Source organism: Clavibacter davisi (assembly GCF_052751415.1).
In genome coordinates this window covers 1569290-1624717 of the sequence record NZ_CP199882.1, presented here as the reverse complement: position 1 = coordinate 1624717, position 55428 = coordinate 1569290, and the positions used below count along the sequence as shown (strand labels likewise).

Below are 55428 nucleotides of genomic sequence, written 5' to 3'. Positions count from 1 at the left end.
CCACGCTGTACGACACCTGGCTCGCCCGGTGACGCGGGGCCGCAGCCGGCCCGTGTCCGCCGCCCGCGCGCCCGCGCTCCTGCGGGCCGCGGGCGCGCGGATCGGCGGCGCGGTTCTCGTGCTGTGGGCGGTCGCGACCGTGACGTTCCTCGCGGTGCGCCTGATCCCGGGCGACCCGGCGCAGGCGATCCTCGGCGGCCCCGGCTCGCAGGCCCCGCCCGAGGCCGTCGCCGCCGTGCGCGCCGAGTACGGGCTCGACCAGCCGCTGCTCGTGCAGTACCTCGCGCAGCTCGGCCGCCTCGCGCAGGGCGACCTCGGCCGGTCCTACGCGCTCCGCGAGGACGTGGTCGCGGTGCTCGCGCGGCAGCTGCCGGGCACGCTGCTGCTCGCGGTGCTGGCGCTCGCCGTGGCGTGGATCCTCGCGCTCGCCCTGGCGTTCGTCTCCACCGGGGCCGGGCGGGTCGCCGCGGCGCTCGGCGCGGGGATCGAGATCGTCGCGGCGTCGCTCCCGCACTTCTGGATCGGGGTGGTGCTCATCCTCGTCTTCTCCACCGGCCTCGGCTGGCTGCCGGCGGTGAGCGGATCCTCTCCGGCGGGCCTCGTGCTCCCCGTGCTGACGCTCGCGATCCCGCTGGCCGGGTTCCTCGGGCAGATCATGCGCGAGGCGCTCCTCGAGGCGCTCGACTCGCCGTTCGCGCTCGCGGCCCGGGCGCGCGGGGAGTCCGAGTCGGGCGTGCGGCTGCGGCACGCGCTCCGGCACGCCGCGGCCCCGGGCATCGCCCTCTCCGGCTGGGCGTTCGGGTTCCTCATCTCGGGCGCGGTGGTGGTCGAGCAGATCTTCGCCCGCCCGGGCCTCGGCCGCACGGCGCTGTCGGCCGTCACGAGCCGGGACGTCCCGGTGATCGTCGGCGTCGTGCTGGTGGTGGCGGTCGTCTACATCGTGCTCACCGCGGTCACCGACCTGCTGGCGCGCCTCGTGGATCCGCGCCTCGTCGACGCGCGCACCGGGCCCGTGCCATCTGCGGCCCCTGCACCCCCGCTCGACTCGTCGACTCCCGCCGGCGCGCCCGCCCCGCAGGCGGCCGCGCGATGAGCGACCCCCGCGCCGAGACGCTGCTCACCGCGGCGCCGTCGCGTCCGCCCGTCCGGATCCTCGCGATCGCCGGCACCGCAGGCGCCGCGCTCGTGGTCGCGCTCCTCGTGGCCGCCGCCCTCGCGCCCGGTCTCCTCGCGCCCGGCGACCCGCTCGCCATCGCCCCCGCGGAGGCCTTCCGCGCGCCGGGGCCCGGCCACCTCCTCGGCACCGACGAGTCCGGCCGCGACGTGCTCACGCGCGTCGTGCACGGCGCCGGCCCGAGCCTCGTGATCGGGGTGAGCGCGACCGCGATCGGCCTCGGCCTCGGCGCGGTCCTCGGCCTCGCCGCCGCGCTCCTCGGCCGTGTCGCCGACTTCGCGGTCAACCGCGTCATCGAGGTCGTCTTCGCGTTCCCCGGGCTCCTCCTCGCGCTCTTCCTCATCGTGATCCTCGGGCCCGGCATCGGCAGCGCCACCCTCGCCGTGGGCGTCTCGGCCGCGCCCGGATACGCGCGCATCATCCGCGGCCGCGTGATGTCGGTGCGGCGGTCGCCGTACGTGGAGGCCGCGACCGTGCTCGGCCGTCCTCCGCTCGTGGTGCTCGCGCGGCACATCCTGCCGAACACCGCAGCGCCGCTCTTCGTGCTCGGGACCCTGGGCGTCGGCCAGGCCATCGTGTGGGCGTCGTCGCTCAGCTACCTCGGGCTCGGCACGGTTCCGCCGGATCCCGAGTGGGGCGCCATGCTCGCCGCGGGCCGCACCTACATCGGCTCCGCGCCGTGGCTGACCGTGGTGCCGGGCCTGATGATCGTGCTCACGGCGACGGCCTCCACCGTGCTCGGCCGCGCGCTCGAGCGACGGGTGCGCGAGTCGTGAGCGGCGGCCCCCACCCAGCGGCGGACTCGGCGTCCGGCGCGCGCGTCGCCTCCGAGGCGCCCGTCGCGTCCCTCGCGCTCCGCGTCGAGGACCTGCGCGTCTCCTTCGGCGGCGTGCCCGTCGTGCACGGCGTCTCGCTCCGCATCGCGCCGGGCGAGTGCCTCGCGCTCGTGGGCACCTCGGGATCCGGGAAGAGCGTCACCGCCCGGAGCCTCCTCGGCCTCGCCGGCGCGGGCGCCCACGTGGAGGCGGACGCCCTCGAGATCGGCGGCCGCGACCTCCGCGCCGCCACGCCCCGCGAGTGGCGGCGCGTCCGCGGATCCGGCGTGGGCCTCGTCCTGCAGGACGCGCTCTCGTCGCTCGACCCGCTCCGCCCCGTCGGCCGCGAGATCGGCGACGCCCTGCGCCTGCACGGCATGCGGGACGCCCGCGCGCGGCAGGCGCGCGTCATGGAGCTGCTCGAGCGCGTCGGCATGCCGGATCCCGGGACGCGCGTCCGCCAGCGCGCCGGCGAGCTCTCCGGCGGCCTCCGCCAGCGCGCCCTGCTCGCGGCCGCCATCGCCCTCGACCCGCCGCTGCTCGTGGCCGACGAGCCGACGACGGCGCTCGACGCGACGGTGCAGGCGCGGATCCTCGACCTCCTCGGCGAGCTGCGCGGCGCCGGCCAGGCGACGCTGCTGGTGAGCCACGACCTCGCCGTGGTCGCCCGGCTCGCGGACCGCGTCGCGGTCATGCACGACGGCCGCGTCGTCGAGGAGGGCCCCACCGCGGACGTCCTCCGCGCGCCCGCGCACAGGCGGACGCGCGCGCTGGTCGCCGCCGTGCCGACGGGCGTGCCGCGCGGGGTGCCGCTCTCGGAGGAGCGGATCGCGGCGGCGGCCCCCGGCGCCCCGGCATCCGCCGACCCGGGCCGCGACGACCGCCGCCCCGCGTCCACCTCGCCGGAGGACCGCGGCGTCGCCCTCCGCGCCGCCGGCCTCACCCGCTCCTACCGCGACCCCGGCGGATCCGTCCGCACGGCCGTCGACGACGTCTCCCTCGAGGTCCGCCGCGGGCGCACGCTCGGGCTGGTGGGCGGATCCGGCTCCGGCAAGACGACCGTCGCGCGCCTCCTGCTCGCGCTCGAGGAGCCCGACGCCGGCACCGTGACCCTCGACGGCGCGCCGTGGAGCGGCATCCCGGAGCGGGAGCGCCGCGCCCGCCGCCCCCGCGTCGGCGCCGTGTACCAGGATCCGCTGGCCTCGTTCGACCCGCGCTGGACGGTCGACCGCATCCTGCGCGACGCCCTCGCCGTCGCCGACCCGCGCGGGCCGGACGACCGCGACTCCCCCGCCACGCTGCTCGCACAGGTGGGGCTCGAGCCCGCGCTGCTGCGCCGCCGCCCCGCGCGTCTCTCCGGCGGGCAGCGCCAGCGCGTCGCCATCGCGCGGGCCCTGGCCGCGCGGCCGGACGTGCTCATCTGCGACGAGCCCGTCTCCGCGCTCGACATCGCCGTGCAGGCGCAGGTGCTCGACCTGCTCGACGAGCTGCAGCGCCGCCTCGGCCTCGGGCTGCTGCTCATCTCGCACGACCTGGGCGTCGTCGCGCACATGAGCGACGAGGTCGCCGTGATGAGCGAGGGCCGCGTCGTCGAGCGCGGATATGCCGAAGACGTGCTCCAGCGTCCGGCGCATCCGGTGACGCGGGCGCTCCTCGACGCCGTGCCGAAGCTGGATCCGGGCGCCGCGCCGCGCTGACGGCCACCCGCCCGGACCCGCGGACGACCGTCGCGCGCCGGCGTCAGACGCCCGCGTGCCGGTCGAGGAACGCGTACAGCTCCCGGTCGTCGACCCCGGGGAACGAGCCGCGCGGCAGGGGCGCGAGGATGTGCGCGTGCAGCCGCGCGCTCGGCCACGCGCGGTCGCGCCAACGGCCCGCGTCCTCCGGATCCGCCCGCCGGCAGCACGACTCGTCCGGGCACCGCGACACGCTCCGCGCCGTCGTCTCCCGCCCGCGGAACCACTTCGCGTGCGCGAACGGCACCCCGAAGGAGATCGAGTACTCGCCCTCGGCCGTCGACCCGGTCTGCGTCGAGCACCAGAAGGTGCCCGCGGGCGTGTCCGTGTACTGGTGGAACTCGGTCGTGCGGTTCGTGCGGTCGAAGGCCCCGCGCGCCGCCCACTCCCGGCACACCGGCTGCCCCTCCACCGCGCCCGTGACGTCGACCGGCAGCGGCAGCCCGTCGTTCTCGTACGCCTTGTAGACCGCGCCGTCGCCGCCGACCCGGAGGAAGTGCACGCGGAGGTCGAGATGCGTGGTGCTGATGTTCGTGAGCCGGAGCGCCGCCGCCTCGTGCGTCACGCCGAACGCGTCGCGGAAGTCCTCCACGGCGAGGTCGCGCCTGGCCTTGGCGTCGCCGAGGAACTCGACCGACTGCGTGAGCGGCATGAGGCAGGCCGCCGCGAAGTAGTTGATCTCCAGCCGCTGCCGCAGGAAGTCGGCGTAGCTCGCGGGCTCCTCGTGCCCGAGCACGCGGTGCGCCATCGCCTGCAGCGCCATCGAGCGGAGTCCGTGTCCGCCGGGGATGGACGCCGGCGGCAGGTAGATGCGCCCCTCCCCGAGGTCGGTGACCGAGCGCGTCGAGCGCGGCAGGTCGTCCACGTAGATGAGCTCGAAGCCGAGGCCCTCGGCCATCCGGCTGACGCTCCGGTGCGAGAGCGCCCCGGCACGGTGGCCGACGTCGGCGAGCATCCGCTCGGCCAGCTCCTCGATCTCGGGGATATGGTTGTCGCGCCCGCGCATCATCAGCCGCTGCTCGGTGTTCGCGCGCCGGGCCTCCTCGGGCGTCGCGATCGACTCGCGGGCACGGCGCGCGAGCTCGCGGTGCAGGCCGACGAGCGCCTCGAGCGTCTCCTGCGGCAGCGCACGGCTCGCGGGCACGGCCGGCAGCCCGAGCGAGCCGTAGAGGGAGGAGCGCTGGGCCCGGTCGAGCTCGATCTCGAGGGCCGAGCGGGCGTCCGGCGCGTCGGCCGCGAGCAGGTGCGTGACGTCCACCCCGAGCGCCCCCGCGATGCGCCCGAGCGTCGAGAGGCGGGTCTCGCGCCGGCCGTTCTCGATCATGCTCAGCTGGCTCGGCAGGATCCCCGCCCGCTCCCCTAGCGCCTGGAGCGTGAGCCCGGCCCCCTTCCGCGCGTGCCGGATGCGGCGGCCGATGACGAGCTGGTCCATTCCTTCACCTCTCCGTGAACATCGGCGCTTCTTCACGCCGATTGATCCCCGAACCCCATCCTGACCGGTCGCAGGCTGGAACAACAGACCGATCGACGAGGACGGACCGACATGACCACCATCCAGGACGCACCCCCGCTCACCGCCGCCGGACCGCGCGCGGCCGATCCCGCCGCCGCGGACGCCGCGGCAGCGCCCGCCGCGGCAGCGCCCGATGCCGCTCCCCTGCCGCCCGGCACGGCCGCCCCCGGGCTCTGCCGCGATCCCCGGATCGCCGCCTGGGTCGCCGAGGTCGCCGCGCTCACGCTGCCGGACCAGGTCGTCTGGTGCACGGGCAGCGTCGCCGAGTACGACCGCATCACCCGGCAGATGGTCGACGCCGGCACGCTCATCCGGCTGAACCCGGAATGGCGCCCGCACAGCTTCCTCGCCCGCAGCGACCCGGCCGACGTCGCGCGCGTCGAGGACCGCACCTTCATCTGCTCCGCGCAGGAGTCCGACGCCGGCCCCACGAACAACTGGCGCGACCCGGCGGAGACGCGCGCCGAGCTCCGGGAGCTGTTCGCCGGATCCATGCGCGGACGCACCCTCTACGTCGTCCCGTTCTCCATGGGGCCGCTCGGCGGCGCGATCTCGCAGCTCGGCGTGCAGATCACCGACAGCCCCTACGTCGTCGCGAGCATGGCGCTCATGACCCGGATGGGCGACGACGCGCTCCGCCTCATCGGACCGGACACCGCGTGGGTCCGCGCGCTGCACGGCCTCGGCGCGCCCCTGGTGGACGACGCCGGGCGCCGCTCGGCCGACGTGCCGTGGCCGCACAACGCCGACAAGCGCATCTGCCACTTCCCCGAGGAGCGCGAGATCATGTCGTTCGGATCGGGCTACGGCGGCAACGCCCTGCTCGGCAAGAAGTGCTTCTCGCTCCGCATCGCCTCGGCCATGGCGCGCGACGAGGGCTGGCTCGCCGAGCACATGCTCCTCATCCGCGTGACGAGCCCCGAGGGCCGCCGCTTCCACATCGCCGCCGCGTTCCCGTCGGCGTGCGGCAAGACGAACCTCGCGATGCTGACGCCCACCATCCCCGGCTGGACGGTCGAGACGCTCGGCGACGACATCGCCTGGCTGCGCCCGGACGTGCAGGGCCGCCTCCGCGCCGTGAACCCCGAGCGCGGCCTCTTCGGCGTCGCGCCCGGCACCGGCGCGGCGACGAACCCCGTCGCCATGGACACGATCTGGGGCAACGCGATCTACACGAACGTCGCCCTCCGCCCCGACGGCGACGTGTGGTGGGAGGGCATGACCCCCACGCCGCCCGCCGGGCTCGTCGACTGGCAGGGGCAGCCGTGGTCACCCGCCTCCGGCACGCCCGCCGCGCACCCGAACGCGCGCTTCACCGTGGGGATCGAGCAGTGCCCGACGCTCGCCGACGACTGGGACGACCCCGACGGCGTGGTGGTGGACGCGATCCTCTTCGGCGGGCGCCGGGCGACCAACGTCCCGCTCGTGGCCGAGGCCGACGACTGGGAGCACGGCGTCTTCGTCGGCGCGACCATGGCCTCGGAGCGCACCGCCGCGGCGGAGGGCCGGGTGGGCGAGCTCCGCCACGACCCCTTCGCGATGCAGCCCTTCGTCGGCTACGACATGGCCGACCACTGGCGGCACTGGCTCGATGTCGGCGCGGGACTCGGCGCCGGCGCCCCGCGGGTCTTCCAGGTGAACTGGTTCCGCAGGGGCGACGACGGCTCCTTCCTCTGGCCGGGCTTCGGCGAGAACGCGCGCGTGCTCGAGTGGGTCGTCCGCCGCGTCGAGGGCCGCGTGGACGTCCGGCCGAGCCCGGTCGGCGGCCTGCCCCTCCCGGACGACCTGGACGTCGCCGGGCTCGACCTGGCGGAGGGCGCGCTCGACGAGCTGCTGGCGCTGGATCCGGGCTCCTGGCTGGAGGAGCTCGACGCCGTGGATGCGCACTTCGCGCGCTTCGGCGGCCGGGTCCCCGACGAGCTGACGGCCCGCATCGACGCCATGCGCCGGGCGTTCCGCGCCGCCCGGGAGGACGCCGACGCCTGATGCCCGCGCCGGATGCGGGGCCCGCGACGGTCCCCGCATCCGGCCGTCGCGCCCCCATCCGGTAGCCTGATCCCCTCACAGAAGGCACCTCACCATCGACACGGTGCCGTCCACATCGAGGGAACCGGAGCACGCATGGCTGACGAACGACGTCCGGACACCGCGCAGGAGGCGACCGGCCAGGTCGCCCGGGTCCCCGACAAGCCGGCCCTCGAGGGCCTCGAGGCCAAGTGGGGCGACCGCTGGCAGGCCGACGGCACGTACGACTTCCGCCGCGACGAGGCCGCCGCGGGCACCGTCTTCTCCATCGACACCCCGCCGCCCACGGCGAGCGGCTCCCTCCACATCGGCCACGTCTTCAGCTACACGCACACCGACGTGATCGCCCGGTACCGCCGGATGCGCGGCGAGAGCGTCTTCTACCCGCTCGGCTGGGACGACAACGGCCTCCCCACCGAGCGCCGCGTGCAGAACTTCTACGGCGTCCGCTGCGACCCCACGCTCCCCTACGACCCGTCCTTCCAGCCCGCCGAGACCGGCGGCACGTCCAAGCCGGGCGACCAGCGGCCGATCTCCCGCCGCAACTTCATCGAGCTGTGCGAGCGCCTCACCGAGGAGGACGAGAAGCAGTTCGAGGACCTCTTCCGCACGCTCGGCCTCAGCGTCGACTGGCGCCAGAGCTACCGCACCATCGGCCAGGAGGCGCAGGTCGCGTCGCAGCGCGCCTTCCTCCGCAACCTCGCCCGCGGCGAGGCGTACCAGGCCGACGCCCCCACGCTCTGGGACGTCACCTTCCGCACCGCGGTCGCGCAGGCCGAGCTGGAGGACCGCGAGCAGCCGAGCGCGTACCACCGCCTCGCGTTCCACCGCTCCGGCGGCGACGACGTGATCATCGACACCACGCGCCCCGAGCTCCTCGCGGCCTGCGTCGCCCTCGTCGCGCACCCCGACGACGAGCGCTACCAGGGCCTGTTCGGCACGAACGTCACGACACCCGTCTTCGGCGTCGAGGTGCCCGTGCTCGCGCACCACCTCGCGCAGCCCGACAAGGGATCCGGCATCGCCATGGTCTGCACCTTCGGCGACCTCAACGACGTCGTCTGGTGGCGCGAGCTGCAGCTCGAGAACCGCGCGATCGTGGGCTTCGACGGCCGCATCGTCTCCGAGGCGCCCGCCGCCATCACGTCCGAGGCGGGCCGCGAGGCGTACGCCGCCCTCGCCGGCAAGACCGTCTTCTCCGCGAAGGCCGCGATGGTCGAGCTCCTCACCGAGTCCGGCGAGCTCCTCGGCGAGCCGCGCAAGATCACACACCCCGTCAAGTTCTACGAGAAGGGCGACAAGCCCCTCGAGATCGTCTCGACCCGCCAGTGGTACATCCGCAACGGCGGCCGCGACGAGGAGCTGCGCGAGCGCCTCCTCGGCCGCGGCCGCGAGATCGGGTTCGTGCCCGACTTCATGCGCGTCCGGTACGAGAACTGGGTCGGCGGCCTCAACGGCGACTGGCTCGTCTCGCGCCAGCGCTTCTTCGGCGTGCCGCTGCCCGTGTGGTACCCGCTCGACGCCGACGGCAACCCGGAGTTCGCGAAGGCGATCACCCCGACGGAGGACCAGCTTCCCGTCGACCCGTCGTCGGATCCCGCTCCCGGATACACCGAGGACCAGCGCGGCGTCCCCGGCGGCTTCCAGGGCGAGCTCGACGTCATGGACACCTGGGCCACCTCGTCCCTCACCCCGCAGCTCGCGGGCGGCTGGGAGCGCGACCCGGAGCTGTTCGACCTCGTCTTCCCGTTCTCGATGCGCCCGCAGGGCCAGGACATCATCCGCACGTGGCTCTTCTCCACCGTCCTCCGTGCCGAGCTGGAGCACGGCCAGGCGCCGTGGAGGACGGCCGCGATCTCCGGCTGGATCCTCGACCCCGACCGCAAGAAGATGTCGAAGTCGAAGGGCAACGTCGTGACCCCCGCGGCCACGCTCGAGCAGTTCGGCTCCGATGCCGTGCGCTACTGGGCCGCGTCCGCGCGCCTCGGCGTCGACGCCGCGATGGACCCGCAGAACCCGACGCAGATCAAGATCGGCCGTCGCCTCGCGATCAAGGTCCTCAACGCGGCGAAGTTCATCCTCTCCTTCGAGGCGCCGGAGGGCGCCCGGGCCACGCACGCCATCGACGTGGGCATGCTCGCCGCCCTCGCCGAGGTCGTCGAGACCGCCACCACCGCGCTCGAGGAGTACGACCACGCCCGCGCGCTCGAGGTCACGGAGAGCTTCTTCTGGACCTTCTGCGACGACTACCTCGAGCTCGTCAAGGACCGCGCGTACTCGGCCGACGCCGACCCGGCCGACCGGGGATCCGCGGTCGCGGCCCTCCGCGAGGCGCTCGACGTGCTGCTGCGCCTGTTCGCGCCGTTCGTGCCGTTCGCGGCCGAGGAGGCGTGGAGCTGGTCGCACGACGGCTCGATCCACACCGCGTCCTGGCCGACCGCGCCGACCCCGGATGCGCCGGCGACCGGCGGCACGGCCGACCCGCGCCTGCTCGCCCTCGCCGGCCGGGCGCTCGTGGGCATCCGCCGCGCCAAGACCGACGCCAAGGCGTCGCAGAAGACCCCGGTCGCCGAGGCCGTGGTCTCCGCTTCGCCGGAGGACATCCGCTCGCTCGAGCTCGTGGCCGAGGACCTCCGCGCCGTGGGCCGCATCACCGACCTGACCTTCACCGAGGGGGACGGCCCCGCCGTCACCCGCATCACGCTCGCGACCGCCGAGCAGCACGAGGAGACCGACGCATGACCATCTCGATCCGCCCCGTCCGCGACGGCGACTTCTTCCCCTGGTTCGACCTGTTCGCCGGCTACGCCGAGTCCTACGGCACCGAGCTGACGGACGAGGCGGCCGTGCTCGCCTGGAGCCGCCTCATCGACGACGCGCACGCGAGCACCGCGCTCGTCGCCGTCGACGACGCGCACGAGGGCGCCCTCGTCGGCCTCGCGCACTTCCACCGCTTCGCGAGGCTCGCGCGCGGCACCGACGGCCTGCTGGTCGACGACCTCTACGTGCGCGAGATCTCGCGCCGCCAGGGCGTCGGCGAGCAGCTCATCGGCGCGGTCGCCGAGGTCGCGCGCCGCGACGGCGCGAGCATGCTCCGCTGGATCACCGCCGAGGACAACGCCGACGCGCAGCGCCTCTACGACCGGGTCGCCCGCCGCACCACGTGGGTCACCTACGAGCAGGACGTCTGATGCAGCTCGGCACGCGCTGGCCCGTCGGCGGCACCGCCCCGGCGGAGCTCCCCGAGGTCGTGCTCCTCGCCGTGAAGACCGTCGAGTCCGACGTCGTCGCGCTCGACGCGGACACGTCCCAGTGGCGCTGGACCCTCACCTGGCTCGAGCGGAAGCCCGTGGTCGAGCTCGACGACGGCACCGTGATCCGCTACGACCCGATCGAGGACGCGGCCACCATCACGATCCCCGGCGAGAGCACCGACGACCCGTTCGACGACTGACGCGTCGCCGCGACGCGGAGACGCCGCACGAGGAGGCCCGCCCGACCACGCGTCCGGCGGGCCTCCTCGCGTCCGGCGGGCCTCCTCGCGTCCGGAGACGGGGACGGGGACGGGGGCGGCGGCGGCGGCGCCGGGTCAGCGGCGCGCGAGGATCTCCCCGTGCGGCATCGCCAGGAACCCGTCGGCGTCCGCCGCCCACTCCTGCCAGCCGGCCCGGATGGCCTGCAGGTCGTCGTCGGAGGCGAAGCCGCCCTCGAGCGCCTGACCGGCGAAGGAGGAGGCGACGGCGCGGTCGGCCCACGCGCCTCCCCACCACGCGCGCTCGTCGTCGGAGGAGAAGCACCACACGGACGCGCTGGACGCGACGTCGGTGAAGCCGGCCCGGTGCGCCCAGGCCTTGAGCCGGGATCCGGCGTCGGGCTCGCCGCCGTTGGCCCGGTGCACCGGGAGGTAGACGTCGGCCCAGAGCCGCAGCCCGTCCGTCTCGGGGAAGAGCGCGACCTTCGAGTAGACGACGTCGCGGGCGGCCACGAGCCCGCCGGGACGCGTGACGCGCCGCATCTCGGCCAGCGCCCGCACGGGGTCGCCGACGTGTTGGAGGACCTGGTGCGCGTGCACGACGTCGAACGACGCGTCGGCGTAGGGCAGCTCGTACACGGATCCGGAGACGAACTCGACGTTCGCCGTGCCCTGCTGCTCCGCGAGGGCGACGGCCTGCCGCACGACCTCCTCGGACATGTCGATCCCCACCACGCGCCCGGGAGCGACGATGCGCGCGAGCTCCACCGTGATGGTCCCGGGCCCGCTGCCCACGTCCAGCACGTCGAGCCCGGCCCGCAGATGCGGTTCGAGGTAGGCGGCGGAGTTCCGGACGGTGCGTGCGCTGTGCACGCGGAGGACGCTCTCGTGGTGGCCGTGGGTGTATCGCTCGCTGTTCACCCTCCGAGCTTAGGTCGGCGCCCGGCCTAGGCTCGCTGTATGACGACGCCCCCGAACCCCTTCCTCGAGCCGAGCCCCCTGCCCTCCGGGATGCCCCCCTTCGACGATATCCGGGAGGAGCACTTCCGCCCCGCGTTCGAGGCCGGGATCGCCGCGCACCTGGCGGAGGTGCGCGCCGTCGCCGACTCCCCCGGGGCGCCGACGTTCGAGAACACGCTCGTCGCCCTCGAGCGCGCGGGGAGGATCCTCGACCGCGTCTCCCACGTCTTCTTCACGCTCACCTCGTCCGACAGCTCCCCGTTCACCCGGGAGCTCGAGGCGGAGATCGCCCCCGAGCTCACGGCCCACGAGGACGCGATCCGCCTCGACGCCGCGCTCTACGCCCGCATCCGCGCCGTGCACGAGGGGCGTCACGACGCGGGCCTCGACGCCGAGTCCGTGTACCTGGTCGAGCGGTACCTCGCCGAGTTCACGATCGCCGGCGCCGGCCTCGACGACGACGCCAAGGGGCGCCTGCGCGACCTCAACCGCCGACTGTCGGTGCTCACGACGCGCTTCGAGTCGAACCTCCTCGAGGACACCAACGACCTCGCGGTCGTCGTCGACGACCCGGCCGAGCTCGACGGACTTAGTGAGGGCGCGATCGCCGCCGCCGCGCAGGCCGCCGCCGACCGCGGGCTGGAAGGGAAGCACCTCATCACGCTCGTGCTGCCCACGGGCCACCCCTACCTCGCCCAGCTCACGGACCGGGGGGTGCGGCAGCGCATCATGGAGGCGTCGCTCGCACGCGGCGCCCGCGGGAACGCGCACGACAACCGTCCGCTCGTGCTCGAGATCACGCGCCTCCGCGCCGAGCGTGCCGCCCTCCTCGGCTTCCCGAGCCACGCCGCCGCCGTCACGGCCGATCAGACGGCCGGGACCCCGGAGGCCGTCGCCGAGATGCTCGGCCGCCTCGCCCCGGCCGCGGCCCGCAACGCCCGCGCCGAGGCCGTCGAGCTGCAGCGCGTGATCGACCGCACGCAGGAGGAGCGCGGCGAGCCGACCTTCGAGCTCGCCGCATGGGACTGGGCGTTCTACAGCGAGAGGGTCCGCACGGAGCGCTACGCCGTCGACACCGCGCGCATGCGCCCCTACCTCGAGTCCGAGCGCGTGCTGCACGACGGCGTCTTCCGCGCGGCCACGGAGCTCTACGGCGTGACGTTCGCCGAGCGGGACGACATCACCTCCTACCACCCGGACGCGCGCGTCTTCGAGGTGCGGGACGAGGACGGCTCCCCCGTCGGCCTCTACGTGCTCGACCTGCACACGCGCGACTCGAAGCGCGGCGGCGCGTGGATGAACCCGCTCATCTCGCAGAGCGACCTCCTCGGCACGCTCGCCGTGGTGCTCAACAACCTCAACGTGCCGAAGCCGCCCGCCGGCCAGCCGACCCTCCTCAGCTACGACGAGGCGAACACGCTGTTCCACGAGTTCGGCCACGCCCTGCACGGTCTCTTCGCGCGCGTCACGTACCCGCGCTTCGCCGGCACCAACGTCTTCCGCGACTTCGTCGAGTTCCCGAGCCAGGTGAACGAGATGTGGATGCTGTGGCCGGAGATCCTCGCGTCCTACGCCGTGCACCACGAGACGGGTGAGCGCATGCCCGAGGAGCTCGTCGCCGCGGTGCGGGCCTCCTCCGCCTTCAACGAGGGCTTCCTCACGAGCGAGTACCTGGGCGCCGCGCTCCTCGACCAGGCATGGCACCGTCTCGGCGTCGACGACGTCGTCGAGGACGTGGACGCGTTCCAGGCCGATGCCCTCGCGGCGGTCGGCCTCGACGTGCCCGCGGTCCTCCCCCGCTACGCGTCGAGCTACTTCCAGCACACGTTCGCGGGCGGCTACGACGCGGGGTACTACTCCTACATCTGGAGCGAGGTGCTGGACGCGGACACCGTCGAGTGGTTCCACGAGAACGGCGGACTCACACGCGCCAACGGCGACCGCTTCCGCTCCCGGCTCCTCGGCGTGGGCGGATCCCGGGACCCGCTCGAGGCCTACCGGGACTTCCGCGGCCGCGACGCCGTGATCGAGCCGCTCCTCGAGCGCCGCGGCCTCGCCGACTGATCCGCGTCCCCGGACGACGAGAGCGCCGCACCCCTGAGGGTGCGGCGCTCTCGTGTCGCGGTGCCGCGTGCCGCGGCACGGATCAGGCGGACTTCTCCGCGCGGAGCATGGACGCGCGCGGCACGATGGTGGGCGCCGCGTTCTGCACGACCGACTCGCGCGTGATGACCACGCGCCCCACCTCGTCGTCCGAGGGGATGTCGAACATGATCGGCCCGAGCACCTCCTCGAGGATGGCGCGGAGCCCGCGGGCTCCCGTCTGGCGGAGCACCGCGAGGTCGGCGATGGACTCCAGCGCGCCCTGCTCGAACTCCAGCTCCACGCCGTCGAGCTCGAACATCTTCTGGTACTGGCGCACGAGGGCGTTGCGCGGCTTGGTGAGGATCTCCATGAGCGCCCGCTGGTCGAGCTGCGTGACGGTCGTGACGACGGGCAGCCGGCCGATGAACTCGGGGATGAGGCCGAACTTGTGCAGGTCCTCCGGGAGCACCTCGCCGAACACGTCGGCGTTCACGTCCTTGCGGTGCAGCGGGGCGCCGAAGCCGATGCCCTTCTTGCCGGCGCGCTGGCTGATGATGTCCTCGAGGCCCGCGAAGGCGCCCGCCACGATGAAGAGCACGTTCGTGGTGTCGACCTGGATGAACTCCTGGTGCGGGTGCTTCCGTCCGCCCTGCGGCGGCACCGAGGCGACCGTGCCCTCGAGGATCTTCAGCAGCGCCTGCTGCACGCCCTCGCCCGACACGTCCCGCGTGATGCTCGGGTTCTCGGCCTTGCGCGCGATCTTGTCGACCTCGTCGATGTAGATGATGCCGGTCTCGGCGCGCTTCACGTCGTAGTCGGCGGCCTGGATGAGCTTCAGGAGGATGTTCTCCACGTCCTCGCCGACGTAGCCGGCCTCGGTGAGCGCCGTGGCGTCGGCGACCGCGAAGGGGACGTTGAGCCGCTTCGCCAGCGTCTGCGCGAGGTAGGTCTTGCCGCAGCCCGTGGGCCCGATGAGCAGGATGTTGCTCTTGGCGATCTCGATCTCCTCGCCCACGGCCTCCGCCGGGCCGATGGTGCCCACCGCGCGCACGCGCTTGTAGTGGTTGTAGACCGCGACGGACAGGGCGCGCTTGGCGGCCTCCTGCCCGATGACGTACTCGTCGAGGAAGCCGAAGATCTCCTTCGGCTTGGGGAGGTCGAACTCGCCCGTGGTCTCCTCGCTGGCCTCGGCCAGGCGCTCCTCGATGATCTCGTTGCAGAGCTCCACGCACTCGTCGCAGATGTAGACGCCCGGTCCCGCGATCAGCTGCTGGACCTGCTTCTGGCTCTTCCCGCAGAAGGAGCACTTGAGCAGATCCGCGCTCTCGCCGATGCGTGCCATGAATGCCTCCCCGGAAGTCGTGCGGTGTGCCACGAGCCTAACCCGTGCATGGGACATCGCCCGGACCCCTGGGAGGACGGCCCGTCGCGTGGTAGCGCGGCGTCACACGGCGCAACACGCGGGTGCGCCCCAGCCTCGGTCGCCCAGCATGTCCGCATGACCGAGAACTCCGCCACCGCATCCCCCGACGCGCTGTCCTTCGCCTACTGGGTCCCGAACGTCTCGGGCGGCCTCGTGACGAGCGACATCGAGCAGCGCACGCACTTCGACTTCGACTTCAACGTCCGGGTCGCCCAGCTCGCCGAGCGGAACGGCTTCGACTACGCCCTCAGCCAGGTCCGGTACGCCGCGTCCTACGGCGCCGACCAGCAGCACGAGTCCACGTCGTTCTCCCTCGGCCTCCTCCTCGCCACCGAGCGCCTCAAGGTGATCGCCGCCGTGCACCCGGGGCTCTGGCACCCGGGCGTGCTGGCCAAGTGGATCATCACGGCCGACCACATGTCGCACGGCCGCGCCGCGGTCAACGTCGTCTCCGGCTGGCTGAAGGACGAGTTCGTCGGATTCGGCGAGCCGTGGCTCGAGCACGGGGAGCGCTACCGCCGCACGGAGGAGTTCATCCGCGTGCTCCGCGGCCTCTGGACGGAGAAGGACTTCACGCACCTGGGCGACTTCTACCGGATCCACGACTTCACGCTCAAGCCGCCGCCCGTCGCCGTGCCCGGCCGCGCGCACCCGGAGATCTTCATGGGCGGCAACAGCACGGACGCGCGGGAGATGGGCGGCCGGGTCACCGACTGGTACTTCTCCAACGGCAAGGACTTCGCCGGCTTCGAGGAGCAGCGCGACGACGTGCTCGCCTCGGCCCGCGCCGCCGGACGGGCTGAGCGCGTCAGGTTCGGCCTCAACGGCTTCGTCATCGCGCGCGACACGGAGCAGGAGGCGCAGGACGTGCTCGAGGAGATCATCGCCAAGGCGAACCCGGATGCCGTGGAGGGCTTCCGGCAGGCGGTGAAGCAGGCGGGATCCTCCACGGGCGACGGGAAGGGCATGTGGTCGGACTCCACGTTCCGCGACCTCGTGCAGTACAACGACGGCTTCCGGACGGGCCTCATCGGCACGCCCGAGCAGATCGCGCGCCGCATGGTGGAGTACCGCAAGCGCGGGGTGGACCTGCTCCTGCTCGGCTTCCTGCACTACCTCGAGGACATCGAGGTGTTCGGCACGCAGGTGCTGCCTATCGTGCGGGAGCTGGAGCGCGAGGCCATCGAGCGCGGCGAGATCGCGGAGCCCGCGGCCTGACGCGTCCGGGCGAAAGGAAGAGGGGCGGTCGGCTGATGCCGACCGCCCCTCTCCCGCTGTGCGGGCCTAGCGGGCGGGGATCGCCGCCGTCAGGTTCTTGCGCGAGGTGAGGACCTGGTCGATCAGGCCGTACTCGAGCGCCTCGTCCGCGCCGAGGATCTTGTCGCGCTCGATGTCGCGATTGATCTGGTCGCGGTCGCGGTTGGTGTGCTTCGCGAGCGTGTCCTCGAGCCAGGAGCGCATGCGCATGATCTCCGCCGCCTGGATCTCGATGTCGGAGGCCTGGCCGCCGCTCGACTCGCCCGTGGCGGGCTGGTGGATGAGCACCCGCGCGTTGGGCAGCGCGAGGCGCTTGCCGGGTGCACCGCCCGCGAGCAGCACGGCCGCGGCGGACGCCGCCTGGCCGAGGCAGACCGTCTGGATCTGCGGCGACACGTACTGCATCGTGTCGTAGATGGCCGTCATGGCCGTGAAGGAGCCGCCGGGCGAGTTGATGTACATCACGATGTCGCGGTCCGGGTCCATCGACTCGAGCACGAGCAGCTGGGCCATGACGTCATCCGCCGACGCGTCGTCCACCTGGACGCCGAGGAAGATGATGCGGTCCTCGAAGAGCTTCGCGTACGGGTCCTGGCGCTTGTAGCCGTAGGCCGTGCGCTCCTCGAAGCTGGGGAGGATGTACCGCGACGACGGGCTCGTGGCGGTGGAGCCGGCGCCGCGGGCGCCGCCGAAGGTGGGGAGTTCCATGTTCTCTTCTCTTACCTGTCTCGAAAGTCGCGGGCTCTAGGAGGTCTCGGTGCCGCCGCCGCCGACGACGTCGGTCGCGGACTCGCGGATGTGGTCGACGAAGCCGTACTCGAGCGCCTCCTGGGCCGTGAACCAGCGGTCGCGGTCGCCGTCCTCGTTGATCTGCTCGGCCGTCTTGCCGGTCTGACCGGCGGTGATCTCGGCGAGGCGCTGCTTCATCGAGAGGATGAGCTGGGCCTGCGTCTGGATGTCGCTCGACGTGCCGCCGAAGCCGCCGTGGGGCTGGTGCAGCAGCACGCGCGCGTTCGGCGTGATGTAGCGCTTGCCCTTCGTGCCGCTCGTGAGGAGCAGCTGGCCCATGGAGGCGGCCATGCCGATCCCGACGGTGACGATGTCGTTGGGGACGAACTGCATGGTGTCGTAGATGGCCATTCCCGCGGTGATGGAACCGCCGGGCGAGTTGATGTACAGGAAGATGTCCTTCTCGGAATCCTCCGCCGCCAGCAGCAGGATCTTCGCGCAGATCTCGTTCGCGTTGTCGTCGCGGACCTCGGATCCGAGCCAGATGATGCGGTCCTTCAGCAGTCGGTCAAAAACACCGGGTACCAGTGTCGGTTCGGCCATTGTTCGAGCTCCCATTCATTCGTCGCTTCGAGTGATGAATCTATCGGAGCGCATCCGCCGCTACGGCCGTGTTCGCCGCGGGCGGAGAGCGCAGCCGCCGCGGGCGGAGAGCGCAGCCGCCGCGGGCGGAGAGCACAGCCGCCGCGGGCGGAGAGCACACCCGCCGCGGGCGGAGAGCACACCCGCCGCGGGCGGAGAGCACAGCCGCCGCGGGCGGAGGGCACAGCCGCCGCGGGCGGAGAGCACAACCGCCGGACGCACGAGGGCCCGGGGAGCATCTGCTCCCCGGGCCCTGATGATGCCGGCCGCGCGAGCGGCGGCGGATGCGGCTACTCGGAGTCCGCGGCCTTCGCGGCGGCCTTCTTCTTGGGCGCCGCCTTCTTCTTCGGCTTCTCGGCCGGCGCCTCCTCGGCGGCGGGGGCCGAGGTCTCCTCCTCCGCGGGGGCGTCGGCGACGACGGCCTCGGCGTCCGCGTCCCCGGGCTCCTCGGTCACCGCGTCCGCGTCGCGCACGACGGGCTGCGTGAACTCGGTCACGTCGACGACCTTGCCGTCGGCGTCCACGACCTTCGCCTTGTCGAGCACGACCGCGAGGGCCTTGTTGCGCGCGACCTCGCCGACCATGGCGGGGATCTGGTTGTTCTGCTGCAGCACCTGGACGAACTCGTTCGGCTCCATGTTGTACTGCTGCGCACCCTGGATGAGGTACTGGGTCAGCTCGTCCTGGCTGACCTGCAGCTCCTCCTTCTCGGCGATGACGTCGAGGAGCAGCTGCTGGCGGAACGCCTTCTCGCTGGACTCCTTGACCTCGGCGCGGTGCACGTCGTCCTCGAGGCGGTTCTCGTTCTCGAGGTGGCGCTGCACCTCGTCCTCGACGAGCTTCTCGGGGACGGGGATCTCGACGGTCTCGAGGAGCTTGTCGACGATCTGGTCGCGCGCCTGGGTGACCTGGCCGAAGACCTTGGACTTGCCCAGCTGCACCTGGAGGTCGGCGCGCAGCTCGTCGATGGTGTCGAACTCGCTGGCGATCTGCGCGAAGTCGTCGTCGGCGTCGGGCAGCTCGCGCTCCTTGACGGACTGGACGGTCACGGCGATCTCGGCCGTCTCGCCCTCGTTGTCGCCGCCGAGCAGCTTCGACTCGAACGTGGTGCTCTCGCCGGCGGTGAGGGACTCGAGCGCCTCGTCGATGCCGTCGATGAGGTCGCCGGAGCCGAGCTCGTAGGAGATGCCGCTCGCGGTGTCGACGGCGTTGCCGGCGATCGTCGCGGTGAGGTCGATCTGGACGAAGTCGCCCGTCTTCGCGGGGCGGTCGACCGTGATCAGCGTGCCGAAGCGGCTGCGCAGTCCGTCGAGCTCGGTGCCGACCTCGTCGTCGGTGACCTCGACGGCGTCGACCGTGAGCTCGAGGCCCTCGTAGGAGGGGAGGTCGAACTCGGGGCGCACGTCGACCTCGATCTCGAGGAGCAGGTCGCCGGTGAGGTCCTTGCCGGGCCACTCCTTGACGTCCGCCTCGGGGCGGCCGAGGGGACGGATGTCCGTCTCCTTCACCGCGGCCTGGTAGAAGCCGTCCATGCCGTCGTTCACGGCGTGCTCCAGCACGGCCTCGCGGCCGACGCGCTGGTCGATGATGGCGGGCGGCACCTTGCCCTTGCGGAAGCCGGGGATGGCGACCTGCTCGGCGATGTGGCCGTAGGCGTGGTCGATGTGCGGCTTCAGGTCTTCGGGGGTGGCAGAGATCGCGAGCTTGACGCGCGTGGGGCTCAGCTTTTCGACCGTGGTCTTCACGTGTGGAGTTCTCCTGTAATCGCGGTACACGCCTCGGCTGAGACGGCATTTCGTCGTCGGGGATGTGGTCGGGGCGACAGGACTCGAACCTGCGGTCTTCCGCTCCCAAAGCGGACGCGCTAGCCACTACGCTACGCCCCGGCTGCCACGCATTCCCGTGCGGTCGAGGCGATGACCGCTCCCCTGACGTGCAGGCGCGCGGAAGCCGGATCGACCGTGGCACAGCCTATCCGACTCGTGCCCGGCGCTGGTCACCGCCGGGCGGGGGCTGCGCTACGCTGGATCCCGCGCATCCGGCTCGCGGCCCTTCGGGGCGGCGGTGCCGACGTCGCGGGGATGTAGCTCAATGGTAGAGCCTCAGTCTTCCAAACTGATCACGCGGGTTCGATTCCCGTCATCCCCTCCATCCGCGTCCGCCGCCCCTCTCCCAGGGCAGGTGGGTCCACCCCTCCCCGCACCCCGCTGCCCCGTGCCGCACCCGTCGGCCCGGCGGATCCGGGACGTCACGGCGTGCCGGCACGCCTGTCCGCGCGGCGCTGACCCCCTCGGGAGCCGGTAAGCCATGCCTCAGCTTGCTTGCGGGCGCCGCGGCGATGCGCGAGATTGACGGCATCGTCCGCAGCTCGCTGACCGCACCCACGCACGAGGAGACCCCATGACCGACACCGTCCACGTCCCCACCAGCTCCGCCTCCGCCGACGTCGCCGCCGGCGTCGCGCAGTTCCTCAGCCCCGTCGTCGTGAACCTCCAGGCGCTCGCCGTCAACGGCAAGCAGGCGCACTGGCACGTCCGCGGCGCCAACTTCATCGGCGTGCACGAGTTCCTCGACGTGCTCGTCTCCCACGCGCAGGTCTGGGCCGACACCGCGGCCGAGCGCGTCGTCGCCCTCGGGCTCCCGATCGACGCCCGCATCGAGACGGTGGCCGCCTCCACCACGACCGCGGCGCTGACGCCCGGCTTCCGCCCGTCCAGCGCGACCATCGCCGAGGTCATCGCCCAGATCGACGCGACGATGGAGCTCGTGAACCGCGCCGTGCAGGAGCTCGGGGAGATCGACGTGAACAGCCAGGACGTCGCCATCGAGATCGCCCGCGGTCTCGAGAAGGACCGCTGGTTCCTGTTCGCCCACATCAGCGAGTAGCCCGCCGCACGGCATCAGCCGCCGACGGTCGAGGGGCCCGGATCCGCCGAGGATCCGGGCCCCTCCGTCGTCTCGGCGCCGGATCAGCCCCGGCCCGGCATCAGGCCTGGCAGTACGGGCACCAGTAGAGCTTCCGTCCGGCGGCCTCCTCCATCACGATGTTCGTGCCGCACACCCGGCACGGCAGCCCCTCGCGGTGGTAGACCCAGTGGCGGTCGGCGCGGTTGCGCAGCGCCGCCTCGAGCTTCCTGCCGCGCAGGCCGTCCATGGTCATCATCTGGCCGACCTCGACGCCCTTGCGGAGGAGCTTCGACCAGTCCTTCCAGAGCCCGCGGACCACGTCCTCGGGCACGTCGCGCCCCGGGGTGTGCGGGTTCTGCCGCGCGCGGAAGAGCAGCTCCGCGCGGTAGACGTTGCCGATCCCGCTGACGACCGACTGGTCCATGAGCAGCAGCCCGATGGCGGTGGGCTTCTTCCGCACGGTGGCCGTGAAGCGGTCCTCGGAGCGCTTGCCGCCGTCGACGAGGGGATCGGGCCCGAGCTTGTCGATGGCCTCCCGCACCTCCCCGGGGTCGGCGACGACGCACGCGGTGGGCCCGCGGAGGTCCGCGACCGCGCGCTCGGTGAGGAGCCGCACGCGCACCTGGCCCACGGGCTCGGGCGGCCACGCATCGGCCGAGAACGGGTCGTGCACCTTCTCCTGCTCCGCCATCCGGAGCCGCGCCCGGCGGGGCGCGCCGATGCTCGCGAGCGAGTCCTCGGCATCCGCGTCGACCGGCGCGTCGTCGACGCGATCGTCCACAGGCACGTCGCCCCGCATGCCGTTCTGGCCCATGCGGTTGAGCGTCGACACGTCGCCCGCGAAGTCCCACGCGCCGTAGAGGCCGAGGTGCACGCGCAGCCAGACGTCGCCGTCGAACTCGAGGAACATCTGCTTGCCGACGGCCTTCGCGGCGAGGAGCCGGCGGCCGTCGAGCACGGCGGCGCCCTCGGCGAAGCGGCCCTGGGGCGAGGACGCCTGCACCACGTCGCCCACGAAGTGCGCCTCGAACTGCTTCGCGATCCGGTGGATCGAATGCCCCTCGGGCACGGCGGCCTAGTCGGTGACGGGGTGACCGGCGATGGCCCCCGTCGTCTCGTACTCGGCGAGCTGCGCGATGCGGCGCGCGTGCCGCTCCTCCTCGGAGAACGGCTCGGCGATGAACGCGTCGATGAACGACACGGCCTCGTCGACGGTGTGCTGACGCGCGCCGATCGAGATCACGTTGGCGTCGTTGTGCTGGCGGGCGAGCACCGCGGTCGAGAGGTTCCAGACGAGCGCCGCGCGCACGCCCTCGACCTTGTTGGCGGCGATCTGCTCGCCGTTGCCGGATCCGCCGAAGACCACGCCGAGCGCGGTCGTGCCGCGGCGCTGGTCGGCGACGACCGCGCGGGCGGCACGGATGCAGAACGACGGGTAGTCGTCGAGCGCGTCGTACGCCGTCGGGCCGTGGTCGACGACCTCGTGCCCGGCGCCCGTCAGGTGCTCGGCGAGGTGCCTCGAGAAGTCGAGGCCCGCGTGGTCGGTCGCGATGTGGATGCGCATCGGGTGCACTCCTCCTGCCGCGCGTCGCGGCGTCGTGCCCGCACGGCGGGCGTACCGCGCGCGAGGCGGCCGGCACCCGCGGGCGCCGGCCGCCGCACGCGCGACGGGAACGGGGTCAGTCGAAGATCGGGCCGACGGTGCGCGAGCGCTTGATCTCGAAGAAGCCGGGGTACCCGGCCACCGCGACGACGCCGTCCCACAGCTTGACGGCCTCCTCGCCCTTCGGCGCGGGCGAGATGACGGGGCCGAAGAAGGCCACGCCGTCGACCGCGATGACGGGCGTGCCGACGTCCTGGCCGACGCGCTCGATGCCGTCGAAGTGGCTCGCGCGCATCGGCTCGTCGTACCGGTCGGTGCGGCTGGTCTCGGCGAGCCCCGCCGGGAGGCCGAGCTCCGCGAGGACCTCGGGGATGACGACGTCGGCGTCCTTCTGGTCGCGGAGGTGGATCCGCGTGCCCAGCGCGTCGTACAGCGGCTTGACGTGCTCGGCGCCGTGCTCGGCCTCGACGGCGGCGACGAGGCGCGTGAAGCGGAGCGCGCGCGGGAGGAACTCCGCGAACTTCGGGTCGTCGGCCTTGTCCTCGTTGAGGACGGCGAGGCTCATGACGCGCCAGGTGATGTCGAGGTCGCGGTGGCGGGCGACCTCGTCGACCCAGCGGGAGGTCATCCACGCCCACGGGCAGGAGGGGTCGAACCAGAACTCGACGGCGGTCGTGCGGGGGCTGCTCTGTACGTCGGACATGCCGCCAGCCTAGGTCAGCCGACGGAATAGGATCGGCGCTGAAGCGGCGCCGCTCCCGCCCCGGCATCCCCGGTCCCCGACCGCCCGATGGCCCGTCACGCGAGGCGCGGTCCGCATGCACGGCCCACCCACCTCACGGACGAGCAGGAGCACCATGCCAGGAGAGAACCTCACCCGCGTCGAGGCCGAGGAGCGCGCGGCGCTCCTCGACGTGACGGAGTACGACGTGACGCTCGACCTCACCCGGGGAGCGGAGGTGTTCGGATCCACCACGACCGTGCGCTTCACGGCCACGGCGGGCGCGTCCACGTTCATCGACGCGATCACGCGCACGGTGCACGCCGTGACCCTGAACGGCCGCGAGCTCGACCCGGCCGACGTCAACGACGGCGTGCGCATCCGACTCGACGACCTCGCGCAGGAGAACGCGCTGACGGTCGTCGCCGACGCCATGTACACGAACACGGGCGAGGGCCTGCACCGCTTCGTGGATCCCGTCGACGACGAGGTCTACCTCTACTCGCAGTTCGAGGTGCCGGACTCCCGCCGCATGTTCGCGGTGTTCGAGCAGCCCGACCTGAAGGCCGTCTTCCGCTTCACGGTCACGGCGCCGTCGCACTGGGAGGTCGTGTCCAACTCCCCCACGCCCGAGCCCACGGCCGCCGCCGACGGCGCGTCCACCTGGACCTTCGAGCCCACGCTCCGCATGTCGAGCTACATCACCGCGCTCATCGCGGGCCCCTACGGCGTCGTCCGCAGCGAGTTGACCTCGAGCGACGGCCGCACGATCCCGCTCGGCGTCTTCGCGCGCAAGTCGCTCATGGAGCACCTCGACGCCGACTACGTCTTCGAGAAGACCCGCGAGGGCTTCGCGTTCTACGAGGAGCGCTTCGCGTACCCCTACCCTTTCCCCAAGTACGACCAGCTCTTCGTCCCCGAGTTCAACGCGGGAGCGATGGAGAACGCGGGCGCCGTCACGTTCGTGGAGAGCTACGTCTTCCGCTCCAAGGTCACGGACGCCGTGAAGGAGCGCCGGGTCACGACGATCCTGCACGAGCTCGCGCACATGTGGTTCGGCGACCTCGTCACCATGAAGTGGTGGGACGACCTGTGGCTCAACGAGTCGTTCGCGACCTACATCTCGACCCTGGCGACCGCCGAGGCCACCGAGTGGACGGGCGCCTGGACCACGTTCAACGCCGGCGAGAAGTCCTGGGCCTACAACCAGGACCAGCTGCCGAGCACGCACCCCGTCTACGCGACCATCAACGACCTGGAGGACGTGCAGGTCAACTTCGACGGCATCACGTATGCCAAGGGCGCCTCGGTCCTCCGCCAGCTCGTGGCCTACGTCGGCCAGGACGAGTTCCTCGCGGGCGTCGCCGCCTACTTCCAGCGCCACGCCTTCGGCAACTCGACGCTCCGCGACTTCACCTCGGAGCTCGAGGGCACGAGCGGCCGCGACCTCGAGCGCTGGACCGACCTGTGGCTGAAGACCTCGGGCGTGAACACGCTGCGTCCCGAGATCGAGACCGACGAGGACGGCGTCATCACGTCCTTCGCCGTGCTGCAGGAGGCGGCGGCGGACTACCCGACGCTCCGCCCGCACCGCCTCGCGATCGGCTTCTACGAGCTGCGCGACGCGCACCTGGTGCGCACCGAGCGCTTCGAGCTCGACGTGGACGGCGACCGCACCGAGGTCGCCGAGCTCGTCGGCCGCCAGCGCCCGGCGCTCGTGCTGCTCAACGACGACGACCTCACCTACGCGAAGATCCGGCTGGATCCCGCGTCGCTCGAGGTCGCGATGCGCCACCTGGCCGCGTTCGAGGACTCGCTCGCCCGCTCGCTCGTCTTCGCCTCCGTGTGGGACGCGACGCGCGACGGCGAGATCCGGGCCCGCGACTACGCGCGCCTCGTGCTCGACAACGTCGCCACCGAGGACGAGTCCACGGCCCTCCGCTACGCGCTCGCGCAGCTCACGGTCGCGGCGTCCACGTACTCGGCGCCCGACCACCGGGACGAGCTGCTCGCGACGGTCGCGACCGAGCTGTGGGCGCTCACCGCGCAGGCGGCGCCCGGATCCGACAACCAGTTCCAGTTCCTGCGCACCTTCGCGCAGGTCGCGGCCGAGCCCGCGCAGCTGGACCACGTGCAGGCGCTCCTCGACGGCACCGAGACGCTCGAGGGCGTCGAGATCGACGCCGACCTCCGCTGGGAGCTGCTGACCGCGCTCGTCGCGGGCGGGCGCGCCGGCACCGCCGAGATCGACGCCGCGCTCGCGGCCGACCGCACGGCGACGGGCGCGCAGTCCGCCGCCCAGGCCCGCGCGGCGCTGCCCACGGCGGAGGGCAAGCAGGCGGCGTGGGCATCCGTGTGGGAGGCCGACACCGAGCCGAACACCATCGTGCGCACCACGGGCCTCGGCTTCCGCCGCGCAGCCGACACGGAGCTCCTGCGTCCGTTCGTCGCCGCCTACTTCGACGCGCTGCAGGGCGTGTGGGAGTCGCGGAGCTACGCCATCGCGGCGGCGCTCATCGGCGGCTTCTACCCGTCGCCGCTCGCGGACGCCGAGCTGCGCGACGCGACCGTCGCCTGGCTCGACGCGAACCCCGAGCCGCCGGCGCTCCGCCGCCTCGTCAGCGAGCTGCTGTCGGGCGTCGAGCGGGCGCTGCGGGCGCAGGCGAAGGACGCCGAGTAGCGGCATCCGCACGCCGGGAGGGGTCGGTCGCGCAGGCGGCCGCCCCCTCCCGCGTCCCGCCCGATCGCCCTCCGCGACCCGTGCGCACCCAGGACCGGCCCGGCACCCCGCCGGTACACTCGGGCGGATGACCACCCCTCTCCTCCTCCCCCTCGGAAGCGCGTCGCGATGGACCTGAGCATGGTGTGCTGCGGCGACGGCTCGTTCTTCTCCACCTGGGGCGTGCTGATCCAGGTCGTCTCGATCGTCATCGGCGCTTTCATCGCCCGGTGGATCCTCCTCGTCGTGATCCGCAACACGGTCGACCAGATCGTGTCCGGCGTCAAGAAGCGCCAGAACGTCGACGACACGCAGTCGATCCAGGCGTCACCCCTCACCGCCGTCCGCGTCGTGCAGCGCACGCGCACGCTCGGCAGCGTCCTCAGCAACATCACCACGGTCGTGATCGTCGTGATCGCGATGTCGCTCGCCGTCACCGCAGTCAACCCCGACATCCTCAGCTCCCTCGCCCTCCTCACCGCCGCCCTCGGCGCGGGCCTCGGCTTCGGCGCGCAGAACATCGTCAAGGACATCCTCAACGGCCTGTTCATGGTGGTCGAGGACCAGCTCGGCGTCGGCGACGTGGTCGACGTGGGGCCGGCCACGGGCGTCGTCGAGACGGTCGGCATCCGCATCACCACGCTCCGCGACGTCAACGGCACGCTCTGGTTCGTGCGCAACGGCGAGATCCTCCGCGTCGGCAACATGTCGCAGGGCTGGGCCCGCGTCGTCATCGACCTCGCCGTCCCGTACGACACCGACGTGCAGGCCGTGCAGGAGCGCATGCTCGCGACCGCCACCGAGCTGGCGACCACGCCCAAGTGGCGCTCGCGCATCGTCGAGAAGCCGGAGCTGTGGGGCATCGAGTCGATCGCGGAGTCGGCCGTGGTCATCCGCATCGTCGTGAAGACCCGGAGCAACGCGCGCGACGACGTCTCCCGGGAGCTCCGCGGTCGCCTCAAGGCCGCGCTCGACCGGATGGACGTCACCCTGCCGTCGCTGTCCGCCGTCGTCCTCACGGGCTTCGACAGCGCCGCCAGCGTGGGCGGCGCGCACCCGCCGCGCACCGTCCCGACCCCCGTGCAGCAGCCCGAGGCGCCGGCGCCCAAGAAGCGCGCCGCGCGCAAGGCGGCCCAGCGACCGCCGGCCGCGCGGATCTCCGCACCGGAGGGCCCCGCGTCCCCGGTCGTCCGCGGCGCCGCCGGCCCCCCGCAGGATCCGCGCGCCACGCGCGTGATCCCGACGCAGGATCCCGCGCCCGCCGCGCGCCCCGACGGCGAGGACGAGGTCACGGCCACCTGGACGGTGCTGCCCGAGGATCCGGAGCCCGCCGCCGACCCGTCGGCCGACGATGCGTCCGCCGACGCCGCTCCCCCGAGGCCGCCGCGCGCCCCTCGCGCCCCGCGGAAGCCCGCGACGCCGCCCGAGGGATCCTGATGGCCGACCTGCTCGGGAGCTCCTTCTACGGCGACGTCGGCGGCCGCCCCACCTTCGAGAGGCTCGTCCGCGAGTTCTACCGCGGCGTCGCCGACGATCCGGTGCTGGTCGCCATGTACCCGGAGGAGGACCTCGAGGGCGCCATCCAGCGCCTCACCGGGTTCCTCGAGCAGTACTGGGGCGGGCCGACGACCTACAGCGAGGAGCGCGGCCACCCGCGGCTCCGGATGCGGCACATGCCGTTCCGCGTGAACCCGGACGCCCGCGACCGGTGGCTCGCGCACATGCGGGTCGCGGTCGACTCCCTCGACCTGCCGCCGATGCACGAGGCGCAGCTCTGGGACTACCTCGAGCGCGCCGCCCACGCGATGGTCAACACCTTCGACGAGTCCTGAACCACCAGCGCCGCCCCCGTCCCGGAGGACGGGGGGGCGGCGATCGCCTAGAGGCGGCGGATCAGCACGTGCCCGCGGGACGTCGTGAGTCGCATCCACGGCCCCGCGCGGAACACGGCCACCGGCGGCTCGTCGTCGTCCGCCTCCGCGTCCGGGGCGGGATCCGGCCCGAGGAACCCCAGGCTGTAGGCCGCGAACGCCCCGCCCGCGACCACGTCCGGCGCGCCGTCCACGGGGCGTCCCCAGACCTCTCCGCGCACGCGGGAGACGATCTGCTCGCCGATGCCGGAGGGCACGGCGGCCGCGACCTCGTCGATTCCGGCCCGTGCGGCCGCGCGCAGGGCGGCGGCGGCCACGTCGTCGACCCGCTCCCATCCGGCCCGCGGCGGGGAGATGCCCGCCCACGCGGCCGTCGCGGTGTCCGGCGGCACGAGCACGCCGACGGGCTCGCCGGGAGATCCGGTGGCGGGCCCCTCGAGCCGCGCGAGCCGGTCGAGCAGCGCGCGGATCGGCACGACGCTGTCGACGGGCGCCCGCGTGTCCGCGGCGAAGGTCCGCAGGCCGAGGACGGTGGGCGCCCGGTCGAGGAGGCCCGCCGGCTGCAGCACCGAGGTGTACACGGCGAGCACGCCCCCGGATCCGATGAGCCGCACGGCTCCGTCGTCGACGCGGGCCGAGCGCCCGAGGAAGGTCTGCAGGTCGCCGAGGGCGAGGGCGTCCCGGAGGGCGAAGGAGGGCGTCATGGCCTGTCTAAGCTACTGGATGCGCCCGGGCGACCCGCCCGGCAGCCCGGCCGCCCGAGGTCGGCCCGTACGCCGGAGGACCCATGACCGACCACGCATCCGACACCCCCGACGACACCGCGGGCGGCCCGCTCGCCGGGCTCCTCACCGCGCTCGACCTCACGGACACCGGCGCCCGCACGAGCGAGGACATCTCCACCGGCCCGTCGCAGTGGATGCCCATGGGCCGCGTCTTCGGCGGCCAGGTGCTCGCGCAGTCGCTCGTCGCGGCGATGCGCACGACCGAGGCCGACCGCCGCGTGCACAGCATGCACGGCTACTTCCTCCGCCCCGGCGACGTCACGAAGCCCATCACGTTCTCGGTGGACCGCATCCACGACGGGCGCTCCTTCTCCACGCGGCGCACGCAGGCCTACCAGGACGGCCGCCCGATCCTGTCGATGATCGCGTCGTTCCAGGACGGCGACGAGGGCCTCGAGCACCAGGCGCCCATGCCGGAGGGCATCCCCGAGCCGGAGTCCCTGCCGAGCGCGCACGACGTGCTGTCGCGCATCGAGCACCCCGTCGCGAAGCACTGGGCCAACGACCGTCCGTTCGACATGCGCCACGTCGAGCAGCCCGTGTACTTCGGCGCGGCCGAGGAGCGCGTCGCCCACCAGGCCGTCTGGATCCGCGCGATCGGCCGCCTGCCCGACGACCCGGCCGTGCACCTCGCGTCCCTCGCCTACGCGAGCGACTACTCGATCCTCGAGTCGATCTACCGGCGCCACGGCCTCAGCTGGGCCACCCCCGGCATCAAGACCGCGAGCCTCGACCACGCCATGTGGTTCCACCGCTTCGGCCGCGCCGACGAGTGGATGCTCTACGTGCAGGAGTCCACGAGCGCGCAGGGCGGGCGCGGCCTCTCGCTCGGCCGCATCTACTCGCGCGACGGCGTGCTGCTGGCGAGCGTCGCGCAGGAGGGCATGGTGCGCGTCCCCGCCGACGCGCGCGGCTGACCCCGGCCCGGCACGGCGGCCGGCGCCCCGTGCGCCGCGCCGCTCACCCCCGTCGACTGAACGCCACGGGCTCCTCGAGGTACGCGCTCCACCCGGCTCGCTCGGCGTCGGTGATGCGGCGCGGACGGCCGGTGGCGGCGTCCACCAGCACGATGGTGGTCGAGGCGCGCGCGTACAGCGCCGCCGGCTCGACGCCCGCGGGCGTCCGCACCTCGTAGCAGGCCTCGAGGCTGGAGCCGCCGAGGCGCCCCAGCCACACCTGCACGTCGAGCGGCCTCCGCCCGTACGAGATGGGCAGCAGGTACTCGACCTCCTGCCGGGCGATCATCGTCATGGTGCTCGCACCCGCGGACGCGTGGATGAGCGCCATCCCCGGATCCACGCCCTCGCCGTCGTCGTCGCCCCGCCAGAAGGCGCGGACGCGCGCCTCCTCCAGCAGCCGGAGCACCTCCACGTTGTTCACGTGGTCGTAGGCGTCGAGGTCGGCCCACCGGAGGTGGACGGGGACGTGGACCCGGGTCACGGGATCAGTCGCGCGTCAGCTTGCGGTACGCCGAGCGGTGGGGCTTCGCGGCGTCCGCGCCGAGGCGCTCGATCTTGTTCTGCTCGTACGACTCGAAGTTGCCCTCGAACCAGTACCAGTTCGCCGGGTCATCCTCCGTGCCCTCGTACGACAGGATGTGCGTCGCGATCCGGTCGAGGAACCACCGGTCGTGGGTGATGACCACGGCGCAGCCGGGGAACTCGAGGAGCGCGTTCTCGAGGCTGCCGAGCGTCTCGACGTCCAGGTCGTTGGTGGGCTCGTCGAGCAGCAGGAGGTTGCCGCCCTGCTTGAGCGTGAGCGCGAGGTTCAGGCGGTTGCGCTCGCCACCGGAGAGGATGCCGGCCTTCTTCTGCTGGTCCGGCCCCTTGAACCCGAAGGTGGAGACGTAGGCGCGCGCCGGCACCTCCTGCTTGCCGACCTGGATGTAGTCCTGCCCGTCCGAGACGACCTCGAAGAGCGACTTCTCGGGGTCGATGCCGCCGCGGCTCTGGTCGACGTAGGAGATGTCGACCGTGTCGCCGACCTTGAGCTCACCGGAGTCGAGTGGCTCGAATCCCACGATCGTCTTGAACAGCGTGGTCTTGCCGACGCCGTTCGGGCCGATGACGCCGACGATGCCGTTGCGCGGCAGCGTGAACGAGAGGTCGTCGATGAGGACGCGCTCCCCGAACTGCTTGTGCAGCTTGTTCGCGTCGATGACCTGCGAGCCGAGGCGCGGGCCGACGGGGATCTGGATCTCCTCGAAGTCCAGCTTCCTCGTGCGCTCCGCCTCCGTCACCATCTCCTCGTAGCGGGCGAGGCGCGCCTTGGACTTCGCCTGGCGGCCCTTCGCGTTGCTGCGGACCCAGTCGAGCTCCTCGGCGAGGCGCTTGGAGAGCTTCGCGTCCTTCTTGCCCTGGACGCTGAGGCGCTCCTGCTTCTTCTCGAGGTACGTCGAGTAGTTGCCCTCGTAGGGGTAGAGGCGGCCGCGGTCGACCTCGGCGATCCACTCGGCCACGTGGTCGAGGAAGTACCGGTCGTGGGTCACGGCGAGGACGGCGCCCGGGTACTTGGAGAGGTGCTGCTCGAGCCAGAGCACGCTCTCGGCGTCGAGGTGGTTGGTGGGCTCGTCGAGGAGCAGGAGGTCGGGCTTCTGGAGCAGCAGCTTGCAGAGCGCCACGCGGCGCTTCTCGCCACCGGAGAGGTTCGCGACAGAGGCATCGCCCGGCGGGGTGCGGAGCGCGTCCATCGCCTGCTCGAGCTGCGAGTCGAGCTCCCAGCCGTCGGCGGCGTCGATGGCCTCCTGCAGCGTGCCCATCTCGGCGAGGAGCGTGTCGAAGTCGGCGTCGGGCTCGGCCATGGCCGCGGCGATCTCGTTGTAGCGGTCGACCTGCGCCTTGAGCGGGCCGACGCCCTCCTGGACGTTCTCGAGGACGGTCTTCGACTCGTCGAGCTCGGGCTCCTGCATGAGGATGCCGACCGAGTAGCCGGGCGACAGCTTGGCCTCGCCGTTGCTCGGGGTGTCGAGGCCCGCCATGATCTTGAGGATCGTGGACTTGCCCGCGCCGTTCGGTCCGACGACGCCGATCTTGGCGCCCGGGATGAACGACATCGTGACGTCGTCGAGGATCAGCTTGTCGCCGACCGACTTCCGGGCGCGGACCATCGAGTAGATGTATTCAGCCATGGGGCGAGTCTATTCAGTGCCGCGGGCGGCCGGACGCCGCCGCGTGCCGACCGTCGGTCACCAGTCGATCGCGCGGGTCTGCCCCACGAGGCAGCGGCCGGAGGACAGGGCGGGCTCGACGTGCGCGGAGAAGCCGTCCTGCGCGCGCTGGCCGATGAGGCAGCCGTCGCCCATCCGCACGGCCACGAGGATCGAGTCGACGGAGTTGCCCAGCGGCGTGGCGTCCGCCGTGACCTCCATCTTGTCCTTCGGGAACCCGACACCGACGAGCGCGTCGACCATGGCGCGGCCCTTGGCGTTCGGATCCGCGGAGACGACCGCGCCCGCCGTGGCCTCGAACACGGGCAGGTTGGCGTCGGCCGTCCCCGCCAGATCGACGGTCGCCGCGGTGGGGGCGGCGGACGCCGCGTCGTCGGGCGTCGCGGGCGGGGCGGACGCCGGCACCGTCGGCTGCGTCGGAGTCGGCGTCTGCGTGCAGCCGCCCAGGACGAGCGCGGCGAGGAGCGCGGGAGCGGCCACGGCGGCGAAGCGGCCCCTCATGCGGCGGGCTCGTCCGCGCGGGCGGTGGCACCCGAGTCGCGTGCGCCGGGGGCCGGCGGGATGGCCAGGTCGTCGCCGCCGGCGCTCCCCCGGTCGTCGAAGGGGGAGGAAGCGGTCATGCTCGTGAGGATATCGCGGGCGATCGCCTCGAGCTGCGCGGTCTGCTCGGCGCTCAGCGGATCGAACACCGTGCGGAGCACCTCCTCGGCGTGCCCGGGAGCGGCGGACGCCAGCGTGCTGCGCCCCTCGTCCGTGAGCTCGGCGAGGAGGCTCCGGCCATCGCGCGGCGAGGGGACGCGGCGCACCCAGCCGAGCTGCTCGAGGCGCGTCACGGCATGCGAGGTGCGGCTCGCCGAGGCCTGCAGGGCGCGCGCGAGGACGCTCATCGGCAGCGCGTTGCCCTCGACCTCGGACAGCCGCACGAGGATCATGAAGTAGGCGTGGGGCATCGCGGCATCCCGGACCAGCTGCCGTTCGATGCGCTCGCTGACGTGGTTCAGCGCGACGATGACGGTCCGCCAGGCGCGCTGCTGATCCGGCTCGAGCCACCGGGGGGATCCGCTCATGATGCGATCCTAGGCCGCCGCGGCCGGGGCGCCATCGGGTGCGTCCCGGGCGGCCTCCGGACGGCGACCAGGGCCGCCTCGAGCTCCACGGAGTCGCCCTCCGGACGTCCCCCGCGGCGCGGGCGCAGCCGGCCCCGGACGACCACCTCGTCGCCCGCCTGGAGCGCGGAGAGGATGTCCGCCGCTCCCGTGCCCGTGCACGTCGCGAGGACGCCGCCGACGTGGAGGGCGGCCAGCTCCCAGCCGTCGACAGTCGTGATGCCGCGGACGCGCCCGCGGATCCGTCCGCGCAGGGCGACCTGCGGGCTCCCGTCGTCTCCGGCGTCGGGCACCGTCCCTCCGTCGCGCATGCCGCTCCCTCCGGCGGCACCGTGCCGCGCCTGCACGATGCCCGACCGCGCGCCTCGAGATCCGGCACGCGCCCGGACGGGAGGTCGCGCGCCGCCGTGCGCGCTGGGGAGGAGCCGAGGCTCAGTGTTCGGAGAAGTCCACGTCGCCGTCCTGACCCGCCCGGAGCGCGGACTTCGCGATCTCCAGCAACGGGTACGTGCCGGCGACGACACCGCGGTGCAGCGGCCGCACCTCGTAGCCGTCGTCGTGGGAGTGGATGGAGGCGAGCGCCCCCGTGGCCCCGAAGGCCACCCAGGTCTTGCCGGCGGTGCGCGGCAGCCGGGTCGTGTTCGTGGTCGTGCTGGTGGTCATCGACATCGTCGTCGCCTCTCCTCCCCGGGCGGTGTCGCCCGGACGTGCCGATGGTACGCCGACGCCCCGCGGCCGTACAGGCCGCGGGGCGTCAAGGGAGAACGGATCAGGCGGCGCGCACGTACTGCGCGAACGACTTCCGCACCTTGTTGACCTTGGGCACGGCGACCGCGTTGCAGTAGCCCTGGCCCGGGTTCTTCGCGAAGAAGTCCTGGTGGTAGTCCTCCGCGTCGTACCAGGTGCCGACCGGCTCGATGGTCGTGACGGCCGTGCCGTCCCACAGCTCGCCGGCCCGGGAGATCGCGTCGCGGAACAGGCGCTCCTGCTCGGCGTCCGCGGGGAACATGGCCGAGCGGTACTGGGTGCCGACGTCGGCGCCCTGGCGGTTGAGCTGGCGCGGGTCGTGCAGCGTGAAGAACACGTCGAGGATGACGTCCGCGGGGATGACCTCCTCGTCGAAGACCACCTTCACCGCCTCGGCGTGCCCGGTGGCGCCCGTGCACACGGCGTCGTAGGAGGGATGGGCGGTGTGACCGCCGATGTAGCCGGAGATGACGTCCTGGACGCCGTCGAGCGTGCGGTAGACCGCATCGAGGCACCAGAAGCAGCCGCCGGCGAGGATGAATGTCTGCATGAGAGATGAACCTACTTCCCGTCGTCGCGCACGAGGTCCGCGCGGGGCGACATGGGAGGGAACCGTCACCGGGCGCCGCCCATTCCTGCCGGTCGCGATGTCGGTGGTCCCCCGTAGCTTCGGGGACATCGAGACACCGCCGGGCCGGCGGCACGCGGACGGAGGACACCATGCCCAGCATCACCTACACCCCCCTGGCGCGCTCGGCGGCCCAGGTGCGCGAGCTGCACGACGGGCTGCTGCGCGTCACCCGGCCGGACGGCGCCGTGCTCGGCTACGTCGAGCGCATGCACGAGCCGCAGGGCGAGCGCTTCCGCGCCAAGCGCCTCCGACGGGACGCGCAGGGGTTCGTCCCCCTCGGCGACTTCTGGGCTCTGCAGGACGCGGTCGACTGCCTCCGGTTCTGAGTCGCGCCGCGGACGGCGCCCCGCGACGCGGCGACGCGCCCGCCCCGCCTCCCCGGTCGCAGCCGGAGCCCGGGGTACGGTCACCGCATGCAGTGGTGGAATGATCTCCTCGATGCCCTCGCGTCCGAGCGGGGCACTCAGCTCCTCTCCGGCGTCGTCGTCCCCTTCGTGGCCATCGTGGTGGCCGGCGTCCTCGCCGCGGTCATCGCGCGCGGGGCCACGCAGCGGATCCTCACGCGCCACGACCGCGAGGTGAAGGCGGCCGCCATCGGCGCGCTCGTCGACGCGGCGCGCCAGGCCTCCGTCTGGGACGGCCTCACCCCGCAGGAGCGCGTGCTCGCCGATCGCGCCGCCGGCGAGGCCGACATCCGCATCCGCCTCATGCCGGTCAAGGGCGCCGCGACGGCGGCCACGTGGGCGGCGCACGAGATCACCGAGTTCAAGCGCGGCAGCGGCAGCTTCGGGTTCCAGTTCGACACGCAGCTCGCCGAGTTCCGCGACCGCATCGTCGAGTGGCAGCACCACCCGGGTCGGGCCCGCAAGATCTTCCAGGGCGACATCGCGCGCTGGCAGTTCGAGGACGACTCCCCCGCCACGAAGGCGCCCGCCGCCCGCGCGTCGGAGGCCGCCCCGGCCGCCGCCCCCGTTCCGGAACCCTGGCGCCCCGGAGTCGACGACCGGACCGTCGCGGAGCGTCGCGTCGAGTCCCCGGACGAGCAGTACAGCCCTCCGGTGCCGTCGTCGGCCGCCGCCAACTCCCGCGCCGCGGAGGCCGAGCGCCGCTGACCCGGCCCCGTGCGACGACGCCCCGCATCCCCTCGAGGTGCGGGGCGTCGTCATGTCCGGGATGGCGCGGCGATCACCTCCACCAGTCGTCGAACATGGTCGCGGGGACGCGGCGCTTGTGCTCCGTGCTCACGTACCGCGCCTCGATCGCGTCGGCGACCTCGACGTCGACGTCGTGGCCCTCGAGGAAGTCGTCGATGTCGGCGTAGGTGAGGCCCAGGTTCGCCTCGTCCGTCTGCCCGGGCGTGTCGTCGAGGAGATCCGCGGTGGGGGCCTTCAGATAGAGCCGCTCGGGCGCGCCCAGGTGCTCGAGCAGGGCGCGGCCCTGGCGCTTGGTCAGGCCGGTGAGGGGCAGGACGTCGGCACCGCCGTCGCCGTACTTGGTGAAGAAGCCCGTGACCGCCTCGGCCGCGTGGTCCGTGCCGACGACGAGGAGGCGCGCCTGCCCGGCGAGGGCGTACTGGGCGACCATGCGCGAGCGCGCCTTGACGTTGCCCTTGGTGAAGTCGAGCATCCGGTGGCCCGCCGCGTCGGCGTACTCCGCCTCGAAGCCGTCCACCGCGCGCTTGATGTCGAAGACGACGCTCGCCTTCGGCTGGATGAACCGCAGCGCGAGCTGCGCGTCCTCCTCGTCGGCCTGGACGCCGTAGGGCAGCCGCACGGCGACGAAGTCGGCGCGCACGCCCTCGGCCGCCAGCTCCTCGACGGCCAGCTGGGCGAGCCGACCCGCGAGGGAGGAGTCCTGGCCGCCGCTGACGCCGAGGACGAAGCCCTCCGCGCCGGTCGACCGCAGGTAGGCCTTGAGGAAGTCGACGCGCTTCCGGACCTCGTCGGCGGGATCGATGGTGGGACGCACCTCGAGGGCGTCGATGATCTGTGACTGGATGTCGCGCATGCGCCCAAATCTACGGTGATCCGGCGGGCCGCGACAGCGCTGGTCCCCCCGGCGCGACTCGAACGCGCAACCGTCGGATTAGAAGGCCGATGCTCTATCCATTGAGCTACAGGGGGTCGTGACGAGGGTACTACGCGGGTCCCGCCGCTCCGGGGCCGCTGCCCGGCGTCGAGGCGGCTCCGTCGTCCAGCGCCCGCGCCACCGCCTGCAGCACCTGCGGCGCGGTCGGCACGCCCTCGGCGCGCAGGACCTGCCGGGCGCCGGCGAAGACGAGGATGGTCGGGGTCGAGCGGATCCGCTCCTCCTCCGCGCGGTCGGGGTGCGCCGCGACGTCGAGCTCCTCGACCGGGAGCCAGGGCAGCAGCCGATGCACCTCGGTGAGGACGCGGCGGGTGGCCTGGCACGGCACGCAGAACAGCGAGGAGTACATCACGACGCGGACGACGGACGCGCCCGTGTCCTCGGCGGAGGTCAGGACAGGAACGCGACGACGGCGGCCGCGATCGAGAGGGCCGCGAGGAGGAGCGACACCGACACCAGCACGAGGTGCACCGTGTAGAAGGGCGTGCGCGACCCGTCGGCGGCGCGAGCGCGCGGGTCCTTGGCGACGCGCTTCAGGAACTGCGGCCAGACGACGACGTTCCAGATGCCGTTGACGAGGAGGAGGACGGCGAGGAGGGTGATCACTCCCCCATGGTAGGCGGCGACGATGGTCCGTCCGGGGCCGCCGATAGGATCGGGGGATGGGCAACAACGCGGACCGGCTGGTGTGGATCGACTGCGAGATGACGGGGCTCGACCTCGCGATCGACGAGCTGGTGGAGGTCGCGGTCGTCGTCACCGACTTCGACCTCGTCCCCGTCGACGCGGGCTTCAGCATCGTCATCAACCCGGATCCCGCAGCCCTGGCGAACATGGGCGAGTTCGTCACCGACATGCACCGCTCCTCGGGGCTCCTCGAGGAGATCCCTGCGGGAGTCAGCCTCGCCGACGCCGAGTTCGCGGTGCTCGAGTACCTCCTGCAGCACGTCCCCAACGGCGGCAAGGCGCCCATCGCGGGCAACACGATCGGCACCGACCGCGCGTTCCTCGCCAAGTACATGCCGCGCGTGGACGCGCACCTGCACTACCGCAGCGTCGACGTCTCCTCCATCAAGGTGCTCGCCAAGGAGTGGTTCCCCCGGATCTATTTCAACTCCCCCGCCAAGAACGGCGGGCACCGCGCCCTCGCGGACATCCTCGAGTCCATCCGCGAGCTCGAGTACTACCGCCGCGCCGCCTTCGTGCCGGCGCCGGGACCGGCGACCGAGGACGTGCAGGCCATCTCCGCGGACGTGACGTCCGCGTGGGCTCCGCGGCTGTAGTATCCTCATTCATGGCCGTCCGCGAGAGCGGGATCGGCCGCATGGTGGGCGTAGCTCAGTTGGCAGAGCGCTGGCTTGTGGAGCCGGAAGTCGCGGGTTCGAGCCCCGTCGTCCACCCCACCGGGAAGGGCCGGGATCCGAGAGGGTCCCGGCCCTTTCGTCGTCTGGGCCCTTCCCTCGTCTGGGCCCTTCCGCCGTCCCGGCCGTCCTCGTCCTCGGCCCTTCCGCCGTCCCCGTGCGGTCCAGCCGCGGCCCGCGGCGTGCGAGGCTGGCACCGTGCTGCACTGCGACCCCGAGGACTTCGAGCGACTGGTGGTCGACGAGCTCGACGCCCTGCCGGACGAGATGGTCGACGGCCTCGACAACGTCGTGTTCGTGGTGGAAGACCGGCCCGAGGACGGGTCCCTCGGCCTGCTCGGGCTCTACGACGGCGTCGCGATGACCGAGCGCGGGCAGTACGGGTTCGGCGAGATGCCGGATCGGATCGTCGTGTACCGGGAGCCCCACCTGCACGAGGTGGACGATCTCGAGGACCTCCGCGACCTGGTGCACGTGACGCTCGTGCACGAGATCGCCCACTTCCACGGCATCGACGACGACCGCCTGCACGAGCTGGGCTGGGCCTGACGCCGGACGCCGGACCTCTGACGCCTGACGCCGGACGCGCGACGGCCCCGGCCGCATCGCGCGGGCCGGGGCCGTCGGGATCGGCGCTCAGGCGCCGGCCGAGGTCCGGATCAGAGCTCGAGGGACTCGTCGTCGCCCTCGCCGAGGACGTCGTCGCTGCCGTCGGCCACGAACGAGTACGTCACGCGCTTCTCACCCGCGACCTCGGTCACCTCACCGGCGCGGTACTGGAAGAGGGCCTCCTTGCCCTCGACGGCGGACAGGGTGCTGATGGTCTCGTCGTGCCCGCCGTCCACGAGCACGCGCGTCTCGGTGGTGCCTTCGAGGGGGCCGTCGGCGAAGACGGCGAGGTAGCGGACGTCGGTGGGTGCGGAATCGGTCATGGCCTCAGGCTACCCGGGCGTCACGGCGGCGTCCGTCCGGACGACGACGTCGGCCAGGGCGCGCGGACCCTCCCGGGCGATGTGGTCGCGCCACTGGGCGTCCCAGCGCTCCCACTCGGCGGCGAATGCCTCGCCGTCGCGCGCGATGGCGCGGGCCCGTCGGACGTCGTCGTCGGCCTCGACCCAGATGCGGTGCGTAGCCAGCGCCGCCGCGATCCGCGTGAGAGATCCGCAGCCCTCGACCACGAGCGGCCGGTCGGGGTCGAGGTCGTGCCACTCGGCGGGCGCGTCGGCCGCCCAGTCCCAGCGGCGCCACCGGGGGCGCCCGCCCGGCCGCATCTCCGGCAGGACGTGCCGCTCGAGGTGCCGTGACGCCCGCTCGAGACCGTCCCAGCCCGGGTAGACGTCGTCGAGGCGGAGCAGCTGCGCGCCCGGCGGGAGCTGCGCGGCCGGATCGCCGTCGCGGACGAGGGCGTCGGCGAGCGTCGACTTGCCGGATCCGCTCGGGCCGTCGACGAGGACCAGCGCGGGGCGCCGCTCCCCCGCGTCAGGCGGCAACGAAGTCCCACGTCCCGGCCGCGACGGCCGCGCCGACGGACACCGCGGCGACGAGCACGGCCACCACGACCACCAGGTGCTCGCGCCGACCGACGACGCTGGGGCGCGCCCAGGTCCGGGCGCCCGGTCCGCCGAAGCCGCGCGCCTCCATCGCGGTCGCGAGCTTGCTGCCGCGGCGGATGGAGAGGACCAGCAGCGCGAACGCCTGCCCCGCGAACCGACGCACGCGGCCCCGGTCGGCGACCCCGCGGGCCCGCCGGGCGAGCTCGAGCGAGCGCCAGTCGTCGAGCAGCAGCCCGACCAGGCGGACGCCCGCGAGGGCACCCAGGACGAACCGCGACGGGAGGCGCCACACCTGCGCGAGGCCGTCGGCGAGGTCGGTCGGGTCCACGTCCGAGAAGAGGATGAGCGACGCGATGCCGACCGCGAGCACGCGGAGCGTCGTCGCGAGGGCCAGCAGCACGGAACCCTCGCTCACCACCACGAGGAGGAACTGCGCGTAGACGTCTCCCGAGGTGCGCCCGTAGAGCAGGATCGTGAGGCCCGCGCCCGGGGCCGCGATCCAGATCGGGATGCCCCGGACGAGGAGGGACCGGACGCGGATCCCGGTGAGCGGGAGCAGCAGCAGCTCGAGCGCGAGCGCGGCACCGGCGGACACCACGTCGAGGCTGAGGACGAGCGCGAGGGTCAGGACGAGCGCGGCGGCGAGCCGGGCGACCGGGTTCACGGCGGCGAGGCCGGTCGCACGCGCGGCGGGCGCTGGCTCGCGGATCGCGGCGCTCACCGGACCACCCGGAGCCGCGCGGGTGCCGCGGCGGCGGGAGCCAGGCGGAGCACGTCGTCCGCGAGCGCCTCCACGAGGTCCTCGTCGTGCGTCACGGCGAGCACGCCGACGCCCTCGCGGTCGACGAGGTCGGCGAGCAGCGCGACGAGCTCCGCCCAGGTGCGGGCGTCCTGGCCGAAGGTCGGCTCGTCGAGGACGAGGAGGCGCGGGGCCGTCGCGAGCGCGGTGGCCACGGACAGCCGGCGCTTCTCGCCCCCGGACAGCGTGAAGGGGTTGGCCTGGGCGAGGCCGTCGAGCCGGAGGCGCACGAGGAGCTCGTCGACGCGTCGCGCGGACGTCGCCGGGTCGGCGCCGACGGCGCGGGGCCCCACCTTCAGCTCTGCGCGGACGGTCGCCGCGAGGAACTGGTGCTCCGGGTCCTGGAAGACGGTGCCGATGCGGGCGGCGAGCTCGCGCGAGCGCCAGGCGGACGGATCCGCGTCGAGGCCGTCCGCGAGCGGGCCCTCGGCGACCACCCGGCCGGAGACGGCGGGCAGGAGCCCGCCGAGCGTGAGCGCGAGCGTGCTCTTGCCGCCGCCGTTGGGTCCCGTGAGCGCCGCGACGCGTCCCGCGGACAGGGTCAGCGAGACATCCTCCGCCACGGCGACACCACGCCGTCGCCCCACCGCGAGGCCATCGGCCCGGAGCAGCGGGGAGGGCGCCGCCGGGGCGCGGTCGGGCGCCGCCGGCTCCCGACCGGGGACCCACACGCCGGCCGCCGCGAGGGAGGCGCCCTGGTCGCGGAGCACGTCGTCGGGCGCGCCGTCGGCGAGGATCCCGCCGTCCGCCCCGAGGACGACCACCCGGTCGACCAGGTCCCGCCAGACGGCGACGCGGTGCTCGATGACCACGAGCGTCGTGCCCGTGGACGCGACCACGCGCTCCACCGCGCGGCGCACCTCGCCGACGCCCTCGGGATCGAGGTTGGCCGTGGGCTCGTCGAGGAGCAGGAGGCCGGGCCGCATCGCGAGGACGCCCGCGAGCGCGAGCCGCTGCTTCTGGCCGCCCGAGAGCGCGGTCGTCGACCGGTCGAGCTCGACGTCGAGGCCGACGGCGTCGAGGGCGTCGCGGACGCGGATCCAGATCTCGTCCCGCGGGACGCCCAGGTTCTCGCAGCCGAACGCGACGTCGTCGCCGACGCGGGAGAGGATCACCTGCGCGTCCGGGTCCTGCAGCACGAGGCCGGCACGACCACGCTGGCCGGCCGGATCCACGCCGTCGACGCGCAGCTCGCCCCGGCTCTCGCCCTCGTCGTCGCCCCCGAGGACGCCCGCGAGCGCATGCAGCAGCGTGGTCTTTCCCGCGCCGGATGCGCCGAGGAGCAGCACGCGCTCCCCCGGCTCGATGACGAGATCGACGTCGCGGACGGCCCAGGCGCTCCGGCCGGCGTGGCGCCAACCCCATCCGACGGCCTTGACGGCCGCACCGCCGCCGCCCGACCGCGACGCGGCGTCCGCGGGCGACCGGTCGGCGACAGGGGCGGCCGTCGAGCCGCGCCGGCCGGGTCGCCGCACGCTCAGACCCGGGCCGCGGTGTCGCGACCCGAGGCGAACCGCGACAGCGCGCCGGTGCGGGCGAGCGCCCGGGCGACCAGCCACGACAGCAGGCCGGCGATCACCGCACCGGACACGAGCGCCGCGATCGTGTAGACGACGACGAAGACCGGCGAGGAGCCCGGGTAGTAGGTGATGAGGTCGGTCACGGCCATGCCGAGGCCCGCCCCCATGCCCGCGAGGACGGCGACGTAGGCGCGCCAGTTGGCGTAGAGGAAGACGAGGAGCACGAGCTCGGCGCCGAGGCCCTGCGTCAGGCCGGAGAGCAGCGTGCTCACGCCCCACACGTTGCCGACGAGCATGGAGACGAAGGCCGCCAGCAGCTCGCCGTACAGGGCGGCGCCGGGCTTGCGGATCACGATGCCGGTGAGGACGCCGGCGAACAGCCAGCCGCCTCCGGCGAGGGCCTGGAGCCCGGGCAGCAGCGGCTCGAACAGGCCGGCGACGGGCACCGACGCCGTGTTCCAGAGGACGAAGACGAGGCCGGAGGCGACGCCGAGGACGCTGGCCACGACGATGTCGATGACGCGCCAGCGGGCGCGGAGCCCCGAGCGGGGTGCGCGGGAGCCGGCGTCGCCGGGGAGCGCGGATGCGGTGGACGAGGGTGATGCGGTCATTGGACGTGCCCTTCGGATGAGTGTGAAGAGGGCACGGGTGCGAGATGGAAGCCTCCCTGCGCTGGCATGATCCAGATCAGGTTCTTACGGTCGAAGACTGGGTGTCTTCCTCTCAGCCCGGCTCACCGGACTCCCGTGTTCGAGGCGATCCTAGCGCGCGGTCGGGCGTCCGCCGCGCCCGGGATGCGCGGGCACCCCGGACGCACGGGAGCGCGGGCGCCCGAGGGCACCCGCGCTCCGCGGTGGTCGTGCGCGCCGGCCGGGCGCCCGTCGCTACCTGAGCGTCTTGATGAGCTTGACGAGGACCTTGCCCGAGATCCAGATGACGGGCGTGGCCACCGCGAGCAGCGCGATGACGTTCGGCTGGAAGCGCACCTCGCCGTCGGTGGCGATGTACGCGCCGATGGGCCAGGTGGCGCCGCCGCCCCCGCCGCCGCCCGCGACGTTGCCCTCGGAGTCGGGGAGGTCGCTGCCCCCGCCGAAGCCGTACCAGGCGAATGCCACGGGCACGATGGTCGAGCCGTCGATGTCGAGGGGGTCGCCGTAGACCGTCCCCACTCCGGCGTTCTTCACGTTCTCTGCGAGCTGTGCGACGAGGTTGGTCATGCGTCCCACCGTACCCCGCGAGCCCCGCCGGATGCCGGGCGATCCCGGTCCTCGCGGTAACCTCGCCCCTGGTGCGTCGTCGCGTCGCATCCGGCCTCCCCCGCCGCTGCGGCAGCTGCGGATCCACCGCCTGCCCCGCCCCCGACGGATCCGCGCCCGCGCGCGCGCCGTCGTGGGACGAGTCGACCCAACTGGAGGACCACTTGCACACCTGGCCCGGAAACCCCTATCCGCTCGGCGCGACCTTCGACGGGAGCGGCACGAACTTCGCGCTGTTCAGCGAGGTGGCCGAGCAGGTGCAGCTGTGCCTCATCGAGGAGGACGGCACCGAGACCCGCGTCGACGTCACCGAGGTCGACGCCCACGTCTGGCACTGCTACCTCCCGCACGTGCAGCCGGGCCAGCGCTACGGCTACCGGGTGACCGGTCCCTACGAGCCCGAGAACGGGCACCGCTCGAACCCCGCGAAGCTGCTGCTGGACCCCTACGCCAAGGCCACGTGCGGCGAGTTCGACTGGCACCCGTCCCTCTTCGCCTACGACTTCGGCGACCCGGCCAGCCGCAACGACGAGGACTCGGGCCCGCACATGATGCTCGGCGTCGTCGTGAACCCCTTCTTCGACTGGGACGGCGACCGCCTCCCCCGCACGCCCTACAGCGAGTCCGTCGTCTACGAGGCGCACGTGAAGGGCCTCACGCAGCTGCACCCGCGGATCCCCGAGGAGCTGCGCGGCACGTACGCGGGCATCGCGCACCCCGCCGTCATCGACCACCTGCAGCACCTCGGCGTCACCGCCATCGAGCTGATGCCCGTGCACCAGTTCGTGCAGGACAACACCCTGCTCGAGAAGGGCCTCCGCAACTACTGGGGCTACAACACCATCGGCTTCTTCGCGCCGCACAACGCGTACTCGTCCACGGGCGAGCTCGGCCAGCAGGTGCAGGAGTTCAAGTCCATGGTGCGGGCGCTGCACGCGGCCGGCATCGAGGTCATCCTCGACGTGGTCTACAACCACACGGCGGAGGGCAACCACCTCGGCCCGACGCTCTCGTTCAAGGGGATCGACAACCAGGCCTACTACCGGCTCATGGAGGACGACCCCACCTACTACATGGACTACACGGGCACGGGCAACTCGCTCAACGTGCGCCACCCGCACTCGCTCCAGCTGATCATGGACTCGCTGCGCTACTGGGTCACCGAGATGCACGTCGACGGCTTCCGCTTCGACCTCGCCTCCGCGCTCGCCCGCGAGTTCTACGACGTCGACAAGCTCGCCACCTTCTTCGAGCTCGTGCAGCAGGACCCGGTGGTGTCGCAGGTCAAGCTCATCGCCGAGCCGTGGGACGTGGGCCCCGGCGGCTACCAGGTGGGCAACTTCCCGCCGCAGTGGACCGAGTGGAACGGCAAGTACCGCGACACCGTGCGCGACTTCTGGCGCGGCGAGGCGTCGTCGCTCGGCGAGTTCGCGGCCCGGATCACCGGATCCGCCGACCTCTACGAGCACTCGGGCCGTCGCCCGGTGGCGTCGATCAACTTCATCACCGCGCACGACGGCTTCACCATCGCCGACCTCGTCTCCTACAACGAGAAGCACAACGAGGCGAACGGCGAGGACAACAAGGACGGCGAGAGCCACAACCGCTCCTGGAACATGGGCGTGGAGGGGCCGACGGACGACCCGGCGGTGCTCACGCTCCGCGGCCGGCAGCAGCGCAACATGCTCGCGACGATGATCCTGTCGCAGGGCGTGCCGATGATCCTGCACGGCGACGAGCTCGGCCGCACCCAGCAGGGCAACAACAACACGTACGCGCAGGACAACGAGATCAGCTGGGTGCACTGGGACCAGGCGGACCAGCCGCTGGCGGAGTTCACCGCCTCGGTGGTGCGCCTGCGCAAGGAGCACCCGACCTTCCGGCGCGGCCGCTTCTTCGACGGCCGGCCCGTGCGCCGCGGCGAGGGCGAACCGCTGCCCGACATCGTCTGGCTCGACGCCGACGCGACACCCATGGTGGACGACGACTGGGAGTCCGGCCTCCGGGCGATCGGCATGTTCCTCAACGGCAACGGGATCCGCGGGCGCGACCGCCGCGGCGAGGACATCTACGACACGCACTTCCTCCTCTACTTCAACGCCCACGACGAGCCGGTGTCGTTCACCCTCCCGTCGGACGAGTACGCGGACGCGTGGGAGACCGTGATCGACACCGCGGGCGTCGGAGCCGACTCGACGGCGCTCCGCGCGAGTAGCGTCGTGGACGTGGCGGCCAAGGCACTCGTGGTGCTGCGCGCCTACACGGAGCCCGAGGTGGAGCCCGACCACTCGGTCGCGGCGAGCCTCGCGGTCCTCACCCACGCGCAGGCCGACCGGCCCGCCGCAGACCCAAGGAGCGACATCAGTTGAGAACCCCCATCTCCACCTACCGGTTCCAGGTGCGGGAGTCCTTCGACCTCGCGGCCGTCGCGGCGCAGCTGCCGTACGTGAAGGACCTCGGCGCGGACTGGGTCTACCTCAGCCCGATCCTCACGGCGGAGCCCGGATCCGACCACGGCTACGACGTGGTCGACCACGCGCAGGTGGACCCGGCGCGGGGCGGGGCGGCGGGACTGAAGGCCGTCGCCGACCGCGCCCACGAGCTGGGGATGGGCGTGCTGGTGGACATCGTCCCGAACCACGTCGGCGTCGCCACCCCGGTGGAGAGCCTCTGGTGGTGGGACCTCCTGACCCACGGCACCGCGAGCCGCTACGCCGAGGCCTTCGACGTGGACTGGGACTTCGGGCGCGGCAAGGTGCGGATCCCCGTGCTCGGCGACGGCGAGTCCGAGCTCGACGAGCTGACGCTGGTCCGCGGCGACGACGGCACCGTCGAGCTGCGCTACTACGACCAGCGGTTCCCCGTCGCGCCCGGCACGGCCGAGGACGACGCGGACGCCCGCACGGTGCACGAGCGCCAGTCGTACGAGCTGATCAACTGGCGTCGCGCCGACGCCGAGCTCAACTACCGCCGCTTCTTCGCGGTGAACACGCTCGCGGGCATCCGCGTCGAGCTGCCGCGCGTGTTCGAGGAGTCGCACGCCGAGATCTCCCGCTGGTTCCGCGAGGGGCTCGCGGACGGCCTCCGGGTCGACCACCCGGACGGCCTGCTCGACCCGAAGGGCTACCTCGACGACCTGGCGCGGATCACGAACGGCGCGTACGTGCTCGTGGAGAAGATCCTCGAGCCCGGCGAGACGCTGCCCACCGACTGGGCCACCGCCGGGACCACCGGGTACGACGCGCTCGCCGAGATCGACCGCGTGCTCGTCGACCCCGACGGCCAGGTCGAGCTCGATCACCTCGAGGCGTCCCTCCGCGGCCTGCCCCAGGGTGAGCTCACGGACTGGGCCGACATGATCCGCGGCACCAAGCGCGGCATCGCCGACGGGATCCTCCGCAGCGAGGTGCTCCGCCTCGAGCGCCTCGTCGAGGACGCGCCCGCGGACGCCGCCGACGCGCTCGCCGAGCTGCTCGCCACCTTCCCCGTGTACCGCAGCTACCTCCCGGGCGGGCTCGCGCACCTCGAGGAGGCCGCCGAGGCCGCGCGTGCCAGCCGCCCCGACCTCGCCGCCACCATCGACGCGCTCATGCCGCAGCTGTCCGACCCGTCCACGCTCGTCGCGCAGCGCTTCCAGCAGACGAGCGGCATGGTCATGGCGAAGGGCGTCGAGGACACCGCGTTCTACCGCTACTCGCGCCTCGTCTCCCTCAACGAGGTCGGCGCCGACCCGTCGATCTTCGCGATCGACGTCGACGACTTCCACGCCCGCCAGCAGGAGCGCCAGCGCGTCGCGCCGCACGCGATGACCACGCTGTCGACCCACGACACGAAGCGCGGTGAGGACGTGCGCGCGCGCATCGACGTGCTCTCCGAGACGCCCGAGGCGTGGCGCGACGCGCTCGAGCGGCTCCGCGAGGTCGCGCCCACCGGCGACGGCCCGTTCGAGAACCTGCTCTGGCAGACGCTCGTCGGCACCTGGCCCGCGTCGCGCGAGCGCCTGCACGCGTACGCCGAGAAGGCGTCGCGCGAGGCCGGCGACTCCACCACGTGGACCGCGCCCGACGAGGCGTTCGAGGAGCGCATGCACGCGCTCGTCGACGCGGCGTTCGACGACCCGCGCGCCCGCACCATCGTCGCCGGGCTCTACGACCGCCTCTCCGGCCCCGGCTGGTCGAACTCCCTGGCCGCCAAGGCCATCCAGCTGACGGCCCCCGGCATGCCCGACGTCTACCAGGGCAGCGAGCTGTGGGAGACGAGCCTGGTGGATCCCGACAACCGCCGCGAGGTCGACTTCGGCACGCGTCGCGCCGCCCTCGACGCCGTGCTCACGGGCGCCGAGCCCGCGATCGACGAGACGGGCGCCGCGAAGCTCCTCGTCACGGCGCGCGCGCTCCGCCTCCGCCGCGACCACCCGGAGCTGTTCACGGGCTACGACCCCCTGCACGCGGCGGGCGACGCCGCGGCGCACGTGATCGCCTTCGACCGCGGCGGCGCCATCACCGTGGCCACCCGCCTGCCCGTGGGGCTGGAGTCCGGCGGCGGATGGGGATCCACCACGATCACGCTGCCCGAGGGCGAGCTCGTCGACCACGTGAGCGGCCGCCGCCTCGACGGCGGACGCGTCTCCGTGGCCGCGCTCCTCGCCGACTACCCGGTCGCGATCCTCGCGCCCGCCTCCACCGCCGCCGACCTCACCCCCGGGAGCTGAGCATGACCGACGACCGCTTCGACATCTGGGCCCCGAAGGCCCGCACCCTCGCGCTGTCCGTGGGGGACGAGCGCCTGCCGCTCTCCCCCGTGGGCGACGGCTGGTGGACCCTCGACGCCGCGCGCGCCGAGGCCCTCCCCTCCGGCGACCTCGACTACGGCTACCTCGTGGACGACTCCGACACCCCGCTGCCGGACCCGCGCTCCCGCCGCCAGCCCGAGGGCGTCCACGGGCGCTCGCGCACGTACGACCCGTCGTCGTTCGCGTGGACCGACCAGGCGTGGACCGGCCGCCAGCTCGCCGGCGCCGTCGTCTACGAGATGCACATCGGCACCTTCACCCCCGAGGGCACGCTCGACTCCGCGATCGACCGGCTCGACCACCTCGTCGCGCTCGGCGTCGACCTGGTGGAGGTGCTGCCGGTCAACGGCTTCAACGGCACGCACAACTGGGGCTACGACGGCGTCCTCTGGTACACGGTGCAGGAGACCTACGGCGGCCCCGAGGCGTACCAGCGCTTCGTCGACGCCTGCCACGCGCGCGGCCTCGGCGTCGTGCAGGACGTCGTGTACAACCACCTCGGCCCCTCGGGCAACTACCTGCCCGTCTACGGCCCGTACCTGCACGAGGCGTCGGCGAACACGTGGGGCAGCAGCCTCAACCTCGACGGGGAGGACTCCGGTCCCGTCCGCGAGTACGTCATCGACAACGCGCTCATGTGGCTCGGCGACTACCACGTCGACGCGCTGCGCCTGGACGCGGTGCACGCGCTCGTCGACCACACCGCGACGCACCTCCTCGAGGAGCTCGCGGTGCAGGTGGACGTGCTCTCCGCGCACGTGGGCCGCCCGCTCACGCTCATCGCCGAGTCGGACCTCAACGACCCGAAGCTGATCACCTCGCGCGAGGCCCACGGCTACGGACTCGACGCGCAGTGGAGCGACGACTTCCACCACGCCGTCCACGTGGCGCTCACGGGCGAGACGACGGGCTACTACGAGGACTTCGCGTCGCTCGGGGCGCTCGCCAAGGTCATCACGCGCGGCTTCTTCCACGACGGCACGTGGTCGTCGTTCCGCGGCCGCGTGCACGGTCGGCCGCTGGACCTCGAGCGGATCCCCGCGCACCGCCTCGTGGTCGCGAACCAGAACCACGACCAGATCGGCAACCGGGCGACCGGCGACCGCCTGACGGCGACGCTCGACGAGGGCGGGCTCGCGCTGGCGGCCGTGCTCACGCTCACGTCGCCCTTCACGCCGATGCTCTTCATGGGCGAGGAATGGGGGGCGACCACCCCGTGGCAGTTCTTCACCTCGCACCCCGAGCACGACCTCGGCGAGGCGACCGCGAAGGGCCGCATCGAGGAGTTCGCGAGGATGGGCTGGGACGAGTCCGTCGTGCCGAACCCGCAGGACCCGTCCACCTTCCAGGACTCGAAGCTCGACTGGTCGGAGCTGTACGGCGCCGAGGCCGCCGCGTCGCAGCACGCGCGGCTGTTCGCGCTCTACAGCGAGCTGATCCGCCTCCGCCGCGCGCACCCCGACCTCACCGACCCCCGGTTCGCCGAGGTCGAGGTGGAGGTGCACGAGGAGGCGCGCCTGCTCGTGATGGACCGCGGCGAGCTGTCGATCGTGGTCAACCTCTCCGACGAGGAGCGCCGGGTGCCCGTCGTGGGCGAGCGTCCCGCGCTGCTGCTCGGGACCGCCCCGGGCGTCGAGCTCGGTGCGGACGAGGTCGTGCTCCCGGCGCGCACCGCCGCGATCCTCGGGCCGGTGGCGGACGCCGCGGAGGCGCTGCTCGCCTGAGCGACCGGGGCCCGGGCGGGCGGCGACGTGCTCCCGGGCCCTCCCCCTGCGCGGTCCCGCGCCCGTGCTAGGTTCGAAACAGGCCGGGCTGGGGGGCACGCCGACGTCGTTCCCGCGCGTCGGCAGCGGCGACATCCCTCGACGGAACGGACTCCCCTTGCGCATCTCAGTGATCGGCTGCGGCTACCTCGGAACCGTGCACGCGGCCTGCATGAGCCGGCTCGGGCACGACGTGGTGGCCATCGACGTGGACGCCGCCAAGATCGCCTCGCTCCAGCAGGGCGTCGCCCCCTTCTTCGAGCCGGGCCTCCCCGAGCTCCTCAGCGAGCAGCTGGCGACCGGGCGCCTGCGGTTCAGCACCGACGCGGCCGAGACCGCCGGGGCCCGCGTGCACTTCATCGCCGTGGGCACGCCCCAGAAGCGCGGCGAGAACGCGGCCGACCTCACGTACGTCGACGCGGCCGTCGACGCGCTGATCCCGCACCTGGCCGACGGCGACGTCATCGCCGGCAAGTCGACCGTCCCCGTCGGCACGGCCCGCCGGCTCGCCGAGCGCGTCCACGCCCGCGTCCCCGGCGCCACGCTCATGTGGAACCCCGAGTTCCTGCGCGAGGGCTTCGCGGTGGAGGACACCCTCACGCCGGACCGCTTCGTCTACGGGCTCCCCGCGGGCGAGGAGGGCGAGGCCGCCCGCGCCGTGCTCGACGAGGTCTACGCCACCGCGATCGGCGCCGGCACGGCCCGGGTCACCACCGACTACGAGACCGCCGAGCTCGTCAAGGTCTCCGCCAACGCGTTCCTCGCGACCAAGATCTCGTTCATCAACGCCATGGCCGAGGTGTGCGAGGCGACGGGCGCCGACGTCACGCAGCTCGCGGACGCCATCGGGTACGACGACCGCATCGGGCGCCGCTTCCTCAACGCTGGCGTCGGCTTCGGCGGCGGCTGCCTGCCCAAGGACATCCGGGCCTTCATGGCCCGGGCCGGCGAGCTCGGGGCGGACCAGGCGCTGACGTTCCTCCGCGAGGTCGACTCCATCAACATGCGCCGCCGCGTCCGCGCGGTCGACGTGGCGCGCGAGGTGTGCGGGGGATCGCTGCTCGGCCGCAACGTCGCCGTCCTCGGCCTCGCGTTCAAGCCGGAGTCCGACGACGTGCGCGACTCCCCCGCGCTCAGCATCTCCGCGCAGCTGCAGCTGCAGGGTGCGCGCGTGCTGGCGACGGATCCGTACGCGAACGAGAACTCGCGCCGCCGTTTCCCGGAGCTCACCTACGTGGACACGTGGCAGGAGGCCGCACGCGACGCCGACGTGGTCATGCTGCTCACCGAGTGGAAGCAGTACCGCGCCATCGACCCCGCGGAGCTCAAGGCCATCGTGGCCACGCCCGTGATCGTCGACGGCCGCAACTGCCTGGATCCCGTCGCATGGCGCGCGGCCGGCTGGCGCTACCGCGGCATGGGCCGGCCCTAGTCCTCGCGGGTCGGATCACCCCTGGGCCAACGCCCCGACGATGATCGCGAGCACGCTCACCAGGGCGGCGAGGACAGCGCCGTTCAGCAGGATCCCGGCGATCGCGCGGTCGTGCCCGTCGGGCTCGCTGCACAGGGCCATGATCCCCACGACGAGTCCCGCGAGCGGGCACACGACGGTGAACCCGGCGACGAGCGAGACGAGTCCGATGATCACCGAGGACGTCGCCAGCCCCTTCTGCTGAGGGACGAGCCCGCCCACGTCCACCGGAGCCGGCTGAGGCCAGCGTGGATCGGACGGGCGGCCGGCAGGCGGATCGGGATCGGGGCGGCGGACGTCCACGGCTCTCCTCGCGTCGGGTGGGTGACGCGGGAGAGTAGCCGATGTCGCGCTCCGGGGAGCGCGTCATCCACGCTTCCGTGGAGCGCGCGCCCGATCAGCGCGGAGTGGTCGCCGCGAAGCCCATGAGCGCGCCGCCCGCGACGATGATCGAGATCCCGATGGCCACGGGGATGAGCAGCAGCAGGCCGTTGAGGATGAGGCCGGTGATGGCGAACCCGCGGCCGGCCGGCTCCTTGCGGATGCCGATGACGCCGAAGACCAGGCCGATGAGCGGGCACAGGAACGTCCAGAAGAAGAAGACCGAGACGAGGCCGAGGATCATCGAGGTGAGGCTCATGCCCTTGGGGGGCGCGGCCGCGTAGACGGGCTGGCCCCAGGCCACCGCCGCCGGGGCGGGCGGCACCGGTGCGGGCGCGAGGCCGTACGGCGGGGCGGCCGGGGCGGACGCGCTCGGGTGCGGCTGCACGGACGGCGCCGCCGGTGCGGCAGGCGCGGGAGCTGCGGGCTGGTCGTCGGATGCGGGCGCGGCGGGATCGGTCACGGTGGTCCTCGTCAGTAGGGCGGATGTCACCGGAGGTTATCGCGTCCCGAGGGCGCGGAGCGCGGATCCGATGCCGTGGTACCGTCCGCGCCGGGCCGCCGCAGGAGCGACGCCGGCCCGATGGCGCCCCGGCCGAAGCGCGCCGCTGCCTGGTCGACCGTGCGCTCGGCCTCGCGCCAGCCCTCGTCGGCGTCCCACAGCGCGACGGCCCGGTTGTCGGCGTCGTCGAGCTGCTCGGCCCGCACGCCCACGAGCCGGATCCGGTCGCCCGGGCGTGCGACCTGCTCGTAGACCTCGCGGATCTCGTCGTAGATGCGCCGCGCGACGTCCGTCGGCTCGGACAGCGTGCGCGAGCGCGTGATGGTGCGGAAGTCGGAGTAGCGGAGCTTGAGCGACACGGTGCGCGTGGTGAGCCCGGCACGCCGCAGCCGCTCCGCGACGCGCGTGGCCTGGCCGAGGAGCTCGCGGCGCACGATCGCCGGATCCGCCACGTCGTCGGAGAACGTGTTCTCGTGCCCCATGCTCTTCTCCTCGCGGTGCGTGCTGACGCGTCGCGGGTCGCGTCCCCAGGAGAGGTCGTGCAGCCGGGCGCCCGCGGACTCGCCGAGCATCGACTGCAGCGCGGGCAGGGGCGTGTCGGCGATGTCGGCCACCGTGCGGAGGCCACGGCGGAGGAGGGCCTCCTCGGTGGTCTTCCCCACGCCCCACAGCGCGCCGACCGGCAGCGCGTGGAGGAACGGGAGCGTCTCGGCGGCCGGGATGACGAGGAGGCCGTCCGGCTTGCAGCGGGTGCTCGCGAGCTTGGCGACGAACTTGGTGGACGCGGCGCCGACCGAGCAGGTGAGGCCGGTCTCCGCGTGGACGCGGCGGCGGATCATCGCGCCGATCTCCGCGGGCGAGCCGAACAGGTTCCGCGCCCCGGCCACGTCGAGGAACGCCTCGTCGATGGACAGCGGCTCCACGAGCGGCGTGACGTCGCGGAAGATCCCCATGACGACCTTCGACCAGTGCGCGTACTTCTCCATGTGCCCGCCGATGACCGTGGCCTGCGGGCAGAGACGGAGGGCCTGCGCCATGGGCATGGCCGACCGGACCCCGAACCGGCGCGCCTCGTACGTGGCGCTCGTGACGACGCCGCGCCCCGCCGAGCCGCCCACGATGACGGGCGTGCCGCGGAGCTCCGGCCGCTCGAGCAGCTCGACGGCGGCGAAGAACGCGTCCATGTCGATGTGGAGGATGGTCGCCTCGGAGTCGTCCGCGCTCGCGTCGGACGTGCGCCTCGTCGATCCGTCCTGCCTGCTCATGTCGTCCTCACGCTAGCCCGGGCCGCCGACATCGGTCGACGTCGGCGGAGCCGCGGCGCGGCGCGGCGCGGGCGGAGGGTCGCGGCGCGCGGCGCGGATCAGGCGGCGGGCTGGGCGCGGTGCCCGGCGTCGTCGTCGCACTCCGCCTCCGCGGCGACGTCGACGCCGCCGTCCCGCCGCCCGTTCCGCTCGTCCTCGAGCCGCGCGATGCGCTTGAGCGCCGCCTCGTGGCTCGTCGACTGCGCCCCCATGACGCGGCCGGCCACGCCCAGCATCACCCGCGTCGACGCCAGCGCCGGCAGCGGGAACGGGCCGAAGGAGGCGCGGTCGAGGCCGAGCAGCTCGCGGTACCGCGGCTCGAGCGAGGCGACGGCTCCCGCGAAGAGCACCCGGTAGGCAGGGAGCATCGACGGGCGCAGCGGCGGCTCACGGAGGAACGAGATCGTCTCGCGCGTGCGCTCGTCCGCGCGGAGCATGCCCTGGTCGTGGAAGGCGTCGATCTGCGCGTGCAGCTCGGCGTGCGAGCGCGGCGGCGCCTCGACGCCCATCAGCTCGCCCGCCTTGGCCCACTCGGCCACGTACCGGTCGGGGCCGCCCGGGATCGGCGGACCCCACTGCATGTGCGTGCTGAGGAAGGCGTCGGTGAAGACGATGTGCACCCAGGACAGGAGGTCGGGGTCGTTCGCGCTGTAGGGGCGCTCGACGCCGTGTCCGTCCACGAAGGTGCCCTGGACCTTGCGGTGGTACCCGCGGACGCGCCGGCTGACGTCGACGGCCGTGTCGCGGTCGCCGAACGAGGTGGTGACCACCCAGCGCACGGTGCCGGCGAGTCGGCCGAGCGGATCCTCGCGGTACCGCGACCAGTCGTGCACGCCCGCCATGGCGCCCGGATGCAGGGTCTGCATGAGGAGCGCGCGGATCCCGGCGACGAGCGACGGCATGCCGCCGTGGACGGACCAGACGGCGGATCCCGGGCCGAACCAGCCCGCGTCGTCGCCCTTCTCCAGGTCCTGGATCCACTGGGGTCGCCCCTCGGAGTCGGCGGAGAAGGTCTCCAGGATGTGGGACTTCCAGCGGTCCGCGTATCTGCTCACGTCATCGAACCTATCCCGCGTTTCCCAGCCTGGGGAGGTCCCCGCGGCACGGATCCCGAACGGGGGCGTGACGGCTCCCTGGACGCGTCCCCCGTGCGGGGGCCATGTCGGCTGTGCGGCGGATCAGCCGTCGAGGAGGGCGACGAGGGCCGCGACCGTGCGCGCGTTCCGCGCCGTGACGGAGGCTCCGAGGCCGCGCCAGAAGGAGGCGGGGATGCGCGAGCGCGAGACGCCGTCCGGGTGCCAGGAGTACACCGCGCGCTCGGCGACGCGCACCAGGTCGGGCGCGATGCCCTCCGCGGACGGGGGCGCGGGCGCCGGACGCAGCGGCCGATCGAGGAAGGAGACGAGGAGCAGGGACGGGTCGTCCGCGACGCCGGCGAAGGGGATCGCCGAGGCGATGGCGCGGAAGTCGTCCGCGCCGACCACGTGCACGTCGGCGGTCACGCCCGTGGCGAGGCGCACCGCGTCCTCGATGGCGACCGCGGCGCCCCGCCCGGCCGGGCGCACGTGGTCGACGACGGCGTTCCCGCTGCGCAGGTGCGTCCGCACGCCGGTGTAGCCGAGGCCCTCGAGCGCCTGCGTGAGCGCGGACATGGGCACCTGCTTCGCCCGCCCGACGTTGATCCCGCGCAGCAGCACGACCGACCGCTCCATCCGGCACCCGCTCCCCCGGCGCCCTCGCCGTCCGGACCAGTGTGGCCCGGGATCGGCGCGGACGGAAAGGCGGGACGCCACGCGGACGGGCGTCCGCGCGGGCTCAGTCGCCGGACGGGCCGAACTGCTCCACCCGGATCGCCTCCCGCGGGACGCCCGCGTCGAGGAGGAGGCGCGTCGCCCCGCCGGCGAAGGCGGTGGATCCGCAGACGAACGCCACGCGCGCTCCCGCCGCGAGATCGGCGACCTCCTCCGGCCGGAGCCGGCCGAAGCCCCGTTCCCCGTGCCGCTCGCGCGTCGTCGCGACGAGCGCGCCGGCCGCCTCGAGCTCCCCGCGGCACGGCACGTCGTGAGCGGTCCGCGCCGAGACGGCGGCGCGCACGAGCCCGGGGACGCCGAGGTGCCGCGCGTGGCGGATCATCGACACGATCGGCACCGCGCCCGTCCCGCCGCCGAGCGCGACCGCGGGCGTCGCGCCGTCCCAGACGAAGAAGCCGCCGATGGGGAGGCGCATCTCGATCTCGTCGCCGACCCGCGCGATCTCGGCGAAGAAGCCGCTGACCTCGCCGTCCTCGTAGCGCTCCAGGAGCAGCTCGATCCCCCGCTCGTGCGGCGCCGACAGGATCGAGTACGAGCGCTGCGCGACGTAGCCGTCCTCCGCGCGCAGGCGCACGACGCAGTGCTGGCCGGGGAGGTGCGGGATCCGGTCGGGCACGTCGAACCGCAGCAGCACGGTGCCGGGCGTCGGGTGCTCGAGCGCCGTGATCGTCGCGGTGCGCCACTCGCCGCCGACGGAGGCGGGGACGGCGGGCAGGACGGGCTCGGCGGGCACGTGGTCG

At 73.2% G+C, this 55428-nt stretch carries 55 protein-coding genes, 4 tRNA genes and 1 riboswitch (1 of these 60 running past the window's edge); of the genes, 25 read left to right on the top strand and 34 right to left on the bottom strand.

Going from position 1 to position 55428, the window contains the following annotated elements; genetic code table 11:
- The 4 genes from ACU4ZT_RS07730 to ACU4ZT_RS07715 all read left to right on the top strand — a co-directional run.
- Positions 1-32 carry the end of an ABC transporter substrate-binding protein gene (locus ACU4ZT_RS07730; RefSeq protein WP_445338585.1) on the top strand. It extends 1615 nt beyond the left edge of the window, so 32 of the gene's 1647 nt are visible here — the last part of the coding sequence; its start codon lies beyond the left edge, outside the window; it ends in the stop codon at positions 30-32.
- Positions 29-1093 carry an ABC transporter permease gene (locus ACU4ZT_RS07725; protein WP_063072769.1) on the top strand — a complete coding sequence of 355 codons (1065 nt, stop codon included), beginning with the start codon at positions 29-31 and terminating at the stop codon, positions 1091-1093. The genes ACU4ZT_RS07730 and ACU4ZT_RS07725 overlap by 4 nt, the downstream gene beginning before the upstream one ends.
- Positions 1090-1950 (top strand): ABC transporter permease, encoded by an 861-nt coding sequence (locus ACU4ZT_RS07720; protein WP_063072768.1) that lies wholly within the window; start codon positions 1090-1092, stop codon positions 1948-1950. The genes ACU4ZT_RS07725 and ACU4ZT_RS07720 overlap by 4 nt, the downstream gene beginning before the upstream one ends.
- Before the next feature lie 92 nt (positions 1951-2042).
- On the top strand, positions 2043-3686 hold the full coding sequence (locus tag ACU4ZT_RS07715) for a dipeptide ABC transporter ATP-binding protein (protein WP_445338638.1): 1644 nt from the start codon (positions 2043-2045) through the stop codon (positions 3684-3686).
- Positions 3687-3729: 43 nt separating this feature from the next.
- On the opposite strand, the gene ACU4ZT_RS07710 is transcribed toward ACU4ZT_RS07715, so the two are convergent.
- Positions 3730-5157, bottom strand: a complete 1428-nt coding sequence (locus ACU4ZT_RS07710) for a helix-turn-helix domain-containing protein (RefSeq protein ID WP_063072767.1) — start codon at positions 5155-5157, stop codon at positions 3730-3732.
- A gap of 111 nt (positions 5158-5268) precedes the next feature.
- On the opposite strand from ACU4ZT_RS07710, the gene ACU4ZT_RS07705 reads away from it, so the two are divergent.
- The 4 genes from ACU4ZT_RS07705 (at position 5269) to ACU4ZT_RS07690 (ending at position 10717) form a co-directional block, all read left to right on the top strand.
- Positions 5269-7224, top strand: coding sequence for a phosphoenolpyruvate carboxykinase (GTP) (locus tag ACU4ZT_RS07705; RefSeq protein ID WP_270980314.1), 1956 nt, complete (start codon positions 5269-5271; stop codon positions 7222-7224).
- Positions 7225-7359: 135 nt separating this feature from the next.
- Positions 7360-10005 (top strand): valine--tRNA ligase, encoded by a 2646-nt coding sequence (gene valS, locus ACU4ZT_RS07700; protein WP_445338583.1) that lies wholly within the window; start codon positions 7360-7362, stop codon positions 10003-10005.
- On the top strand, positions 10002-10454 hold the full coding sequence (locus tag ACU4ZT_RS07695) for a GNAT family N-acetyltransferase (protein WP_063072765.1): 453 nt from the start codon (positions 10002-10004) through the stop codon (positions 10452-10454). The genes valS and ACU4ZT_RS07695 overlap by 4 nt, the downstream gene beginning before the upstream one ends.
- Complete coding sequence (locus ACU4ZT_RS07690) at positions 10454-10717, top strand: hypothetical protein (protein WP_063072764.1); 264 nt, start codon at positions 10454-10456, stop codon at positions 10715-10717. The genes ACU4ZT_RS07695 and ACU4ZT_RS07690 overlap by 1 nt, the downstream gene beginning before the upstream one ends.
- Before the next feature lie 135 nt (positions 10718-10852).
- On the opposite strand, the gene ACU4ZT_RS07685 is transcribed toward ACU4ZT_RS07690, so the two are convergent.
- Entirely contained in the window at positions 10853-11656 is an 804-nt protein-coding gene (locus ACU4ZT_RS07685; RefSeq protein WP_063072763.1) for a methyltransferase domain-containing protein, read from the bottom strand.
- Positions 11657-11695: 39 nt separating this feature from the next.
- Between ACU4ZT_RS07685 and ACU4ZT_RS07680 the strand changes: the two genes are divergently transcribed.
- Positions 11696-13759, top strand: a complete 2064-nt coding sequence (locus ACU4ZT_RS07680; RefSeq protein ID WP_445338581.1) for a M3 family metallopeptidase — start codon at positions 11696-11698, stop codon at positions 13757-13759.
- Between the two features lie 82 nt (positions 13760-13841).
- Here the strand turns inward: ACU4ZT_RS07680 and clpX are convergent, their stop codons facing one another.
- On the bottom strand, positions 13842-15122 hold the full coding sequence (gene clpX, locus ACU4ZT_RS07675) for an ATP-dependent Clp protease ATP-binding subunit ClpX (protein WP_063072761.1): 1281 nt from the start codon (positions 15120-15122) through the stop codon (positions 13842-13844).
- Between the two features lie 156 nt (positions 15123-15278).
- On the opposite strand from clpX, the gene sfnG reads away from it, so the two are divergent.
- Positions 15279-16421, top strand: a complete 1143-nt coding sequence (gene sfnG / locus ACU4ZT_RS07670; protein WP_063072760.1) for a dimethylsulfone monooxygenase SfnG — start codon at positions 15279-15281, stop codon at positions 16419-16421.
- A 66-nt stretch (positions 16422-16487) separates the two neighbouring features.
- Here sfnG and ACU4ZT_RS07665 read toward each other — a convergent pair whose 3' ends face one another.
- The 4 genes from ACU4ZT_RS07665 to ACU4ZT_RS07650 form a co-directional block, all read right to left on the bottom strand.
- The gene (locus tag ACU4ZT_RS07665; RefSeq protein ID WP_012038151.1) at positions 16488-17168 is read right to left on the bottom strand and encodes an ATP-dependent Clp protease proteolytic subunit; all 681 of its coding nucleotides are present in this window, start codon (positions 17166-17168) and stop codon (positions 16488-16490) included.
- A 36-nt stretch (positions 17169-17204) separates the two neighbouring features.
- Positions 17205-17792 carry an ATP-dependent Clp protease proteolytic subunit gene (locus tag ACU4ZT_RS07660; RefSeq protein ID WP_012038150.1) on the bottom strand — a complete coding sequence of 196 codons (588 nt, stop codon included), beginning with the start codon at positions 17790-17792 and terminating at the stop codon, positions 17205-17207.
- 329 nt (positions 17793-18121) lie between these two features.
- Positions 18122-19576: a trigger factor gene (gene tig, locus ACU4ZT_RS07655; RefSeq protein WP_445338579.1), complete on the bottom strand. Its 1455-nt coding sequence runs from the start codon at positions 19574-19576 to the stop codon at positions 18122-18124.
- A 65-nt stretch (positions 19577-19641) separates the two neighbouring features.
- Positions 19642-19717 (bottom strand) — tRNA-Pro (locus ACU4ZT_RS07650).
- 191 nt (positions 19718-19908) lie between these two features.
- Between ACU4ZT_RS07650 and ACU4ZT_RS07645 the strand changes: the two genes are divergently transcribed.
- Both ACU4ZT_RS07645 and ACU4ZT_RS07640 read left to right on the top strand, forming a co-directional pair.
- Positions 19909-19982, top strand: a tRNA-Gly gene (locus ACU4ZT_RS07645).
- Positions 19983-20231: 249 nt separating this feature from the next.
- A complete protein-coding gene (locus ACU4ZT_RS07640) occupies positions 20232-20717 on the top strand; it encodes a Dps family protein (protein ID WP_270980318.1) in 486 nt (161 codons plus the stop codon).
- A 100-nt stretch (positions 20718-20817) separates the two neighbouring features.
- On the opposite strand, the gene ACU4ZT_RS07635 is transcribed toward ACU4ZT_RS07640, so the two are convergent.
- The 3 genes from ACU4ZT_RS07635 to ACU4ZT_RS07625 all read right to left on the bottom strand — a co-directional run bounded on the left by ACU4ZT_RS07635 (position 20818) and on the right by ACU4ZT_RS07625 (position 23044).
- Positions 20818-21807, bottom strand: coding sequence for an Fpg/Nei family DNA glycosylase (locus ACU4ZT_RS07635; RefSeq protein ID WP_063072757.1), 990 nt, complete (start codon positions 21805-21807; stop codon positions 20818-20820).
- Between the two features lie 6 nt (positions 21808-21813).
- The gene (locus ACU4ZT_RS07630) at positions 21814-22302 is read right to left on the bottom strand and encodes a ribose-5-phosphate isomerase (RefSeq protein ID WP_063072756.1); all 489 of its coding nucleotides are present in this window, start codon (positions 22300-22302) and stop codon (positions 21814-21816) included.
- A 115-nt stretch (positions 22303-22417) separates the two neighbouring features.
- A complete protein-coding gene (locus ACU4ZT_RS07625) occupies positions 22418-23044 on the bottom strand; it encodes a mycothiol-dependent nitroreductase Rv2466c family protein (protein ID WP_063072755.1) in 627 nt (208 codons plus the stop codon).
- Positions 23045-23198: 154 nt separating this feature from the next.
- Between ACU4ZT_RS07625 and pepN the strand changes: the two genes are divergently transcribed.
- From pepN to ACU4ZT_RS07610, 3 genes are all read left to right on the top strand, one after another.
- Complete coding sequence (gene pepN / locus ACU4ZT_RS07620) at positions 23199-25742, top strand: aminopeptidase N (protein ID WP_445338576.1); 2544 nt, start codon at positions 23199-23201, stop codon at positions 25740-25742.
- A 168-nt stretch (positions 25743-25910) separates the two neighbouring features.
- Entirely contained in the window at positions 25911-27218 is a 1308-nt protein-coding gene (locus ACU4ZT_RS07615; RefSeq protein WP_270980322.1) for a mechanosensitive ion channel family protein, read from the top strand.
- A complete protein-coding gene (locus ACU4ZT_RS07610) occupies positions 27218-27613 on the top strand; it encodes a globin (protein WP_063072752.1) in 396 nt (131 codons plus the stop codon). The genes ACU4ZT_RS07615 and ACU4ZT_RS07610 overlap by 1 nt, the downstream gene beginning before the upstream one ends.
- A 47-nt stretch (positions 27614-27660) precedes the next feature.
- Here ACU4ZT_RS07610 and ACU4ZT_RS07605 read toward each other — a convergent pair whose 3' ends face one another.
- On the bottom strand, positions 27661-28356 hold the full coding sequence (locus ACU4ZT_RS07605) for a DUF8185 domain-containing protein (RefSeq protein ID WP_063072751.1): 696 nt from the start codon (positions 28354-28356) through the stop codon (positions 27661-27663).
- Positions 28357-28439: 83 nt separating this feature from the next.
- Here ACU4ZT_RS07605 and ACU4ZT_RS07600 point away from each other — a divergent pair, with 83 nt between their 5' ends.
- On the top strand, positions 28440-29354 hold the full coding sequence (locus ACU4ZT_RS07600; RefSeq protein ID WP_063072750.1) for an acyl-CoA thioesterase: 915 nt from the start codon (positions 28440-28442) through the stop codon (positions 29352-29354).
- A 43-nt stretch (positions 29355-29397) separates the two neighbouring features.
- On the opposite strand, the gene ACU4ZT_RS07595 is transcribed toward ACU4ZT_RS07600, so the two are convergent.
- From ACU4ZT_RS07595 to msrA, 7 genes are all read right to left on the bottom strand, one after another.
- Complete coding sequence (locus ACU4ZT_RS07595) at positions 29398-29877, bottom strand: acyl-CoA thioesterase (RefSeq protein WP_063072749.1); 480 nt, start codon at positions 29875-29877, stop codon at positions 29398-29400.
- A 4-nt stretch (positions 29878-29881) separates the two neighbouring features.
- Positions 29882-31564 carry an energy-dependent translational throttle protein EttA gene (gene ettA, locus ACU4ZT_RS07590; RefSeq protein ID WP_063072748.1) on the bottom strand — a complete coding sequence of 561 codons (1683 nt, stop codon included), beginning with the start codon at positions 31562-31564 and terminating at the stop codon, positions 29882-29884.
- 57 nt (positions 31565-31621) lie between these two features.
- A complete protein-coding gene (locus ACU4ZT_RS07585) occupies positions 31622-32104 on the bottom strand; it encodes a DUF6993 domain-containing protein (RefSeq protein WP_063072747.1) in 483 nt (160 codons plus the stop codon).
- Complete coding sequence (locus ACU4ZT_RS07580) at positions 32101-32670, bottom strand: MarR family winged helix-turn-helix transcriptional regulator (RefSeq protein WP_063072746.1); 570 nt, start codon at positions 32668-32670, stop codon at positions 32101-32103. Before ACU4ZT_RS07580 ends, ACU4ZT_RS07585 begins: the two co-directional genes overlap by 4 nt.
- Positions 32667-33020 carry a hypothetical protein gene (locus ACU4ZT_RS07575; protein WP_270980323.1) on the bottom strand — a complete coding sequence of 118 codons (354 nt, stop codon included), beginning with the start codon at positions 33018-33020 and terminating at the stop codon, positions 32667-32669. The genes ACU4ZT_RS07580 and ACU4ZT_RS07575 overlap by 4 nt, the downstream gene beginning before the upstream one ends.
- A 121-nt stretch (positions 33021-33141) precedes the next feature.
- Positions 33142-33372: a hypothetical protein gene (locus tag ACU4ZT_RS07570; RefSeq protein WP_270980324.1), complete on the bottom strand. Its 231-nt coding sequence runs from the start codon at positions 33370-33372 to the stop codon at positions 33142-33144.
- A gap of 106 nt (positions 33373-33478) precedes the next feature.
- Positions 33479-34006 (bottom strand): peptide-methionine (S)-S-oxide reductase MsrA, encoded by a 528-nt coding sequence (gene msrA / locus ACU4ZT_RS07565; protein ID WP_270980325.1) that lies wholly within the window; start codon positions 34004-34006, stop codon positions 33479-33481.
- Between the two features lie 170 nt (positions 34007-34176).
- Here msrA and ACU4ZT_RS07560 point away from each other — a divergent pair, with 170 nt between their 5' ends.
- Both ACU4ZT_RS07560 and ACU4ZT_RS07555 read left to right on the top strand, forming a co-directional pair.
- Positions 34177-34413 (top strand): hypothetical protein, encoded by a 237-nt coding sequence (locus tag ACU4ZT_RS07560; protein WP_063072744.1) that lies wholly within the window; start codon positions 34177-34179, stop codon positions 34411-34413.
- An 87-nt stretch (positions 34414-34500) separates the two neighbouring features.
- Positions 34501-35199 (top strand): hypothetical protein, encoded by a 699-nt coding sequence (locus ACU4ZT_RS07555; protein WP_270980326.1) that lies wholly within the window; start codon positions 34501-34503, stop codon positions 35197-35199.
- Between the two features lie 73 nt (positions 35200-35272).
- Here ACU4ZT_RS07555 and nadE read toward each other — a convergent pair whose 3' ends face one another.
- The 4 genes from nadE to ACU4ZT_RS07535 form a co-directional block, all read right to left on the bottom strand.
- Entirely contained in the window at positions 35273-36094 is an 822-nt protein-coding gene (nadE, locus tag ACU4ZT_RS07550; protein ID WP_270980327.1) for an ammonia-dependent NAD(+) synthetase, read from the bottom strand.
- 40 nt (positions 36095-36134) lie between these two features.
- A tRNA-Arg gene (locus ACU4ZT_RS07545) sits at positions 36135-36210 on the bottom strand.
- A 14-nt stretch (positions 36211-36224) separates the two neighbouring features.
- The gene (locus ACU4ZT_RS07540) at positions 36225-36524 is read right to left on the bottom strand and encodes a thioredoxin family protein (RefSeq protein WP_063072741.1); all 300 of its coding nucleotides are present in this window, start codon (positions 36522-36524) and stop codon (positions 36225-36227) included.
- Positions 36525-36565: 41 nt separating this feature from the next.
- A complete protein-coding gene (locus ACU4ZT_RS07535; protein WP_063072740.1) occupies positions 36566-36781 on the bottom strand; it encodes an SCO4848 family membrane protein in 216 nt (71 codons plus the stop codon).
- 56 nt (positions 36782-36837) lie between these two features.
- On the opposite strand from ACU4ZT_RS07535, the gene orn reads away from it, so the two are divergent.
- The 3 genes from orn to ACU4ZT_RS07520 all read left to right on the top strand — a co-directional run bounded on the left by orn (position 36838) and on the right by ACU4ZT_RS07520 (position 38085).
- Positions 36838-37458 carry an oligoribonuclease gene (gene orn / locus ACU4ZT_RS07530; protein WP_063072739.1) on the top strand — a complete coding sequence of 207 codons (621 nt, stop codon included), beginning with the start codon at positions 36838-36840 and terminating at the stop codon, positions 37456-37458.
- 44 nt (positions 37459-37502) lie between these two features.
- Positions 37503-37578: transfer RNA gene (locus ACU4ZT_RS07525), tRNA-His, on the top strand.
- 156 nt (positions 37579-37734) lie between these two features.
- Positions 37735-38085, top strand: a complete 351-nt coding sequence (locus tag ACU4ZT_RS07520; RefSeq protein WP_063072738.1) for a metallopeptidase family protein — start codon at positions 37735-37737, stop codon at positions 38083-38085.
- A gap of 110 nt (positions 38086-38195) precedes the next feature.
- On the opposite strand, the gene ACU4ZT_RS07515 is transcribed toward ACU4ZT_RS07520, so the two are convergent.
- The 6 genes from ACU4ZT_RS07515 to ACU4ZT_RS07490 all read right to left on the bottom strand — a co-directional run bounded on the left by ACU4ZT_RS07515 (position 38196) and on the right by ACU4ZT_RS07490 (position 42625).
- Complete coding sequence (locus ACU4ZT_RS07515; protein WP_063072737.1) at positions 38196-38468, bottom strand: hypothetical protein; 273 nt, start codon at positions 38466-38468, stop codon at positions 38196-38198.
- A gap of 9 nt (positions 38469-38477) precedes the next feature.
- Complete coding sequence (locus ACU4ZT_RS07510; RefSeq protein WP_063072736.1) at positions 38478-39026, bottom strand: nucleoside/nucleotide kinase family protein; 549 nt, start codon at positions 39024-39026, stop codon at positions 38478-38480.
- On the bottom strand, positions 39016-39810 hold the full coding sequence (locus ACU4ZT_RS07505) for an energy-coupling factor transporter transmembrane component T family protein (RefSeq protein ID WP_081235146.1): 795 nt from the start codon (positions 39808-39810) through the stop codon (positions 39016-39018). Before ACU4ZT_RS07505 ends, ACU4ZT_RS07510 begins: the two co-directional genes overlap by 11 nt.
- Positions 39807-41363 (bottom strand): ABC transporter ATP-binding protein, encoded by a 1557-nt coding sequence (locus tag ACU4ZT_RS07500; RefSeq protein WP_063072735.1) that lies wholly within the window; start codon positions 41361-41363, stop codon positions 39807-39809. The genes ACU4ZT_RS07505 and ACU4ZT_RS07500 overlap by 4 nt, the downstream gene beginning before the upstream one ends.
- A 2-nt stretch (positions 41364-41365) precedes the next feature.
- Positions 41366-42019, bottom strand: a complete 654-nt coding sequence (locus ACU4ZT_RS07495) for an ECF transporter S component (protein WP_414748012.1) — start codon at positions 42017-42019, stop codon at positions 41366-41368.
- Between the two features lie 35 nt (positions 42020-42054).
- Positions 42055-42166, bottom strand: a riboswitch (TPP riboswitch).
- A gap of 126 nt (positions 42167-42292) precedes the next feature.
- Entirely contained in the window at positions 42293-42625 is a 333-nt protein-coding gene (locus ACU4ZT_RS07490; RefSeq protein WP_063072733.1) for a hypothetical protein, read from the bottom strand.
- A 203-nt stretch (positions 42626-42828) separates the two neighbouring features.
- On the opposite strand from ACU4ZT_RS07490, the gene glgX reads away from it, so the two are divergent.
- The 4 genes from glgX to ACU4ZT_RS07470 all read left to right on the top strand — a co-directional run bounded on the left by glgX (position 42829) and on the right by ACU4ZT_RS07470 (position 50651).
- Positions 42829-45033 (top strand): glycogen debranching protein GlgX, encoded by a 2205-nt coding sequence (gene glgX / locus ACU4ZT_RS07485; RefSeq protein ID WP_063072732.1) that lies wholly within the window; start codon positions 42829-42831, stop codon positions 45031-45033.
- Positions 45030-47375: a malto-oligosyltrehalose synthase gene (gene treY, locus ACU4ZT_RS07480; protein ID WP_445338566.1), complete on the top strand. Its 2346-nt coding sequence runs from the start codon at positions 45030-45032 to the stop codon at positions 47373-47375. The genes glgX and treY overlap by 4 nt, the downstream gene beginning before the upstream one ends.
- 2 nt (positions 47376-47377) lie before the next feature.
- Positions 47378-49180 carry a malto-oligosyltrehalose trehalohydrolase gene (treZ, locus tag ACU4ZT_RS07475; RefSeq protein ID WP_063072730.1) on the top strand — a complete coding sequence of 601 codons (1803 nt, stop codon included), beginning with the start codon at positions 47378-47380 and terminating at the stop codon, positions 49178-49180.
- A 157-nt stretch (positions 49181-49337) separates the two neighbouring features.
- Complete coding sequence (locus ACU4ZT_RS07470; protein ID WP_414748013.1) at positions 49338-50651, top strand: UDP-glucose dehydrogenase family protein; 1314 nt, start codon at positions 49338-49340, stop codon at positions 50649-50651.
- A gap of 15 nt (positions 50652-50666) precedes the next feature.
- Here the strand turns inward: ACU4ZT_RS07470 and ACU4ZT_RS07465 are convergent, their stop codons facing one another.
- The 6 genes from ACU4ZT_RS07465 to ACU4ZT_RS07440 all read right to left on the bottom strand — a co-directional run bounded on the left by ACU4ZT_RS07465 (position 50667) and on the right by ACU4ZT_RS07440 (position 55421).
- A complete protein-coding gene (locus ACU4ZT_RS07465) occupies positions 50667-50867 on the bottom strand; it encodes a hypothetical protein (protein WP_414748014.1) in 201 nt (66 codons plus the stop codon).
- Between the two features lie 220 nt (positions 50868-51087).
- Positions 51088-51534, bottom strand: a complete 447-nt coding sequence (locus ACU4ZT_RS07460) for a hypothetical protein (protein ID WP_063072727.1) — start codon at positions 51532-51534, stop codon at positions 51088-51090.
- Positions 51535-51560: 26 nt separating this feature from the next.
- Positions 51561-52838, bottom strand: a complete 1278-nt coding sequence (locus tag ACU4ZT_RS07455; RefSeq protein ID WP_063072726.1) for a DNA polymerase IV — start codon at positions 52836-52838, stop codon at positions 51561-51563.
- A gap of 98 nt (positions 52839-52936) precedes the next feature.
- Complete coding sequence (locus tag ACU4ZT_RS07450; protein ID WP_414763300.1) at positions 52937-53932, bottom strand: oxygenase MpaB family protein; 996 nt, start codon at positions 53930-53932, stop codon at positions 52937-52939.
- A 123-nt stretch (positions 53933-54055) separates the two neighbouring features.
- Positions 54056-54589 carry a DUF1697 domain-containing protein gene (locus tag ACU4ZT_RS07445; RefSeq protein WP_414763299.1) on the bottom strand — a complete coding sequence of 178 codons (534 nt, stop codon included), beginning with the start codon at positions 54587-54589 and terminating at the stop codon, positions 54056-54058.
- A 103-nt stretch (positions 54590-54692) separates the two neighbouring features.
- A complete protein-coding gene (locus ACU4ZT_RS07440) occupies positions 54693-55421 on the bottom strand; it encodes an FAD-binding oxidoreductase (protein ID WP_445338563.1) in 729 nt (242 codons plus the stop codon).
- Between the last annotated feature and the right edge of the window lie 7 nt (positions 55422-55428).

Excerpts from the sequence above, each read along its gene's own strand:
- ACU4ZT_RS07600 (WP_063072750.1), top strand. The coding sequence starts at position 28,440 with ATGACCGACCACGCATCCGACACCCCCGACGACACCGCGGGCGGCCCG.
- sfnG (WP_063072760.1), top strand. The coding sequence starts at position 15,279 with ATGACCGAGAACTCCGCCACCGCATCCCCCGACGCGCTGTCCTTCGCC.
- ACU4ZT_RS07495 (WP_414748012.1), bottom strand. The coding sequence starts at position 42,019 with ATGACCGCATCACCCTCGTCCACCGCATCCGCGCTCCCCGGCGACGCC.
- valS (WP_445338583.1), top strand. The coding sequence starts at position 7,360 with ATGGCTGACGAACGACGTCCGGACACCGCGCAGGAGGCGACCGGCCAG.
- treZ (WP_063072730.1), top strand. The coding sequence starts at position 47,378 with ATGACCGACGACCGCTTCGACATCTGGGCCCCGAAGGCCCGCACCCTC.
- ACU4ZT_RS07540 (WP_063072741.1), bottom strand. The coding sequence starts at position 36,524 with ATGTACTCCTCGCTGTTCTGCGTGCCGTGCCAGGCCACCCGCCGCGTC.
- ACU4ZT_RS07660 (WP_012038150.1), bottom strand. The coding sequence starts at position 17,792 with ATGGCCGAACCGACACTGGTACCCGGTGTTTTTGACCGACTGCTGAAG.
- orn (WP_063072739.1), top strand. The coding sequence starts at position 36,838 with ATGGGCAACAACGCGGACCGGCTGGTGTGGATCGACTGCGAGATGACG.
- ACU4ZT_RS07615 (WP_270980322.1), top strand. The coding sequence starts at position 25,911 with ATGGACCTGAGCATGGTGTGCTGCGGCGACGGCTCGTTCTTCTCCACC.
- ACU4ZT_RS07695 (WP_063072765.1), top strand. The coding sequence starts at position 10,002 with ATGACCATCTCGATCCGCCCCGTCCGCGACGGCGACTTCTTCCCCTGG.
- ACU4ZT_RS07610 (WP_063072752.1), top strand. The coding sequence starts at position 27,218 with ATGGCCGACCTGCTCGGGAGCTCCTTCTACGGCGACGTCGGCGGCCGC.
- ACU4ZT_RS07490 (WP_063072733.1), bottom strand. The coding sequence starts at position 42,625 with ATGACCAACCTCGTCGCACAGCTCGCAGAGAACGTGAAGAACGCCGGA.
- ACU4ZT_RS07630 (WP_063072756.1), bottom strand. The coding sequence starts at position 22,302 with ATGCGCATCCACATCGCGACCGACCACGCGGGCCTCGACTTCTCGAGG.
- ACU4ZT_RS07555 (WP_270980326.1), top strand. The coding sequence starts at position 34,501 with ATGCAGTGGTGGAATGATCTCCTCGATGCCCTCGCGTCCGAGCGGGGC.
- ACU4ZT_RS07720 (WP_063072768.1), top strand. The coding sequence starts at position 1,090 with ATGAGCGACCCCCGCGCCGAGACGCTGCTCACCGCGGCGCCGTCGCGT.
- ACU4ZT_RS07625 (WP_063072755.1), bottom strand. The coding sequence starts at position 23,044 with ATGTCCGACGTACAGAGCAGCCCCCGCACGACCGCCGTCGAGTTCTGG.
- msrA (WP_270980325.1), bottom strand. The coding sequence starts at position 34,006 with ATGCAGACATTCATCCTCGCCGGCGGCTGCTTCTGGTGCCTCGATGCG.
- ACU4ZT_RS07575 (WP_270980323.1), bottom strand. The coding sequence starts at position 33,020 with ATGCGCGACGGAGGGACGGTGCCCGACGCCGGAGACGACGGGAGCCCG.
- ettA (WP_063072748.1), bottom strand. The coding sequence starts at position 31,564 with ATGGCTGAATACATCTACTCGATGGTCCGCGCCCGGAAGTCGGTCGGC.
- ACU4ZT_RS07640 (WP_270980318.1), top strand. The coding sequence starts at position 20,232 with ATGACCGACACCGTCCACGTCCCCACCAGCTCCGCCTCCGCCGACGTC.
- ACU4ZT_RS07580 (WP_063072746.1), bottom strand. The coding sequence starts at position 32,670 with ATGAGCGGATCCCCCCGGTGGCTCGAGCCGGATCAGCAGCGCGCCTGG.
- ACU4ZT_RS07605 (WP_063072751.1), bottom strand. The coding sequence starts at position 28,356 with ATGACGCCCTCCTTCGCCCTCCGGGACGCCCTCGCCCTCGGCGACCTG.
- ACU4ZT_RS07560 (WP_063072744.1), top strand. The coding sequence starts at position 34,177 with ATGCCCAGCATCACCTACACCCCCCTGGCGCGCTCGGCGGCCCAGGTG.
- ACU4ZT_RS07455 (WP_063072726.1), bottom strand. The coding sequence starts at position 52,838 with ATGAGCAGGCAGGACGGATCGACGAGGCGCACGTCCGACGCGAGCGCG.
- ACU4ZT_RS07585 (WP_063072747.1), bottom strand. The coding sequence starts at position 32,104 with ATGAGGGGCCGCTTCGCCGCCGTGGCCGCTCCCGCGCTCCTCGCCGCG.
- ACU4ZT_RS07710 (WP_063072767.1), bottom strand. The coding sequence starts at position 5,157 with ATGGACCAGCTCGTCATCGGCCGCCGCATCCGGCACGCGCGGAAGGGG.
- ACU4ZT_RS07680 (WP_445338581.1), top strand. The coding sequence starts at position 11,696 with ATGACGACGCCCCCGAACCCCTTCCTCGAGCCGAGCCCCCTGCCCTCC.
- pepN (WP_445338576.1), top strand. The coding sequence starts at position 23,199 with ATGCCAGGAGAGAACCTCACCCGCGTCGAGGCCGAGGAGCGCGCGGCG.
- ACU4ZT_RS07690 (WP_063072764.1), top strand. The coding sequence starts at position 10,454 with ATGCAGCTCGGCACGCGCTGGCCCGTCGGCGGCACCGCCCCGGCGGAG.
- ACU4ZT_RS07570 (WP_270980324.1), bottom strand. The coding sequence starts at position 33,372 with ATGACCACCAGCACGACCACGAACACGACCCGGCTGCCGCGCACCGCC.
- nadE (WP_270980327.1), bottom strand. The coding sequence starts at position 36,094 with ATGCGCGACATCCAGTCACAGATCATCGACGCCCTCGAGGTGCGTCCC.
- ACU4ZT_RS07705 (WP_270980314.1), top strand. The coding sequence starts at position 5,269 with ATGACCACCATCCAGGACGCACCCCCGCTCACCGCCGCCGGACCGCGC.
- ACU4ZT_RS07445 (WP_414763299.1), bottom strand. The coding sequence starts at position 54,589 with ATGGAGCGGTCGGTCGTGCTGCTGCGCGGGATCAACGTCGGGCGGGCG.
- clpX (WP_063072761.1), bottom strand. The coding sequence starts at position 15,122 with ATGGCACGCATCGGCGAGAGCGCGGATCTGCTCAAGTGCTCCTTCTGC.
- ACU4ZT_RS07515 (WP_063072737.1), bottom strand. The coding sequence starts at position 38,468 with ATGACCGATTCCGCACCCACCGACGTCCGCTACCTCGCCGTCTTCGCC.
- ACU4ZT_RS07665 (WP_012038151.1), bottom strand. The coding sequence starts at position 17,168 with ATGGAACTCCCCACCTTCGGCGGCGCCCGCGGCGCCGGCTCCACCGCC.